The sequence below is a fragment of the Tenacibaculum sp. FZY0031 genome (genome assembly GCF_036350695.1).
GTDB lineage: Bacteria > Bacteroidota > Bacteroidia > Flavobacteriales > Flavobacteriaceae > Polaribacter.
On record NZ_JAZDVY010000008.1, the window covers coordinates 115343 to 173013 of the forward strand.

The following is a 57671-nucleotide window of genomic DNA, read 5'->3' on the forward strand; positions in this document are numbered from 1 at the left end:
GGAGATACTTTTTTGCCAAAATCGTACATGGTACCCTGTAATTTGGCATGGGCTAAAATACCTATCATAGGAATAAAAACAGCAGTAATAAAAAAGCCAATAGTTACCCAAAACCATAAGCTGCCAGCATTTTTTCCTAAAAATGGAGGTAAAATTAAATTACCAGCCCCAAAAAACATTGAAAATAAAGCGAATCCGTTTATAAATATCTCCTTAGTTTTGTGCATTGCTTAATAAATTAGTAAGCGACGAATATACATTAAAAAATGATTGTAAAATTTAAGGAAACCACTGTTTTTTACACAGATACTAGTAAGGGAAGTACTATTGTTTTATTACACGGTTTTTTAGAAAATAGTGCTATGTGGAACGAGGTGGTTGATGAGTTGTCTAAAAAAAACCGCGTGCTTTGTATTGACCTATTAGGGCATGGAAAAACAGGCTGTGTTGGATATATTCATACCATGGAAGAGATGGCAGAAGCAGTAAAATCGGTTTTAAAAGTATTAAAAATTCGTCGAGCAACCTTCATAGGGCATTCCATGGGAGGATATGTTGCCTTGGCATTTGCAGAAAAATATCAAAAAAATGTAAAAGGAATTTGTTTGATGAACTCTACCTCTCAAGCAGATAGTGAAGAACGAAAGAAATTACGACTCAGAGCTGTTGAAACGGCTAAGGAAAATTACGAAACATTGGTGAAAATGTCAATTAGCAACTTGTTTGCAGAGAATATGCGTTTACAATTATTTGAAGAAATAGAGAAAATAAGAGAAGAAGCCTTAAAAACTTCAGTTAGAGGATATATTGCAGCAACAGAGGGAATGCGTTTGCGAGAAAACAAGGAAGTTGTTTTACAAACAATAGAAAAGAGATTGATAATAGCAGGAAAAAATGATCCAATCTTAAAGTATACCATTGTTGAAGAAGAAGCAAAGAGAACCAATACCTCATTAATTGCATTACCAAACGGACATATGAGTCATGTGGAAGCAAAAGAAGAACTACTAAAAGCACTAACCAACTTTATAAAAGCTTGATAAAATCTGTTACTTTTGTAGCGCACAAAAAGAATACATTTCATGAAAACTCATCATTTAGCCAAACAAAATTCTATTCTTACTAAATTCCTAGCTGAACTCAGAGACACATCAGTTCAAAAAGATTCGATGCGTTTTCGTAGAAATATTGAACGAATAGGGGAAGTTTTAGGATATGAATTAAGTAAAGAGCTGAATTATGAGGAAAAAGAAATAAGCACACCCTTAGGAACTAAAAAGGTAGAGTTAGCTACAAACAATATAGTGTTATGCTCTATTCTTAGAGCTGGCTTACCTCTACATAACGGAATGCTAAACTATTTTGACGATGTAGAAAATGCATTTATCTCAGCATATCGCCATCATCCTAATAATGACGAAGAGTTTGAAATAGTAGTAGAATACTTTGCATCCCCTTCTATTGACGGCAAAACATTATTACTAGTAGATCCAATGTTGGCTACAGGACGCTCTATGGTTGAGGTTTATGAAGGGATAAAAAAATACGGAACCCCCAAAGAAATAATTATAGCTTCTGTTATTGGTTCAGTAGAAGGGGTAGAATATGTTGCTAAACACTTACCAGAAAGCACTACTTTATGGATTGCTGATATTGATGAAAAATTAAACGATAAGGGATACATAGTTCCTGGTTTAGGAGATGCAGGTGATTTAGCCTATGGAGCAAAATTGTAGTTTATACAATAGTACTTACGGTAAAAGAAGCTATTAAGAATAAAATAATAATAACATCAGCATACCACTTCTTTTGAAAAAACTCTATTCCATTAGCTAGAATAACAGAAACAGGGAAGAATACATATAAAAACTCACTTCCAGAGCCATCTTGAACTAAAAGTAAAATAACTGTAGTTATTACAAGATGAGTAAGAATTAAAATCCAGTTTTTTCTGAATTTATTTTTAACAGCAAGTGCCTTTGGGCTTTTTAAAAGAATAGAGGCAATTAAAAAAAAGCTTATAAAAAGAATAGGAAACAAATATTTCTCATGAGAATAAAAGCTTAAATCAGGATAAAAATTCCAATCAAAAAGCAACCAGAACTTTTCAAGTCTATCGTACCAAAAATAATAAGTGAAGTACAAAAAAACAGGAGTGCCAAAAGCGATTATAGGAGTTAATAATGTTTGATAAGTAAATCGTTGATGTAAAAAAATAGATAGGTAAAGCAATATGAGTAATAGAGGAGCATAAGGCTCTATTAAAAACGAAATTCCAAGCCACAAGCCACCATCAAACAATTTATGTAGCATGTTTTTAGAAGATTGTAAACTATATACTTTTCGTAAAAAAAGAAGGATAGTTAAGTTGGCGTAAAAAGTTTTGTTTATCTGTATAGTATCAGGAAAAAAACCAATTAATATTACAAAAAATAAAAAAGCAAAAGAGTTATCATAGGTCAATAAATTCTTAGCTATTATAAAGTTGTATACCGAAAAAACAACTAAAAACCAACCTAGTTCTTTAACGAGATTGAAAGATAACTCTTTAGAAAAAATACTTACAACAAAATATCCTAAGAAAAGTACAAACAGTACAATAAAATTTATAGGTTTAGATTTACCGAAAAAATTGGCTAACATTGTTTCTTTTTATATTTTTGCAGATGTAAAGATACTTAAGATATGATAGCAGGCAATATTTTTAGATGGATTGGTAGTTTATTTACCGACTTTTTATTTGCACCATTCAATTGGTTACGTTTAACAGTAGCTAAATCAGATGCAGGTTGGTGGACTTCAAACGCTGTAAACTGGTTCTTTTTATTAATCCTATTAGTGTTATTTGCTTATTGGATGAAAGAAGCGGCTCGTTTTCAAAGAGAAGGAACAGAAGATAGAGCCTAATTTCTATACACTTTGGGAAGTAAAAATAAACTAAAACGTTTCAGAGAAAATGAAACGTTTGCTAATGTTATTCAACCAACACGAGAAGAAGTAATCAACGACTTTTCTTATAAAGGAAAGTGGAACACTTTTTTTAAAAACAACAATCCAATAGTCTTAGAGCTAGGTTGTGGTAAAGGTGAATATACGATTGCTTTAGCAGAGAAAAATCCTGATAAAAACTTTATTGGAATTGATATTAAAGGTGCACGATTTTGGCGAGGAGCTAAAACAGCATTAGAAAATGATATGAACAATGTAGCTTTTATCAGAACTCAAATAGAGTTAGTAGATTATATTTTTGCTGAAAATGAAGTTTCTGAAATTTGGATAACTTTCCCAGATCCACAAATTAAATATAAGCGTACTAAGCATCGTATGACGAATTCTGAGTTTTTAAAGAAATACCATGGTATTTTAAATTCAGAAGGAACAGTCAACCTAAAAACCGATAGCGAATTTATGCACGGTTATACTTTAGGGGTATTGCATGGAGAAGGTCATGAAATTCTGCATGCCAATCACGATGTGTATAAAAATGTGTACAGCCCAGAAGAAGTAACTGGTACGCAAACGTTTTACGAAAAACAATATTTAGAAATCGGTAAACCGATTACTTATATAAAATTTAAACTCAATTACTAATCCTGCTCTTTTGCAGGATTTTTTTAGAAAGTAATTCAAAAAAATTACGTCCTATTTAGAGTAAAAAGAAAACACTCTAAAATGATTTTATCTCATCTAATTCTTGGTTTTATTACTTCATACATTGGGTATACTCCACCGAGTATGTTGAATATTACAGCAAGTAAAATTTATATTGAAAATGATAAAAAAGTTGCTCGTCAATTTGTAGTTGGAGTTTCACTAATTGTTCTAGTTCAATTTTTTTTAGCTGTACTACTTACAGGTTTTTTTGAAAAATTTCCCAAATTAATTTTTTGGATTCAAAGTGTAGCTATTGTTGTTTTTTCATTGCTTTCTGTTCTTTTTACATACAAAGGACTCTCTAAACCCAAACATAAAACTGAAAAAGTTATTAAGAATGGGTTTCTATTTGGGATGTCTTTGTCTTCTGTAAATATGTTTGCCGTTCCTTTTTTTGCTATAGCTCATTCTTCTTTTGTAATGAATGGATGGGCAATGCCGGGGTTTATATGTACTTCTATTTTTGGTATTGGAACTGTTTTAGGAATCATTGCTGTTTTAAGTAGTTATATTTTTTTGGCAAAAAAAGTAAAAACAAAACTCATTTTTTATACCCAATATTTCAATTTATTTATAGGAATAATTACTGGGATTGTGGCAGTCTATTTTATAGTAAAATTGTATTTTTAGTCGATGGAAAGAAATTCACAAAACTTCTTCGAAAAAGTGTACGAAGTAGCGCGTTTAATACCGTATGGAAGAGTTACAAGTTACGGAGCTATAGCAACCTATTTAGGAGCAGCGCGTTCAGCGAGAATGGTTGGTTGGGCAATGAATAACTCTTCAGAAAAAGAAGTGCCAGCACACCGAGTAGTGAATAGAAAAGGATTATTAACAGGAAAACATCACTTTGACGGAACAAACCTTATGCAACAATTGTTAGAAAGCGAAGGAATTGAAGTTATTGATAACCAAATTCAAGATTTTGAAAAGGTGTTTTGGAATCCGAGTGAAGAATTGTGATAAACTTCAAAAATACAACATACTTAAAAAAAGGAACTGTCCGTCAAAAAGAAGCCTACAAAGTATTATTAGAGTTAAATCTTTTCGACCTGTTAAAAAATTGTAAGCCTATTTTAGTAGGTACAATACCAATCAATATCGATGTAGCGTCAAGCGATTTAGATATCATTTGTCAGAGTGACAATCATGAAGACCTTATAAAAGTTGTAAGTGAGAAATATGGAAAACTTACAAAGTTTGAAGTAAAGACAATTCCATCATATAAAAACTTAAAAACAACCATCATTACATTTGAGTATAAAAGCTTTCCAATAGAGATTTTTGTACAGAATAAACTGCCAGAAGAGCAAGACTCTTATTTACATTTGCTTATAGAACACCAAGTATTATTAAAAGAAAATGGAGCATTTAAGTCTAAAATTATAACCCTAAAAGAACAAGGCTTTAAAACTGAACCAGCATTTGCAAAACTTTTAAATTTAAAAGGAGACCCCTATGAAGCGTTATTAACCTATGGGTATGAGAAAGGTTATATTTCCTAATTTTTCAAAAGTTTACAAATAATTACAAAAACAATTCATGTTTATCACTCATAAAAAACGAGTGCTAATCTTTGAAATCCATATTTATAAAACCAACTTATCAACCTATAAATATTACCAATCTAAAGACTTTATTTTCTGAGGGCTAAAATGTATCTTTGCAGTTAAGATTAAATAAAAATAAGCAACAAGCCTATCGCTTGCTGTTTAAAGCACATAGCATAAAACATGAGTTTTAAAAAACAAGATATATACAAAGCGTTAGAAACCATAACAGCACCAGGAGAAGGTAAAAGTTTAGTAGAAAACGAAAATATAACCAATGTAGTTACATTTGGAGATGAAGTTATTGTTGATGTTACGATAGCAAACCCATCATTACAAGCGAAAAAGAAGGTAGAAGTTGAGATAATGAAAGCAATTCACCAACATGTTGATCAAAAAATTGATGTAAAAGTGAATGTGAAGGTAGAAGTTCAACAAAAAGAAAACCCAAATCAAATTAGAGGAAAAGAAATTCCTAATATTCAAAACATCATAGCCATTGCTTCAGGTAAAGGTGGAGTAGGAAAATCTACGATTACCTCAAACATGGCTGTATCTTTAGCAAAAATGGGCTTTAAAGTAGGAGTGTTAGATGCCGATGTATACGGACCATCACAGCATTTAATGTTTGATGTAGAAAGAGAAAAGCCATTAGCGGTAAACGTAAATGGACGTTCAAAAATGAAGCCGATTGAAAGTTACGGAGTAAAATTATTATCACTAGGTTTTTTTACAGATCCAAGTCAAGCAGTAATTTGGCGTGGACCAATGGCTTCAAAAGCATTAAATCAATTAATCTTTGATGCAGATTGGGGAGAGTTAGATTTTTTATTAATCGACTTACCTCCAGGAACAGGAGATGTACATTTATCAATAGTACAAGCAGTACCAATTAACGGAGCAGTTGTAGTAAGTACACCGCAAAACATTGCCTTAGCAGATGCTAAAAAAGGAGTAGCAATGTTTCAACAAGAAAGTATTAACGTACCCGTATTAGGTATCGTTGAAAATATGGCGTATTTTACACCAGCAGAACTTCCTAACAATAAATATTATATTTTTGGTAACGGAGGTGCTAAAAATTTAGCAGAAGATATTGAAACAAGTTTCTTAGGAGAAATACCACTAGTACAAAGCATACGTGAAGCAGGAGATGTTGGACATCCAGTAGCTTTACAAGAAAACACACCATTAGCAGAAGCTTTTACAGAGGTAACCAAAGAAATGGTTTCGCAACTATTAAAAAGAAATGCAAACCTACCACCAACAGAAGTAGTACGAATTACTACCATGAGTGGTTGTAGCTCAAAATAAGCAGTTATGGCAACAGCAGACATAAGAAATAACGTAGAAAAAGCGTTGGAAGAAATCCGACCTTTTTTAGTAAGTGATGGAGGTAATATCAAATTATTATCTATAGAAAACAGTACAGTAAAAGTACAATTAGAAGGAGCTTGCAGCGGTTGTTCAGTCAATCAAATGACCTTGAAAAACGGAGTAGAAGCAACAATTAAAAAATACGCGCCAGAAATTACAGAAGTAATTAACGTAGCTTAACTGATAAAAATCAGGTTTTAAGCAAAACAATTATTTTAATTTTGGGCGTTCGGGCGTGCTTTCGTTACTCGCTTCCCAATTAAAAAATTAGGAGAGCTCAAACAAGCCACTCAATCACTAACGCATACCTATTCCTGCCTTATTTCAAAAGGTGGGAATCTCAGTATAAATAAGAGAATTTTGTTACAAAATGATACAAACAGATATATTAATTATTGGAGCAGGACCTACAGGATTATTTACGGTTTTTGAAGCAGGATTATTAAAATTACGTTGTCATTTAATCGATGCCTTACCACAACCAGGAGGGCAGTGTTCAGAAATTTATCCTAAAAAACCCATTTACGATATCCCAGCTTATCCAGAGATTTTAGCAGGAGATTTAACCGATAAATTGATGGAACAAATTAAACAATTTGAACCAGGTTTTACCTTAGGCGAACGTGCAGATACTATTGAAAAACAAGAAGACGGAACGTTTATCGTTACCACTAATAAAGGAACAAAACATCAAGCGCCAGTAGTAGCTATTGCAGGAGGATTGGGAAGTTTTGAACCGCGTAAACCACCGATTCCAAATATTGCTGATTTTGAAGACAAAGGAGTGGAATACATGATTAAAGAACCAGAAATATATCGCGGTAAAGACGTGGTCATAGCTGGAGGAGGAGATTCTGCTTTAGATTGGTCTATTTTCCTAACAGATGTAGCAAAATCGGTCACCTTAATTCATCGAAGAAATGAGTTTAGAGGAGCGCTAGACTCTGTAGATAAAGTACAAGAATTAAAGAATGAAGGTAAACTAATGCTGATAACACCTGCTGAAGTTAAAGGTATTGTGGGTGATGATAAAGTTGAAGGTGTACTAGTAGAGCAAAAAGATAAAGAACCATTTACATTGCCTTGTGAACATTTTATTCCGTTGTTCGGACTGTCTCCAAAATTAGGACCAATAGCCAATTGGGGATTAGAAATAGAGAAAAACGCGATAAAAGTAAATAACGCATTAGATTATCAAACCAATGTTGAAGGAATTTACGCAATTGGAGATGTAAATACCTATCCAGGAAAGTTAAAGTTAATTTTATGCGGATTCCACGAAGCAACGTTAATGTGCCAGAGTGCTTATAAACGTATTCATCCTGATAAAAAATACGTGATGAAATACACAACGGTTGGTGGAGTTGACGGATTTGACGGTACTCGAAAAGAAGCGCCTAAAGCTGTAGTTAAAGCAATTAATTAAGCGTGACATTAACTGAATACATACAACAATTATCAGAAGACAAATTATTGTACTTCGCCTTACCTGTATTTTTCATTTCCATGTTCGTGGAATACCGAATAGCAAAAGAAAAATACGACGGTAAAGATACTGGTGTATCAATGTTAATGATGGTGTTTTCTGCTATTGTTGAATTTATTCCGAAGATTTTAGCCTTTGTAGCTTTTTTCTACTTGTATGAAATCAGTCCGTTAAAAGGCATAGTGCAACGTCAATGGTGGGCATGGATTTTATTGTTATTGGCTGATGATTTTGCTTACTACTGGTTTCACCGATTAAATCACGAAGTACGTTTGTTTTGGGCAGGTCATGTACCGCATCATTCGTCAGTACATATGAATTTAGGAACAGCATTGCGTCAAGGAGTCGGAGAGCGTATTCATAAATTTTTCTTTTGGATGTGGATTCCGTTATTAGGATTTGATCCTTTAATGATGTTTACCATGATGGGAATCAGTTTAATTTATCAGTTTTTTGTACATACAGAATTGGTTGATAAACTTCCGAAGCCTATAGAACTAATCTTCAATACACCATCACATCACCGAGTGCATCACGCCTCTAATATTCGTTATTTAGATTGTAATCATGCAGGGATTTTAATTATTTGGGATCGTATGTTTGGTACTTTTTCTGAAGAATTAAAAGAAGTTGATAAACCAGTATATGGATTAACCGTAAATATTGAAACGTTTAACCCAGTAAAAGTAGCAACGCATGAATATGCGGCTATCTGGAAAGATGTAAAAAGAGCGGATAAATGGAGTGATAAACTCAATTATATATTCAATTCACCAGGTTGGACACATAATGGAGAAGATAAAAGAGCGAAAACCTTAAGGAAAAAGTTGTTTGGAGACAGGAATTAGGAAATGGGGATAAAAAGATTTGAAGATATCATTGCTTGGCAAAAAGCACAGGATTTTTCTTTAGAGATTTACAAGCATTTTAAATCTAGTAAAGAGTATTCTTTTAAAGATCAAATTACAAGAGCATCCGTTTCTATCTCTAATAATATAGCAGAAGGTTTCGATAGAAGTTCAAATCAAGAATTCATTCGATTTTTATATTACGCTTTAGGTTCTAATAGTGAAGTTCGTTCCATGCTATATTTAGCTGTGCGTTTAGAGTTTATATCTAAAGAAAAATCAACAAAGTTAATACATCAGTCTAATGAAAAATCGAGAATGATTTTTGGGTTGATAAAATCAATGAAGCAAAACCAATTTCTAATTCCTATTTACTAACTACTAATACCTAAATTATGGAACAAGATATTACTATAAAAATTACCGATCGTGATGGGGTAACGCACGAGGTACAAGCACCAACAGATATGGCTATGAACTTAATGGAAGTAGTTCGCTCGTACGAATTAGCTCCTGAAGGAACTATTGGTATTTGTGGTGGAATGGCAATGTGTGCATCATGTCAATGCTATGTGAAATCAGATCATGAATTACCAGAAATGGGAGATGATGAAGAAGCAATGTTAGCAGAAGCTTTTTATGTAGAAGATAATAGCCGATTGGGTTGTCAAATACAAATGACCCCCGATTTAGATGGTTTAGAAGTAGAGTTAGCTCCAGAGAGCTAAGAACAAAAGAATAAAATTTTTAAAGCGCAGTATTTAGTGTACACTAAATACTGCGCTTTCTTTTTTTTATAAAATATGCTACTTGCGTCATTTTAAATTCCATTTACGTCATTTAATTTGTTTGGTCTGAATATACTTTTGCTTTAAATTATTAAGACTAAATAAAAATAAATGATTCTTAAATCTAGCCCTTCACTAAAGGAATTGTCATTAAATAGCTATTTGTTTAGTGACGAATCTGTGCAGTTGTATGAAGAGTATATTCAGAAAACAACCACTTATATTCAACAATTTTTATCCAACAGAACTTTTTATCAAGGAGACAACCTTGAAGAAATTTTAGCAAATAAAGAACAAGCGAAATTGGTAAATATAGAAGAAACACAACCTATAGATAGTGTTTTAGAAGAGTTGAATAACTTGTATATAAAAAATGCAATAGCATTTCATAACCCAACATACGTAGCACATTTAAATTGTCCAATTACCCTACCATCCATCATAGCAGAAATGATTACAACCACAATCAATACTGCAGTTGAAACATGGGACCAGAGTACTTCTGCAACTTTTATAGAACAAGAAGTTATTCAATGGATAACCAGCGTATTTAATCTTTCAAATAATTCAGATGGTGTTTTTACAAGTGGAGGAACACAATCTAATTTCATGGGGTTATTAATGGCTCGAGATAACTATGCTTTCAACCATTTTGGAATTAACATCAAGCAACATGGATGGAGTAATGAAATAAGTAAATTCAGAATTTTTTGTTCAGAAAAAGCACATTTCAGTATTCAAAAAAGTGCTGCTTTGTTAGGTATGGGCTATGATGCTGTTATACCCGTAAAAGTTGATAAAAAAATGCAGATGGATGCAAATGAATTGGTGCTGGCTATAGAAAAAACAAAACAAGAAGGTAATATTCCAATAGCAGTAGTAACAACATTGGGTACTACAGATTATGGGAGTTTTGATCCAATACAAACCATCGGAAAGATTGCCAAAGAACACAATATGTGGTTGCATGCTGATGGTGCTTATGGTGGTGCTTTTGCACTTACAAATACCCATAAAAAATATTTTAAAGGTATTGAGTTAGCGAATTCGATTACCATCGATTTTCATAAAACCTTGTTTCAACCTGTAAGTTGTAGTGCTTTTCTAGTTAATAATAAGCAACATTTTCAGTATGTGTCGTACTATGCAGATTACTTAAATCCTATTGAAGATAAAGATCCAGAACGACCAAACCTTATAGAAAAATCAATCCAAACAACACGTCGATTCGATGCTTTAAAAGTTTGGTTAACCTTAAAAATTTTAGGAACAAAAACCATTGCCAATTATTTAGAGGAGGTACACTCGTTAACAAAAGAAGTATATCGTAGTATAAAAGATCATGAATGTTTTGAAATTGCTCATGTACCAGAACTAAGTACGCTCGTATTTCGATATAAAGCAGAAGGTATAACTGAAGATACAATTCATAATACAATTAATTTATATATCAAGAATACTTTATACAAAGCGGGAAAAGCATCAATTGCAAGTACAAAATTAGATGGTAACATCTATCTAAAATTTACGCTGCTAAATCCGAAAAATACAATTAACAATCTCCTAAATATTATAGATATGGTTAAAACTACGGGAGAACAATACAAAACTACAAACTAAAAAAGATGAAAAATATAATATTAGATTTTATAGCCATTGGTGTAGGTCCTTTTAACTTAGGATTGGCCTGTTTATCAGAACCAATTAAAAATTTAGAAGGAGTCTTTCTCGATAAAAAAGAGAAATTTGATTGGCATCCAGGAATGTTGTTAGAAGACACTACTTTACAAGTGCCTTTTATGGCAGATTTGGTAACCCTAGCCGACCCCACAAGTCCTTTCAGTTTTCTTAACTACATCAAAGAACAAGGAAGAATTTATTCTTTTTACATACGAGAGAACTTCTTGCTACTTAGAAATGAGTACAACCACTATTGCCAGTGGGTAATTAGCAAGCTTTCTAATATCTATTTTAATACAGAAGTTACGAATGTAGACTACGATCAAAAAGACGGTATTTATGAAGTTACGAGTGTATGCACAAAAACACAGGAAATTAAAATCTATAAAGCAAAAAAGCTGGTTTTAGGAACAGGAACACAGCCTTACATTCCTGTTTGTTGTAAAAAGTTAAAAGATACTGCCGTTCATTCATCACAATACTTGCCTAATAAAGAACAATTACAACATAAGAAAAGGATAACAGTATTAGGAAGCGGACAAAGTGCAGCGGAAATATTTTCTGATTTATTACAAGAAATAGATACTAAAGGGTATGAGTTGAATTGGATAACCCGTTCACCTCGCTTCTTTCCGTTAGAGTATGCGAAGCTAACGTTGGAAATGACCTCACCGGAGTATGTAGACTATTTTTTCAACTTACCAGCATCAAAAAGAGATGTACTCATTAAAAATCAAAAGCATTTATACAAAGGAATCAATCAAGATTTAATCGGGTCTATTCACGATACGTTGTACGCAAAACGAGTCGTATCAAAAGAGCCATTAAAAGTTTCATTACGCACCAACTCTGAATTGAAAACCACCAAGGTATTAGATGAGGGTATTAAACTTGAACTTCATCAGGTAGAACAAGATAAGTATTTTGAACATGAAACTGACGGATTAGTGCTTGCTACAGGGTACGAATATCAATTACCTGATTTTATAGAGGGAATTTCAGACCGAATTTTATGGGATTATCAAGATCGATTCGATGTACAACGCAATTACAGCATAGATAAAAACCACAATGAAATCTTTGTTCAGAATGTAGAGCTACACACCCATGGTTTTGTAACCCCCGATTTAGGGATGGCAGCTTATAAAAACTCTTACATCATTAAAGAAATCACAGGAGTAGAGCATTATCCTATTGAGCAAAAAATTGCTTTTCAGCAATTTGAAGTAACGCAGGAAGAAGAAATAGAACTCAATGTCTTTGCATAAAGGTATGAAGCTAAAAACATTTTTAATAGTAATGACGTTGGTTGCAGTAGTAAGCGATTATTTACTGCATCCATTTTATCCGCAGTTTTTCGAGCTTCGCTTTGGAATGACAAATCCTAAAAATGTAGGGTATTACTTTGCAGCTATCTGTTTTATGGTAATGATTGCGTTTCCTTTTTGGGCATACATTTCTAAAAAAGTGTCAGAATTAAATATCTTGGTGTACACTCAGGCGGTTGCAGGTATGTTAGCATTGTATTGCTATTATACCACATCGTATATTAATTTCTGGATAGTATCACTTGTCATGGTATTATTTAAAGGAAGTTATTTGTTAGTGTACCCTTACATTTTAAAGATTATTACCAAAGAAGAACACCCAAGTACAATTGGGTTACTTTCTGTAGTGGTGCATTTAGGAGGGATTTTAGGAGCGGTGTTAGGAGGATTAACGGTGGACTATATAAATCCGAGTAGCATTTTTTTAATTATGGCAGCAGGCGATTTTATTCAAATGACTATGAGTGGTTATTTATTAAAAAGTAAAAAATATGCTACCGACTTAATTATTTCAGAAGAACCAGCTATTAGCGATAAAAAAAGTATTCCGAAAGGCTTTATTTTAAAGCTAGGTCTAATCACATTGATACTATATTTCAGTGATTTTTTAATCAGGCCTTTCTTTTCAACCTACTGGGAAAGTTTTTCAATGTATAAAAGTAAATTGGTTTCTGGTACTATATATGCTATTCCAGGTTTTGTGGCTTTGGTAGCCTTGTGGATGAATAACAAACGAAAATCAGAAGGATACCAAGGAATTATAAATGCTTTATGTATAGGTTTAATAGGACTTGTGTTGCAAGGAATTCCTAATGAAGCAGCAGTTGTTTTAGGAAGAGTTATTTACGGATGGGCAATTTTTCAAGGAGTCGTGAAATTTGACATCCTATTATTTGAATTAAGCTCACCAGAGTCGTACTCAGTTGATTATAGTAAAATTCATTTCTTCCAAAATTTAGGCGTGTTACTAGCTTCATTAAATGTAGGGATTATAGTCGATAGTTTCGGTTTACGAATACCGTTTGTCATTGCATTAGGAGGGTTTTCACTAACACTAGTCTTATACTTTATCATGTTTAAATCGGTACGAAAAGTGCACAAACAATTAGCAAAAGCTTAGATGATGACAACAACAGATACCATCGCTTTTTCAAAAGAGTACAAAGACTTTGGAAGAATTACTATTCGTCCTTTTCAAGTACAAAAAGACAGTGTTTTTTTACAAAAATGGGTCACACAAGAGTACGCTGTTTTTTGGGGTATGCAAAATGCAACGGTAAAAGATGTTGAAGAAGAATATACTCAACTTACAACACCAGAACATTACGATGTTTTTGTAGGAATGTTTGATGACGAACCTGCATTTGTAGTAGAACGTTACAATCCACAATTAGACATTATTCATAATTTTTATAAAGCTCAAACGGCTGACTGTGGCGTGCATATTATTGTAGCGCCACCAAGAATTACTAAAACACCAAATTTTACATGGTTTATGTTTCGGTCTATTATGGATTTTGTTTTTACGAATTCTACTATCAATAGAATAGTAGTAGAACCCGATATTCGAAACAAAAAAATGTTTGCATTATGCCAACGCATAGGCTTTCAACTAGGAAACGTAATAGAATTGCCTAACAAAACAGCACAATTAGCATTTTTAACTAAAACCAATTACCAACAACAAACCCAATCCTTTTCACCCTTAAAAAGAAGTGCCATGAATACTTTAGATAATGTGGTTTCCCCACAGCAATCAACCCAACATATACAACCAGAAGTTTGGCAAAAAACCAACCAACTGTTAGTAAAAAAAGCATTATGTGAGTTTTCACATGAACTGTTAATTCAACCAACAATAATTCATGAACTAAACAACGGATATAAGCTGTACAAAGTTCATGCAGATAATATAGAAATCCAATATGAGTTTGAAGCAAAAGCAATGGCTTTGAATCACTTGATGATTGATGAAAATTCTATAAAAAGATATGTAAAAGAAGTTGAAGAAGAAATCGACGCAATCACGTTTATAAAAGAGTTTAGAAAAGCATTAGGAATTACTGATGAAAAAATGCCTGTGTATTTAGAGGAAATTATAAGTACACTGTACGGAAGCGCATTTAAGCTTACGAAAGGAAATCCAACAGCCAAAGAATTAGCAACAGCTGATTTTCAAACGATAGAACAATCTATGACGGAAGGACATCCTGGGTTTGTAGCAAATAATGGAAGAATAGGTTTTGATAGTAGCGATTATCGATCGTATGCACCAGAAGCAGGAAATTCTTTTTCGTTATTATGGTTGGCAGGACATAGATCAAAAGCAGTTTTTTCAGCAATAGAAGCATTGCCCTATGAAACTTTAATACACCAGGAATTAGATGTTGATACTATAGCACAATTCAATACAATAATTGAAGAAAAAGGCTTTAGTCCAAAAGAGTACTTATTTATTCCTGTTCACCCATGGCAGTGGTTTAACAAGCTAGCTACAATTTTTGCCTCTGAAGTTGCTAAAGGAGATTTAATCTGTTTAGGATATGGACCAGACCAATACTTGGCACAACAATCAATTAGAACGTTGTTTAACATTACCAACCCACAGAAGTTTTATACCAAATCCGCATTGTCTATTTTAAATATGGGCTTTATGAGAGGGTTACCTTTATACTATTTAGGAACCGCACCTAAAATGGCAGTTTGGTTAGAAGATTTGTTATATAACGATGCGTATATAAAGGAAAACGGATTTAAAATGTTAAGCGAAATAGGGTCGGTTAGCTATGTGAACCCCTATTTTAAAGAATTTGGCCCACATAACGATTACAATAAAATGCTAGCCTCATTATGGAGAGAAAGCCCATATTCAGTAGTTAAACAAAATCAAAAACCACTAACGATGGCAGCGTTATTACATATAGACCATCACGGAAAAGCATTGTTGCCAGAAATTATTAAAGACTCAGGAATTTCAATAGACGATTGGTTACGTAGTTATTTAAAAGCGTATTTGAGTCCTTTGTTACATTGTTTTTATAAGTATGATTTGGTGTTTATGCCCCATGGTGAAAATATTATTTTGGTAGTAGAAAACAATATCCCTGTGTATGTTTTACTAAAAGATATTACCGAAGAAGCCTGTATTTTAAGCCCGGAAGTTGAGCTGCCAGAAGACTTGAAAAGAATGTATGCGCCCGTTCCAGAAGATGTAAAATTACTATCCATATTTACAGATATGTTTGATGGCTTCTTCCGTTTTTTAACTCCAATTTTAGAAGAATATGCTAATTATAGTGAGCACCGTTTTTGGAAATTAGTTGCAGGGCATATTCAAGAGTACCAAGAGCAGTTTCCTCAATTATCAAACAAGTTTAAACAATACGATTTGTTTGCTGAAGACTTTAAACTTTCATGTTTAAACAGGTTACAATTAAATAACCACAAACAGATGATTGATTTAGACGACCCTGTTGCTCTACTTCAATTTGCAGGAAAGTTAAAAAACCCGATAGCAGCATTTAAAACTCAGGAAATATAATTATGGTTCAAACGTATCAAACAGTCTTCAGTAAAAAAATAACAGGGCTAGGAATAATAAGTATTCGTCCGTTTCAATTAGAAATTGATACACCAATGTTACATAGTTGGGTAACACAATCCTATGCAAAATATTGGGGAATGTTAGAAAAATCGTTAGAAGAAGTACGTGCCGAATATCAAGAAATTGAAAACAGCCCCCATCATCATAGTTATATAGGTCTGTTAAATGACACTCCTGTGTTTTTAATGGAATTATACAAAGTATCAGAAGATCTAGTCGCAAACTATTATAATGCACAAGAAAAGGATTACGGAATGCATGTTTTAGTAGCACCCGTAAAAAAAAGAATACCACAGTTTACATGGCATGTGTTTTCAACCATTATCGATTATTTTTTTAGTTTGCCACAGGTGGAAAGAATTGTCGTAGAACCCGATGTAAACAACCAAAAAATACACATGCTAAATAAAAAAGCAGGCTTTGTATACCAAAAAGAAATTGAGTTGCCTCATAAAAAAGCTGCATTGGCTTTTTGTACAAAAGAGATGTATCAATCAGCTTTAACCAAACTAAAACAACATGACAAATAATATAGCACATTTACAACCCGATGTATGGAAGTTTGTAAATCGTCAATTAATAAAAAAAGCCATTAGCGAGTTCTCTCACGAACTTATTTTAACTCCCGAATTTATTTTAGAAGAAGAGGATGGAGGTATATATCAAATAACGTCTGATAATAATAAGTTTATTTATCGGTTTAAAGCAAAAAAGTATTTGCTTGATCATTGGTTGGTTGACACAAAAAGCATCATCAAAAAAAATAAAACTTCAGAAGAAATTGATCTAGATGCCTTGCATTTTATAACAGAGTTTCAAAATACTTTAGAGATTCCCAATGAGTTTCTAGCAACTTATTTAGAAGAAATAACAAGTACACTTTCTGGGGCTGCATATAAGTATGCGAATGAGAAATTTTTAGCAAATGAATTAGCAGAAAGAAGCTTTCAAGAAATAGAGCGTGCGATGACTGAAGGTCATCCGTGTTTTGTAGCAAACAATGGTAGAATAGGATTCAATATTGATGATTATCATGTATATGCACCAGAAAGCAATCATCTATTTAAAATTGTATGGATTGCAGCTCATAAAAAATACGTCACCTATACAGCAGTTGAAGGTTATGAATATGAAAAACTTTTAGAAAGTGAGTTAGGAAAAGAAAAACTAGCCTCATTTAAAACAGTTGTAAAGAAGCAAAATCTATCCTTAGAAAATTACATTTTTATGCCCGTGCATCCTTGGCAATGGAGAAACAAAATAGTAGCTGTTTTTGGAGCAGACATTGCTCAAAAAAACATCATTCTGGTAGGTGAAAGCAATGATAAATTCTCTGCGCAACAATCTATAAGAACGTTATTTAATGCTTCCCATCCAGAAAAGTTATATACGAAAACAGCGCTGTCTATTTTAAATATGGGCTTTATGCGTGGATTGTCTCCATATTATATGCAAAGTACGCCTCATATAACTCGATGGATAACGGACTTGTTGGCAGATGATGCATACCTGAAAAAAAATGGATTTACCATGTTAGGAGAAGTGGCAACAGTAGGATATCACAATCATTATTATGAGGTATTAGGAAAAACAAATCCGCATAACAAAATGTTGTCTGCTTTGTGGCGAGAGAGTCCGTATACAAAAATTAGTTCCAACCAACGAGTACTTACGATGGCAGCTTTATTGCATGTAGATTATCAAGAAAATTCTTTGCTGGTATCTTTAATCGAAGCATCACCCTATGATGCAGGTATTTGGGTTCAGCGTTATTTAAAAGCTTATTTAGCTCCCCTACTGCATTGTTTTTTTAAGCACGAATTTGTGTTTATGCCGCATGGAGAAAATCTTATTCTAGTATTAGAAGAAAATACGCCCGTACATGTGTTAATGAAAGACATCACGGAAGAAGTAATTGTGTTTAATGAAGAAATGTACTTGCCTGAGCACGCTAAAAGATTATTTACTAAAACTTCTGATACAATGAAAATACTCTCAATTTTCACAGATGTTTTCGATTGTTTCTTCCGTTTTATGGCACAACAGTTAGACCGTTATGCGAATTTTTCAGAAGAAAATTTTTGGCAATTGGTGGCAGAATGTGTGTATGCATATCAAGAAGAGTATCCTGAGTTTTCAGAGAAATACGAACGATACGATTTGTTTGTTAATGAGTTTGACCGCTGTTGTTTAAACAGATTACAATTAAATAATACAAAACAGATGTTGAGTTTGGCTAATCCAATTCAGAGTTTAAAACTCAGAGGAACTTTAGAAAATCCACTAGCTAAATTTAGAAAAGAAGTGGCAAGTGAAATAATAGTACAGAAAATTTAAGAAAATGGATTTATCTTCTATTGAAACATTAGCGAGTAAATTGCAGTACATGAGTATAATAGTGCTTGTTTTACTGCTGGTTGAATGGGGAATTCTTATAGTAACGAGTCTTGTAGAAAAAAACAAGGAAGGTGTGGTTAGTATTGTTTCTTATTTAATACAAAGCATACCTTATTTACTGCTGTCAAAAGTATTTATAGTAGCAAGTATGTTTTGGTTGTATGAAAATAGGTTGTTTACCTTGGGATTTCAATGGTATGTTTGGATTGTTGCCTACTTATTATACGATTTTACAGTTTTTTTTATTCATTTTTTAGGGCATAAAGTTAGAGTTTTATGGTGCATACATGGAGTACATCATACAGCAGAAGAAATGAATTTAACAGTAGTTGCAAGAGGATCTATTTTTGATGTGTTTTTTACCCCTTTTAACTTTATTTGGTTGCCAATTTTAGGAATTCATCCACTGATGATTTTTGTAATAGAGCCCATTGCACGCCTATATGCTACACTAACCCATATAAATGAAAAAGTTATAGGCAAACAAAGATGGTTAGATAAAGTGTTAGTAACCCCCTCTGTTCATAGAGTGCATCATGCGAAAAATCATATTTATTTAGATAGAAATTATGGAGAAACTTTTAGCATTTGGGATCGCTTGTTTAAAACTTTTCAAAAAGAATTAGATGATGAAAAAATGTTATATGGAATTATGCACGATAAATTAAATAGCGAAAGCTTATGGCATGTACAGTTTTTATTGTGGAAAGAATTGTGGACGGATGTTAGAGATGCTCCAAAGCTAATAGACAAAATAAAATACATAATTATGCCTCCTGGATGGAATCATATCAATGGAGGAAAAAAAGCAAAAGAGTACAGAAGTGAAGCTTGGTTACACAAGAGAAAAGAAAAATCTAGTGAACTTGAACACAGGTTTTAAAATTAAGACTTAAGAAAAGAGTTTTTTCGAAACTCCTTTGGGGTTGTTTTTTCATACTTTTTAAAAGCAGCTGTAAAATGAGTAGGGTTTTTATACCCTACCATATCAGCGACTTCATAAATAGGCTTTTGAGTATGAATTAATAAACTTTTGGCCTTATTCATTCTTACTTGTTTGGTATAATTAAAAATCGTTGTACCAAACATTTTTTTAAACTCACTTTTTAAAATATTTTGATTTAATAACACTTTACGAGCAAGTTGTTGTATTGGTATTTGTTTGTTGATATTCGACTGGAGTATGGCTTCTGCTTTATGTACTTTTTTTAGAATGTTTTCATTAGGAGTATACCTTTTTTCAGAAAAAGTATTCAATTGTAGGTGTAATAATTCTAAAACTTTTGATTCTAAAAAAATACGTTTTAGGAATCCTTTTTGCGAATTAGAAAGCACGTCGATAATAATTTTCTCCATACTAGAGTTTAATTGTTGAGTGAAACAGAGTTCAAGAGATTTGTTATTTGAAAAAAGAGGCTGCATTTGATGTTTCTGTATAAAAAAATCATACAGTTTAATTTTAATTTCTAGTATTGGTTTGTCTCTGTAAAAAAAGGTTTTGTTTTCAATATTACTATTACACAAGAGACAGCATTCATTTCTTTCAAGAATAAAATCTTTTTTAAAATTAGAAGCTTTTATAATTTTTTCCCCTTTAATTAATACAGAAGATTCTAAAATGCTAAGAGAATCATTCGTAATAAAAAGAAAATCTTCTTTAAACGTGGCATTAATTATATTAATGAACAGTCCGTCAAAGTAGTAACTAGTTACTAATCCCCTACCATAAGTGGGGTTAATTGTATAGGTTGAGGTTTTTATACCACAGTCTAGAATTTCTGTTTGTAGTTGCAGTATCTGTCTAAACTGTGGGGTTTTGTTATTGGCAATAACTATTTCCATAAATTACGGGGGATATAGGAAACGGGGAATGAGCCTAAAGTAAACGATCTCTTAAAATTATTTGAAGAGATATAGGTGTATTGTCTTTAAACCTTATTAATTAGTAAATAAAAGAGCTTCATTTTTCAATTATTTTTTAGTCAAAAATATGCTAGTTTTTTTGAGAATTATCAGCTAATAATTGTTTGCGATTTTTATAATCTATAGGGTGTTTTGTAAAAGAACTCTTAGCCGTTACTTCTGGTTTAATCTTTATATAAATAAACAAGGCAGTAATCGAAATACCCAACCATAATAAATCAATCGTAAGAATATCAAATTGTTTGGCCTTGTAGGTGTTCCAAATCCAATTGTTAGAAACCATACCGCTAACTATTGGAATAAAAAAGCCTAGAATAGCTCCTGCTAATAAAGTAGCTTTATTTGTGAAATAATTATTTCTTTTGAATCTGAAATAAATAGTAACGAGCAACCAAACAACAAAAAACCAAGTATATAAAAGGCTCATTTTTTGAGTTTGATAAGCTTCGGGTAACAATTTTACCACCAAGAAAAATAAGGCAGTAATAGGATACAAAGACAAACAAATAGCAAGATAAATATGTCCTACTTTAGCTGTGTATAAGCGTTGCTTTAAACGCATACTTTTTTTGTTACGAGCTTCAATCCAAATCAACACCCCTGTAATAATTACAAAGCAAGTAATAAGAGCTAGGATAAAGTAGATAACTTTTACAGCAATACCGCCAAAGTTACCATAATGTAAGCGACTTACTGAAAGTTGAATGTCATCTGTATACTTACTTTCATTAGGGTTTCTTACAATCGAAGTTTTATCAGTTTCAAAATCATAAAATACCATTCCCGAACTTAAAAAGCGTTCTTTATAATCCAGTTCACCAATTAACCCATACTTCATATTAGTGCCACCATAGTTTTTAATTAAAACATAATTTGAATTAAAATGAGACCAACGGTTGGCATTTTCTTTTACAAACTGGTTTACACTAGGAATCTCTTTGTCTGTTTTAGCAATCCATTCAAAGGATTTACGGTCGGGACGTAAATCTTCCATTAGTTTATCTTGATCTCCACCATATAAAAAGTTTGCTGGCAGTAAAACAAATAAACTTAAACAGAAATAAGCAGCAGTAACAGCATACATAAACTGAAAAGGGAGCCCGATAATACCTAGAGCTGTATGTGCGTCTGTCCACACTCTTTTTAAAGCAATTTTAGGATTAAATTGGTAAAAGTTGGAAATAATTTTTTTCCAATGTACAATCACCCCAGTAACAATGGCAAATAAAAAGAATAAAGAAACAAAACCAGCAAGGTAAATTCCAATAGTGGGTATTTGTGTAAAGAAGTGTAAGCGGTATAAAAATTCTCCTAAGCCATACTTCTCTACATAACTAGCTGTTTCACCTGTATGAATATTTATAGCTTGATAGTTTTGATATTTAGCTTCATCAGGAATGTTTACTGTATCTTTTGCAGCGGAGGTTAACACATAAATGTTGTCACTTTTATGCCCTAAGTAAAAACGAATATCTCTACTCGTTAAATGATGATTTTCTGAGAGTTTTTTTAATAAAAAATCATAATCAATATTTTCTCGAGCAATATTTTGCGAATGCTTACCGTCTTCCCAGGCTTCAATTTCGTCTTTAAAAAGGGCAAAAGATCCGGTAAAAAAAATCACATATAAGGCTACACTTATAACAATACCACTAACGGTATGTGTATTGAAAAACACATTGTAATTTCTGTTACTCATTATACAAAGGGATTTTGTTGGTTTCCGAAGTAATAAACGATGTATAAGATTATTAAAGCTACAAGGTATATACCCCAAGCTTTCCATCCATTTTTAAACAGAAAAGGAATAATTAACAAAGCACCCCAAACAATAAAAATGGTATAGATAGAGGTAATTAATATTTCCTTTGGATTGGGTAACCACAAGACTAAACACATGTGTAGTAAGGCACTTATCATATATCCACCTATTAAGCCTGCAGAAATTTTAGCAAACTGCTGCCAAGGTGATTGGTTTAAATATTTAGAGTTAGCAGGCATGTTAAAAAAAGTATTCTATTAATAAGGTTAGCATACATAAAACAGTAAAAAACATATAGTTTACCACTCTTAAAGGGGTAATGAGAGTGATAAGACTTAAAAAGAGCGAAGTGGCAACAATCCATGTAATAATACCAGCAGAGAGTCCCAAAAGGGAGATTGCTAAAAACATTCCCAAAAGCAAAAAACAGAGTCCCGTTATTTTAGGACAAGGTTTAGTGTGCTGAAACCATTTTTGAAAGGCAAGATTATCAGCTGAATAAGCTTTTTCAGAGGAGTTGTATAAGTTATAGCATCCGAGAAAAATAATAAGAAAAGTAACTGTTTTCATAAGGGTTTATGGAAAGGACAAAACCCTAAACATAAAAGTTTAGAGCTTTGTGTTTGCAATATTTAATAATATGGCTATTCATGTTAGTTAAAACTTATCACTGAAGCTTATAGTTGGTTATTGATAAAATATGTAGCGCAGTGCCAAATAATTTTATAGTCATCTCCTTTGAAAGTGCCAGGAGTTTTTTCTTCATAAGTAGTTTCTACTGTATACATAGTTTTTTTAGGTAATTTGAAAGTAACGAGTCCTTTTTCGTCAGTTTTTTCTTTTACAAACCATTTACCTTCAGCAAACAATGTAACTTCTCCATATTTTAAGGCTGAATTTTTATACAATACTTTTAAAGTGATTTCATCAGTGTTTTTATGATGCTTTGGAGTGATATCAATAATTTCAATTCCTTTAGGGTTGGTACTTTTTAATTTACTAATAGAGTTGCCAACAACCACTCGTGCTTTTGCGTGATATTCTGGTTTAAAGATTGTATAATCGTATTTTGTATAGTCAAACACTTTTATTTTCTTGTTATCTACGGCAATAGTATAGGTTCCTTTTTGTTGCGGAACAAAAGAAGTGCTATAGTAATCGTTTTTAGCGATTGTTTGTAAAGAGGTCTTACTTCCATCAGGGGCGATTAACCAAATAGTAAAGTCTTTTACATTGTTATAATTATCTTCTCCTACCTTTTCAATAACACCTTCAGAAAATTCTCCGAAACGAATTTTAATTTCGTGTTCGTTGTTTAGTTTTCCTGTAGGGTTGGTTTCAATCCATAAGTAATGAGCAAAAGAATTACTAATTACTGTTAAAAATAGTATTGTTAAAATTGATTTTTTCATTTTTTAATAGTTTATAAAACCACCTAAGAAAATAGGTGGTTTTTAGTTTGTTAGAATAAGTTATAAGTAAGAGATACTCTACCATTAATTCCTGGTTCAGATTGCCAGTATAAGTACGTTCCGTAGTTTGCACCAGAATACAAATGTTTGTTTAAAATATTGTTGATATTTAAAGCAACACGTAATTTGTTGTTCTTCCAATGAATACCTCCATCCATTCTAAAGTAGTCTGGTAATTCTGTTTTGTTGTCTGCATTCCAAGCCCAAGAAGATCTATCTACTAAATATTGATATCCTAGAGAAAGGCCAAAACCTTTCAGGGCTGAATTCTCATTAAAGTTATAATTTAACCACCCATTAGTGATATGTTTTGCATGTCCAGCAATTCTTGTTCCTACGGTATTTGGAATGTCAGATTTTGCAATCTCAACATTTGTATTGGCGTAATTTAACAGTAAGTCCAATTCACTTGTAATGTGCGCTTGCATATCAAATTCAAAACCTTTCGACTCTACTTCTCCGAGTAAAATGCTAAACTGGCGGGTAGGATCGGTAGGATCGCTAGTAGTCATGTTGTTTTTATTGATAATGTATGCACTTAATGAAGCGTTTATTTTGCCGTTTAACCAATTGGTTTTTAAACCAGCTTCGTAAATAGTTCCTTCAATAGGATCAAATCTTTTTCCAGTATTATCAATAGCATCATTTGCTAAGAATGATTGGTCGTATAATCCATAAGCGGTAATTTGCGGAGTAATATCAGCACTCAAACCAATTCTAGGAGTGAATTTTTTAGTGGTAATATCCCCTTTAGGCTGTAATTCAGTATACCTACCCGCTAATGTTAAGCGTATTTTATTCTCTAAAAGGCCTATTTCATCTTGTGCGTACAAAGAGTTAATTCTTGTTCCGTAGGTATATAAACTAGCACGTTCTTTTAAAGGGGTACTTCTGTTAAATACTGGAAAAACTCGATCTCCATAAGTTGGGTTATAAATATTAAACGGATTTGCAGGGGTGTCTACCGTACCAGCTTGACTAAAATCAGCAAAATACTCTTTGTCGGTATAATCAAAGCCTCCCATCACTTTATGGCTAATAGCTCCTGTATTGAATTTTCCGTTCGCATACAATTGAAAGTATTCGCTTTCAGAAATAGCGTCCCATATACTTACACTTCTAATAGCATCACCATTATTTTGTATGCTACCTAACCAAGCAGAAGCTCCTTCTTGTGTGTAAAGCATTGTTACATATTTTGCTTCCACAGACCAGTTTTCGTTAAAGTTATGAGTTAGTTGGTTTAGTAAGCTAACTTCTTTAATATCAGTGTCTGGGAAATTACTATCAACCATAGCAAAATCTTTAGGGAGGCTACCAAACCCTTTGTCAACAGGGCCAAATATATAAGCTGCACCAATGAGAGTGTTAAGTTTTTGGAAAGAAAACTCGGTTAAGAAGTTAGTTTTATCTGTTATTTTATAAGATAAAGAAGGAGCGATACCTATACGTTCGGTATCTTCAAATTTTCTATGACTTCCTGTATTTTGATATAAAACATTTAAACGAGCTAATAAGCGCTTGTCACTTGTCAAAGCACCACCAAAGTCAGCCGCCGCTCTATAAGTGTCAAAACTACCAGCCATTAAGTTTACAGTTCCCATTTTTTCTTCTGTAGGTTTTTTGGTTACGACGTTGTAAAAACCTCCAGGTTCACCAGCAGCCATCATAAAGCCTGATGGGCCTTTGACAAACTCAATACGATCTACCATAAAAGTATCTTCAGATAATGGTCCCCATGAATCTTGAATATTGACTCCATTTCTAAAAGCAGGTAATCTGAATCCACGCATGTTAACACGAGCAAAATGTCCCCAATGCTCTATATTGCTAACACCACTAACGTTTCTAAATGCACCTTCTAACATGTTTGTAACAAGTTGATCTTGCAGTATTTCTGTGCCAACAACTTGAACGTTTTGTGGTAATTGTTTAATTGGAGTTTTTAAACGTAAAGAATTGGATACGTTGTTTTTAGCATACCTGTTTTTTACACCATCAATTGTAACTTCATCTAATTGATCAATTGCCTCTTTAAGAACAATTTTACCGAGGTTTTTAGATTCGTTACTCTTAAGTTTTACGGTAATTGTTTTTCTTTCAAAACCAACCATTGATAAATTAACTACATATTTACCTTTTTTTAAGTCTCTAAACTCAAACTCCCCTTTTTCATTGCTTACAAGCCCTTTATTAGTTGGAGATAGAGTTATATTTACTGAAGCGAGGAAATCATTATTGTCAGATACAATGATTCCCTTAATAGAATTGTTTTGGGCAACTAATGTTGTCGTAATAAATAAAAACAATACCAACGATATAGGTACAATTTTCTTCATTTTGTTTATTTATTTAGATTTAATAAAAATTATTTAACAAGGCAAATATATTCCAAGAGCCGTAAGTGTCAAAATTTATTTAGACTAATTTTAAATAAAAAAAACTAAAATTTTGAAATTTAATGAGATATCAACATCTTTTTAAATTTGGTATATTTGTAAAACGCAACTAAAAAACCTATTTAAAATGCATTGGAAAGATCTTTTAGCGCATTTAAAGTTTATGATAAAACGGAATCCAGAGTAACTATTATTGATTGATTTTGTGATTTAGTCACGATGTATGTAGTAAGTAGTATGAGCTGACTAAATAAAGGAAGAGTGTTAATTGTAAAATTAACATATTGTTGAATTATCAAATTAATTAAAAATGCCTTTTTATCATAAATTAGGAAAAATTCCACACAAGCGACACATTCAGTTTCGTAAAGAAGACGGAAGTTTATATTACGAACAATTGTTTGGTACGATTGGTTTTGACGGGATGTCTACCAACAGTTACCATGAATACAGACCAACTATGGTCAAAGAAATCCGCAAACAATATTCGGTAGCACCCAAAGTAGCGAAGGAAAATAATATTCAATCGTATCGTTTTAGAGGATTTCAAGTACCGCCAGAAAATGACTATTTAAAAAGTAGAAAAGTAGTACTTACCAATTCTGATTGTAATATCATTTTAGCAGCTCCAAAAGAATCTACCAAAGAATATTTTTACAAGAATACCGATGCAGATGAGGTAATTTTTATCCATAAAGGAACTGGGAAATTACGTACGATGTTAGGGAACTTAGATTTTAAATACGGTGATTACTTAGTAATTCCTCGAGGAATTATATATAAATTAGATTTCGATACGGAGGATAACAGGTTGTTTATTGTAGAATCTTATCGTCCAGTATATACTCCTAAAAGATACCGTAACTGGTTTGGTCAATTACTAGAGCACTCGCCATTCTGTGAGCGTGATATCCGTAGACCAGAAGAGTTAGAAACCCATAACGAAAAAGGAGATTTCATTATCAATGTGAAAAAACAAAACGAAATTATTGAAATGGTGTATGCAACCCATCCTTTTGATGTTGTTGGGTATGATGGATATAATTATCCGTATGCTTTTTCAATTCACGATTTTGAACCTATAACAGGGCGTATACATCAACCACCACCAGTACATCAAACTTTTGAAACAGATGCTTTTGTCATCTGTAGTTTTGTCCCAAGATTGTACGATTACCATCCACAAGCGATTCCCGCACCATACAACCACAGTAATATTGATTCTGACGAAGTACTGTACTATGTAGATGGAGATTTTATGAGTAGAAACGACATTGCACCAGGTCATATTTCATTACATCCGGCAGGTATTCCTCACGGACCACATCCTGGAGCTACTGAGAGAAGTATCGGTGAAACTGTAACTGAAGAACTAGCAGTAATGGTAGATACTTTTAAGCCGTTAAAAGTAACTGAAGAAGCGATGAAAATAGCAGACGAAGATTATTATAAATCTTGGTTAGAGTAGCTCAGCATACATATAAATATGACAATTTGAAAATGTGTCAATTCAATTTTCAAATTAACTAATTATCAAATTTTCAAAATAGAGAGAAATGTCAAAAGAAATAAAATCAGTAAACTACGGTTTAGAAAAAATATTTGAAGGAGCACAAGACTTCTTACCACTTTTAGGAACAGATTATGTTGAATTTTATGTAGGAAACGCAAAACAAGCAGCACATTTTTATAAAACAGCTTTTGGTTTCCAATCACATGCTTATAAAGGGTTGGAAACTGGTTCTAAAGAAGAAGTAAGTTATGTGTTAAAACAAGACAAAATCAAATTAGTTTTAACAACACCATTAAACAGTAAATCACCAATTAATGAGCATATTGTTAAACATGGTGACGGAGTTAAAGTAGTGGCACTTTGGGTTGAAGATGCAAGAAAAGCATATGAAGAAACGACTTCAAGAGGAGCGAAGTCATATATGGAGCCAACTGTTGAAACAGATGAGTACGGTGAGGTTGTAAGGGCAGGAATATACACGTATGGGGAAACAGTTCATATGTTTGTTGAGCGTAAAAACTATAACGGAACATTTTTGCCAGGATTCCAAAAATGGGAATCAGATTATAACCCACCAGCAGCAGGGTTAAAGTATATCGATCACATGGTAGGGAATGTTGGTTGGAATCAGATGGACGTTTGGGTAAAATGGTATGAAGATGTAATGGGATTTGAAAACTTCTTATCATTTGATGATAAGCAAATTCATACAGAATACTCAGCTTTAATGAGTAAAGTAATGTCTAATGGAAATGGAAGAATTAAATTTCCAATTAACGAGCCAGCTGAAGGGAAAAAGCGCTCTCAAATTGAAGAGTATTTAGATTTTTATGAAGGAGCAGGCGTACAACATATTGCAGTAGCAACTGATGATATTATAAAAACAGTAAGTCAATTAAAATCTCAAGGGGTAGAGTTTTTATCAACTCCACCAGAAGCATATTATCAAGCAGTTCCTGGAAGGTTAGAGGAATTTAGTCATGAGTTAAGAGAAGACATTGAAAAACTAAAGTCTTTAGGAATTATGATTGATGCCGATGAAGAAGGGTACTTATTGCAAATTTTTACAAAGCCAGTTGAAGATCGTCCTACATTATTCTTTGAAATCATTCAACGCATGGGAGCTCGAGGTTTTGGAGCAGGAAACTTTAAAGCATTATTCGAGTCAATAGAAAGAGAACAAGAATTAAGAGGAACGTTATAGACTAATAGATAATAGAAAAAAGAGAAAAGAAAATAGATGGTTTTACGGTCTATTTTCTCTTTTCTCTTTTCTTTTTTCTCAAACAAATGTAAAATGAGCAAAGAAGAAATATTAAAAGCAATAGAAGAAAAGTACGATAAATTAGGGGTTCCTGTTGAAGCAATGCTCGAAGGGCTGCTTTGGAGTGAGCCTATAACCTATTGGGATTATATTCAAACAGATGCCCTTTTAGGGTTGCAAATACCCCGAACTACATTACCAGATGAAATGGTATTTATCATGTATCATCAGGTAAATGAATTGTTGTTTAAAATGATTTTATGGGAAATTGAACAGGTGGCAAAATCATCAGAAATTTCTGCAGAAAAGTTTTCAAAACACTTAATGCGTATAAGCCGTTACTTTGATATGTTATGCAGCTCGTTTTCAGTTATGGGTGATGGAATGGATGTAGACCAATACTTAAAATTCCGTAATACACTAACTCCAGCAAGTGGATTTCAAAGCGCACAATATCGTAAAATTGAATTTGCTTCTACAGACCTTATTAATTTAATAGACGCTCGTTATAGAGATACAATTGATAGAAATTCGTCGTTTAAAAATGCTTATGATCACCTATACTGGCAGGCAGCAGGGAAAAACTACTCAACGGGACAAAAGACAACGCTTTTAAAGTTGTTTGAGAAAAAGTATATGGGTGATTTTATAGATTTTATGGAAGATTATAACGATTGTAATCTTTCAAAAAAATTCAAGCAATTGCCTGAAGAAGTTCAAGAAAATGAAGAGCTAATCAAGGCAATGCGTCATTATGATTATACAGTAAATGTAAAATGGGTAATGGCACATTACAATGCTGCAGGAAAATATTTGGGAGGAAGTGATGGAGATATAGAAGCTACAGGAGGAAGTAACTGGCGTAAGTACTTACATCCAAAATACCAAAGAAGAATTTTCTTTCCATATCTATGGAACGAAGAAGAATTGAAAAACTGGGGAACTTTTTAAACTCCCCCTAACAATAAAATAAAAGCTGTTTAATGTTCTGTTAACCAGCTTTTTTAAATTTTGGAATGGTAATTGTCTATGAATTTTCATAAGTTTGAACATTATGAGGAAAAGAATATTATTTTTTACATTTTTGGTAGTTGCACAAAATTTTTTTGCACAAAGTAAACCACAAGCCTATAAAAGTGGTGAATGGCTTCGTTTTGATATGAGTTATAGTGGCTTTTTAAAAGCAGGAACCGCTGTTTTGCAACTAAAAGAAAAGAATTTAAATAACCAAAAAGTATTGCATGCTATAGGAACAGGTAAAACAACAGGTGTAATTAGCTGGTTCTTTAAAGTTGATGATCGATATGAGAGTTATTTTGGAATAGATAAAGTAGAACCTTATTTGTTTAAAAGAAAAATAGATGAGGGAGGACATAAAAAGAACCGTCATATCACTTTTAATCATAACAAGAATACAGCATATGTGCAAGATTTTTTGAAGAAAAAAGACACATTGATATCTGTTAGATCTCCACAAGATATGATTTCTACGTTCTATTTTCTAAGAAGTCAAGATACTGAAAGTTTAAAAAAAGGACAAGAAATAAGGTTAGATATGTTTTTTGATGATAAAAGTTATCCATTTAAATTACGATTTTTGGGGTACGAAACAGTTAAAACCAAGTTTGGAAAGGTGAAAACACAAAAATTTAGGCCTTTGGTACAGGCAGGTAGAGTTTTTAAGGCAAAAGAAAGTGTTACTATTTGGATTACTGCAGATGATAATAAAATACCCGTAAAAATGAAAGCTTCTTTAGCTGTTGGTTCACTTCGTGCAGAATTAGATGCTTATAAGGGCTTAGCGAATCCTTTTGAAATAATAATAATAGACTAAAAACATGTTAGCTGTTTAAGATTTGTTAAAGTAGGAGAAAAAATAGTATTTATTTGTACTTTTGCGCATAAACTCAAATTTAAAGCAGCTTTTTTTTGAAAAAAATCATTTTCACACTCATTATTGTAAGCCTTTTCTTTTCTTGTAAAAAAGAAAAAAAGGTCGTCGTACAAGAACCTGTTAAGATAGAAAAGCCGAAGCCAATTATGGCTTACGGGTTTAATTTAGATAACTACAAGGTTATTAATGATACAATTAAGAGTGGAGAAAGTTTTGGGGTTATTATGGATAGACATCATGTGATGTATCCTAAGATTAATGAAATAGCAACCAAAATAAAAGATACTTTTGATGTTCGAAGAGTACGCTCTGGAAGAGCATATACAATTTTAGCTTCTAAAGACACTTTAGAACAAGCCCAAGTTTTTATTTATAAACATAATAAAGTGGAGTCGACTGTTATCAATTTTTCAGACTCCATAATTTCAGCGTATAAACACAGAAAAAAGATAAAAACGGTTGAAAAGGAAATAGCAGGTAAAATATATTCGAACTTATCAGTTACGATGGATAGTTTACAGTTAAAGCCAACATTAACAAATACGGTTGCAGATATTTATGCCTGGACATTGGATTTTTATCGTTTGCAAAAAGGAGACACATTTAAGTTGATTTTTGAAGAAAAGTTTATCAACGATACTACTTTTGTCGGATATGGCAAAGTTAAGGCGGCAATTTTTAAGCATAACGGAGAAGATTTGTATGCTTACAGATATGTAGCCGATTCGGTAAAAAAAATTCCTGAATATTACGATCAAGAAGGAAATATGTTACGAAGAGCATTTTTAAAGTCACCGATTAAATTTCAATATAGAATATCATCGCGTTATAATTTAAGAAGACGTATAAAGTTATACGGAAACAGAGTTAGAGCTCATAAAGGAACCGATTTTGCTGCTAGGTACGGAACTCCTATTATGACCACTGCAAGTGGAACCGTTGTAGAATCTGCAAGAAGAGGAGGGAATGGGAACTATGTAAAAGTAAAGCATAATAGTACTTATACAACACAGTATTTACATATGAAAAGGAGGAAAGTTAGGGTTGGCGAATATGTTAAGCAAGGAGATATTATAGGTTGGGTAGGTATGACGGGTAATACGAGTGGCCCTCATGTTTGTTACCGTTTTTGGAAAAATGGGCGACAAGTAGATCCATTTCGTGAAAAACTGCCTTCTGCTGAGCCGTTGGATCCAAAAATAAAACCCGCATATTTAGAATATATAAAACCATTAAAAAGACAGTTAGACAGTATAACCTTACCGCAACCAGAACCCCTATCTTTTAAAGAAAAAGAAATCTTAGCTACGAATTAACTATGCCTTTACAAAATATAAATCCAACAGAAACCAATGCTTGGACAGATTTAACTAAACATTTTGAAGAAACGAAAGATTGTGAATTAAGAGAGTTGTTTCGTATCAGTAAAAGCAGAGAAAATGAGTTTACAGTTTGCTTGGATGAATTGTTTGTGGATTACTCAAAAAATAGGATAACACAAGAAACAATTGACTTGTTGATTTCTTTAGCAGAAGAAGTTGAACTAAAAGATGCTATTGAAAAATATTTTTCAGGAGATAAAATTAATGTAACAGAGAATAGAGCGGTATTACATACTGCTTTAAGAAGTAGTACTGATGTTCCTGTTTTTGTTGATGGAAAAGATATAAGACCTAAAATTAAAACAGCTTTACGAAAGATGAAAGCTTTTAGTAATAAGGTTATTTCAGGTAAGTGGAAAGGATATACGGGAAAATCAATTACAGATATTGTCAATATTGGTGTTGGCGGATCAGATTTAGGTCCTAAAATGGTTGTTGAAGCATTACAGTTTTACAAAAATAAGTTAAACACTCACTTTGTATCAAATATTGACGGAGATCATGTTTCTGAAATTTTAAAAAAGATAAACCCAGAAACAACCCTTTTTGTTATTGTTTCTAAAAGTTTTACAACCCAAGAAACTATTAACAACGCAAATACGATAAGAGATTGGTTTTTAAAATCAGCTACTGTTTTTGATGTTTCCAAACATTTTGTAGCAGTGTCGTCTAATATGAAAGCAGTTGATAATTTTGGAATCGACAAGAAGAATGTATTCCCAATGTGGGATTGGGTTGGAGGTCGATTCTCTCTTTGGTCAACCGTCGGTTTGTCAATTTCTTTATCCTTAGGGTTTGACAATTTTGAAGAATTGTTAAGAGGTGCTGAGAAAATGGACGAGCATTTTAAAACAGCTAATTTCAATGAAAATATACCCGTTATATTGGCTCTTTTAAGTATCTGGTATAATAATTTTTTTGGAGCTGAAACAGAAATGATATTACCTTACAGCGAATATTTAGAAAAACTTCCGACTTATTTACAACAGGCTGTGATGGAAAGCAATGGGAAAGATGTAGATAGGAATGGAAATCGAGTTGGTTATCAAACAGGAACCATTGTTTGGGGTGGGACAGGTGTGAATTCTCAGCATGCCTTTATGCAGTTATTGCATCACGGAACTAAATTAATACCAGTTGATTTTATTGGTTTCAAAGAACCGCTACATCATTTAGAAGATCATCATGAAAAATTGCTTGCAAATTATTCTGCGCAACAGGATGCATTAGCTTTTGGGAGAACAAAACAAGAAGCCCATTTAGACTTAAAGACAAACAATCAATTAAATCAGGTTAATAGTCTTTTACCGTATAAAATTTTTAAAGGAAACCACCCTAGTAATTCAATAGTTTTTAAAAAAATAACTCCCTATTCTCTGGGGATGCTTTTAGCGATGTATGAACATAAAATTTTTACCCAAGGAGTTATATGGAATATATTCTCATATGATCAGTTTGGTGTAGAATTAGGAAAAGAACTAGCTCAAAAAAAACTTAGAAACGATTAAATACTGCTCAATCGTATTTCTTTTTGGTTTTTTAACATATATATAGATTTTGTTAATAAGGGTGTTGAAAATTAAATCGCTGTTAATCAGTGTTTAGTGTGCATTTTTGTATATTACCTTGTCTTAATTTCTTGTTAAAACTTAACATTAAGTTAATATTAGCAATAGGTAAAAGCGGGATATTTGCACCTGCATTTAATAACAATTAGATTAAAAAATGAAAACATTTAAAAATGTATTACTTGTAGCTTTGTTCTTTGTAACAGCTACAGTTTTAGGTCAAACAAAAATTACTGGTACAGTAGTTGACGAAATGGGGGAACCATTACCAGGAGCTAACGTTGTAGTAAAAGGAACTACAAACGGATCTGCAACTGATTTTGATGGAAAATTCATACTAAACGCTAGTTCTAATTCAGGAGCAGTAGTAGTATCGTTTGTTGGTTATACCAACAAAGAAGTTTCTTTTTCAGGAGCTTCTGATTTAGGAACAATTGCTTTAGAGCCTTCTAATGTGTTAGGAGAAATTATTATCACTGGAGTTGTTGATATAGCGAAAGATAGAAGTACACCAGTTGCTGTTTCTACTATTAAAGCTGCTGAAATTCAAGAGAAATTAGGATCAAAAGAATTTCCAGAGATTTTAAACACAACTCCTTCTGTATATGCTACTAAACAAGGAGGTGGTTTTGGAGATTCAAGAATCAATATTCGTGGTTTTGATCAAAGAAATACTGCAGTTATGATTAATGGTATGCCTGTTAATGATATGGAAAACGGATGGGTGTATTGGTCTAACTGGGCAGGTTTATCAGATGTTACTTCTGCAATGCAAGTACAAAGAGGTCTAGGTTCTTCTAAATTAGCAATTTCTTCTGTTGGTGGTACTATAAATGTATTAACTAGTTCTGCTGATAAGAAAGAAGGAGGTAGAGTTTATGCTAGTGTAGGTAATGATAACTACTTAAAAACAACTGTTTCTTACAACACAGGTTTATTAGAAAATGGTATGTCTGTTTCTGCTTTATTTGGTAGAACAAATGGAGATGGTTATGTTAATGGTACTGAATTCGAAGGGTATAGCTATTATTTAGCATTTGGATACAGACCAAATGATAATCATAATTTACAACTAACAATTACTGGTGCGCCTCAAAGGCATAACCAAAGAGGCTTTGCACCAAGTATAGCCACTTATATTCAGTATGGTAGTAATGGAGAACCAAACAGAAGATATAATTCTGATTGGGGTTATAGAAATGGAAAAGAAGATACTTTTAGTGGAAACTTCTATCACAAACCAGTAGCATCTTTAAACTGGGATTGGAACATAAATGATAACTCTAAGCTGTCTACAGTTTTATATGCTTCTTTAGGACGTGGAGGATCAATTGGTTCTTTAGGACGTATAAATGGGAATCAATCATATTCTAACGATTTAAAAGATAGAAATGGATTAATTCGTTTTGATGATATCGTAGCATGGAATTCTGGACAATCAGTTCCTGATTTTGGAAGTGATAGAGAAGGATATACAGGAGGAGAAGGTGGCCCAGCTTCTATTCAAGGACAGTTTATTAATGGGAATAACAGTAATACACCTCATAGTAGCTTAATACCTGGATACGATAGAAACTGGAGATATAGTCCTGAGAATGGAATTACTCAAAGATCTTCAATGAATTCACACAACTGGTTTGGGGTTATTTCTAACTTTAATACAAAATTAAATGAGAATTTAACACTTGATTTTGGTGTTGATTTAAGAACTTATAAAGGAATTCACTATAGAAGGTTAGTTGATTTAATGGGGGCAGATGCTTACATTGATAATGATGATATAAATAATTTAGGTAATGTAGTAACAGAAACTTATGAGCCTTCTATTTCAAACATCTTAAATGTATTTTCCAATGTAGATGACGAAGTAAAAGTAGATTATTACAATGACGGTAAAGTAAACTGGCTAGGCGGATTTACTCAGTTAGAGTATAAGAATGACGATATTTCTGCATTTATTCAAGCAGCTGTTTCTCGTCAAGGTTTTAAAAGAATCGATTATTTTAACTATTTAGATTCTGACCCAGAACAAGAGTCTGATTGGCAAAATTTATGGGGAGGAAACGTAAAAGGTGGTCTTAATTGGAATATAAATGAAGAGCATAACATTTTTGGTAATGCTGGTTTCTATTCTAAGCAACCTTTATTTGATGCGGTTTTCCCTAATTATAATGATAATAACGTAAATGAAGGGTTAACAAACGAAAAAATCTTAGGATTAGAAGTAGGTTATGGCTTCCGTCATGAAAACTATAGTGTTAACTTAAACTTATATAGAACATCTTGGAAAGATAGATTCTTAAGAGCATCTGCTACTTTTAATAGAGGTCAAGCGAATGAAGTAAGAGGTACTGCTAACTTAGAAGGCGTTGAACAAGTTCACCAAGGTGTTGAGTTGGATGCTACTGCAAAATTTGGAAATTTAACAGTAAGCTTAATGGGGTCTATAGCTAATTATGAATATGGTGCGGATGTAACTGCTACGTATTTTGATGAATCAAACAACCCTGTTTTAGTTAATGGTCAAGAACAAACACAAACTTTATACTTAGATGGTAAAAAAGTTGGTGATGCACCTCAAACTACTTTCAGATTAGGATTTGATTATAAAGTTACAGAAGGTTTAAGATTTGATATTAGTAGCTTTTATGTAGGAAGTTTATATGGTGGAGGAATTGATCCAGAATCTTTCGGAGCAAGCTCAACTGATTCACCATCAGATATTTTAGAGGCTAAAAATAGAAAAACTATTCAGTTACCAGGTTATGCATTAATAGATACTGGATTATCGTATAAGTATAGTTTTAAAAATAATAGCTCTATTGGATTAAGATTAAATGTTAGTAACTTAACTGACGAATTATACATGTCAGAATCTGATACGAATATCGAAGCTAAGCCTGGAGATGATACTTATAGAGGAATTAATACAAATAACAGGGTATATTTCGGATTAGGTAGAACTTGGAATATTGGTGTAAATTATACATTCTAATTACCAACCTATATAAAATATAAAACCACCTCATATGAGGTGGTTTTTTTATGCATAAAATTCAGTATTTTTACACTAACTTAAAATGTATAAAATCATGATGAAAACTTTGCACTCTTATTGGGCATATATTGTATTAGCAGTTTTAATTTTTACTGTGGTAAATGCTATTATAGGATTAGTACAAAAAAAAGAATTCACCCATAAAGAGTTCCGTTTAGGGTTATTTACGTTAATTACAGCTCACATTCAATTATTAATAGGCTTAGGATGGTATTTTATGTCTCCTTGGTATAAAGCCTTAAAATCAAACGGAAGCGAGGTAATGGGAGAGTCAACGACACGTTTATTAGCGATTGAGCATCCATTAATGATGATTATTGCCATAGTATTAATAACCATAGGATGGTCAAAACATAAAAAACAAGTAAAAAGCGAAGCTAAGTTTAAAACCTTTGCCATCTTCTATGGATTGGCTTTATTGCTAATTCTCTCAAGAATTCCTTGGAGCAACTGGTTTTAAGATAAAATTATAGTCCCGCTTTCGCGGGATTTTCTATTTTTGCGGACTAGTAAAGTTTTAAAAATGAAATCGGTATGTTTTCTAAACGGTTTTTGCTCTTAAAAAAACAAAACTAGCAAACAACAAAACAACTAAATAGAATGAAGGTCTTAAGTTATATTCTCTCATCAATCTTTGCATTGGTGTTTTTTTCTCTATTGTTAATTTTCCATCCAGTACAATGGATTGGATTAAAATTTTTTGGTCAAGAAGGACACCAAAAAGTAGTAAATATCATGAATTGGTTTCTAATTAAATCGTTATTAATTTTAGGAATTCGAGTTCAATTTGAAAATAAACATAGCTTACCAGAAAATACCACTTTAATTTTTGTAGCAAATCATCAAAGTACATTTGATATTCCGCCAATTATTTGGTATCTTAGGAAGCACTACCCAAAGTTTGTATCCAAAAAAGAGCTAGGAAAAGGAATTCCTAGCATTTCTTTCAATTTAAAACATGGAGGAGCAGCTTTAATTGACAGGAAAGATCCTAAGCAAGCCTTATCTGAATTAGGTAAGTTCGCCAAACGAATTAATAAAAATAAATGGTCTGCGGCTATTTTTCCAGAAGGAACAAGAAGTAGAACAGGAAAACCAAAGACATTCTCTGTTAATGGGCTTAAAATGATTGCTAAATACAATCCAGATGCCTATGTGGTTCCGTTGTCAATAAACAACTCATGGAAAGTTTTTAAATACGGAAAATTCCCGTTAGGAATTGGAAGCCCAATAAAGATAAAAACGCACGAACCTATAAAAGTAAACAGTTTACCGTTTGATGAGTTAATAGCAAAAACTGAAGCAGCTGTAAAGTCTGCGATATACTAAACAAAAACAAACAACAATAAATATAAACCCTTAACTTAAATTATGTCATTACAAAACATTAGAAAAGAAGTAATGCAAACGCTGGAAAAAAACATTGACAGTTTTGTAGACAAATTCTTAATGCCAATAGAAAAAATTTGGCAACCAACTGATTTTTTACCCAACTCTCAAAAAGATACTTTTATTGATGAAGTGAAAGAAATTCAAGAAATTTCAAAAGAGCTTGACGATGATTTTTGGGTGGTTTTGGTAGGAGATACGATTACCGAAGAAGCTTTGCCAACCTATGAATCTTGGTTGTTAGACTTAGATGGAGTAACACAGCAACCTGATAATGGTTGGGCAAAATGGATTCGTGCTTGGACCGCTGAAGAAAACCGTCATGGAGATGTATTAAATAAGTATTTATATCTTTCAGGAAGAGTAAACATGCGTGAGGTAGAAGTGTCTACACAGCATTTAATTGCTGACGGATTCGATATCGGTACTGCAACCGATCCGTATAAAAACTTTGTGTACACAAGTTTTCAAGAGCTAGCAACGTATATTTCGCACTTAAACGTAGCGAAAATAGCGAAGAAGAAAGGACACAAAGCTTTGGCAAAAATGTCTCGAATTATCGCTGGAGATGAAATGCGTCATCACTTAGCATATACTGAATTTGTAAAAGAAATCTTTAAGATTGATCCAAGTGAAATGATGTTAGCGTTTCAGCATATGATGAAACATAAAATTGTAATGCCAGCAATGCATTTAAGAGAAGCTTTTGGAGAAAAAGGAAGTTTGTTTGATGATTTCTCAACAGTAGCGCAAAGAATAGGTGTTTATACTGGTTTTGATTATGTTGATATCGTAAGAAAATTAAACGAAGCTTGGGAAATTGATAAGATTACTAATTTAACACCAGAAGCAGAAAAAGCACGTGATTTCTTAATGAAATTACCAGATAGAATGTACCGAATCACCGAACGTATCGTAGTACCTGATACAAAGTTCAATTTTAAATGGATGATTCCTGCATAAAAATAAAAAAGCAACCAATTTGGTTGCTTTTTTATTGTAATATAAACGTGTCTTGATCATCCAAAAAGCGAAATCGATCACGGATTTTTGTTTGCTCTTGTTTGTTTAGTTTAACAATTAACGTTTCTTCACTTCCTAGGTTATTTTTAGCTAAACAATTTCCTAAAGTATCGTAGCATACGGTATTTCCTGTATACTCATACTTATTAGGGTCAACTCCTACTCTATTCACACCAGCGGTATAAGTCATGTTTTCAATAGCACGTGCTTTTAATAAGCTATCCCATGCTTCGATACGAGGTTTAGGCCAACTAGCTACATATAGCAATAAATCGTAATTTTCAGTATTTCTAGCCCATACAGGAAAACGTAAATCATAACAGATTAACGGGCAAATTTTCCATCCTCTATAGTCAACAATAATTTTTTCAGTTCCTGCAGAAAATACTTCATGCTCACCTGCTAGCGTAAAGGTGTGTTTCTTATTATATGAATCTATTTTCCCAGAAGGATGTACAAATAACAAACGATTGTAAAAACGATCATTTTCACGAATAACAATACTACCTGTAATGGCTGTGGTTTTTTTTTGAGCCAAATCTTGTAACCATTGTACCGTTTCACCTTCTATAGTTTCAGCAACTGCTGAAGCATTCATGGTAAATCCTGTAGTAAACATTTCAGGCAAAACGATTAAATCAATTTCATCTAATAAACCATTGATTTTTTCTTCAAATTTTTTTCTGTTTGCTGTAGGATTTTCCCAAATTAAATCCGATTGAATCAAAGCTACTCTTAAGTGATTCGTTGTGTTCATGAATATAGGCTATTTGTACTCTCAAAAATAGGATAAAAATTGTACTTTCGATTCAAGCTAAAACCATTTTAAAAAAATGCAGTCTTTTATCTCAGAAACGTTAGATACTATTTTACAAAACACCAAATCGTTTGAAAATGTTGTGTTTGTATTGCCTTCACAAAGGGCGGGAGTTTTTGTAAAAGAAACGTTTAAAAAGAATTTTTCGACGACGCTTAAAAAGGCAGGTTTTTTACCAGAGATTATCAATATTGGTGATTTTGTTGAAGAAATTTCTGAAATGAAAAAGATTGATGCAGTTCAGCTCCTTTTCCATTTTTATACCATTTACAAAGAACAAGAAGAGAGCCCAGATTCGTTTGATGTGTTTTCTTCGTGGGCATTTACGCTTTTACAAGATTTTAATGAGATTGACCAACACTTAATTAACTCACGAGAGATTTTTGTGTATTTACGAGATATACATCGTTTACGAAAATGGTCGGTAAAAGGAGCGTTTAAAGAAACCGAATTGATGAAAGATCACTTTTCTTTTATGGAAAAGTTGAATAAATATTACGATGCTTTTTATCAGTTTTTGGTTGAAAATAATATTGGATACCAAGGAGTTTTATATCGAGAATCAACTAAAAAAGTAGCAGATTTCATCCGTAGAAATCAACAGAAAAAATACTTTTTTATAGGATTCAATGCGTTAAATGCCGCAGAAGAATTGTTGTTTGAACAATTTTTGTTGCATGGAAATGCAGAAGCCTATTGGGATATTGACAAAACGTTTTATGAAAGTCAACACCAAGCAGGAAGCTTTTTAAGAAAATATAAAACTCGATGGAAATATTATCAGCAGCATTCAATTCAAACGGTTAAAGATTTCTTTTCAGAAAGGAAACATATTGAAGTAATTGGAGCGTCTAAAAACATCACGCAGATAAAATATGCAGGAGAGATTTTAGAAAAGCTACCTAATTATAACAACACAGCGTTGGTTTTAGCGGATGAAACACTATTGCCTATTACGTTGAATTCGTTGCCTGCGACTGTAAATGCTATTAATATTACAATGGGATATCCGCTAAAAGATATTCCTACAACGAGTTTAATATTTGCTATTTTTCAATTATTTCTACATCAAGAAAAGTTAGAAAAGAAAGAAAGCAACTTTTTTTACCATAAAGATGTAGTTCGCTTGGTAAAAGATGCTGCTATATATCAACTATTACAGTTAGATGAGTATACTAATGTAGCAGATGTGCTTTCAGAAACAGTAGCCGAAGAGAACAATACTTTTATCAGTCCAGAAGAAATCATAACATTTCTTTCTCCTGTTGAGGAGGGTATTAAAGAAAAAATTGTCACTATTTTCAATCCGTTTGTATCAATTAGTGAATTTTTAAACAGAATAATTGAGCTGATTAATTTGCTAAAAGAGAATGCGAATGAATTGGAAAAAGAATATTTATTCCGTTTCTACACCGCATTTACTCAGTTGCAAAACCTGCATAATGAATTTGGATATGTACAAGATTTAAAAACCTTGCATCAATTTTTTAGACAATTAATACAGTCGGAAAGTTTATCATTTCAAGGAGAACCCTTACAAGGGTTACAGTTAATGGGAGTATTGGAAACTCGTGTACTAGATTTTGAAAATGTAATCATCACTTCAGTGAATGAAGGAGTCTTACCAGGAAATCATCAACAAAACACCTTTATTCCGTTTGATGTAAAAATAGAATTTGGTTTACCTACGTACAGAGAAAAAGATGCACTGTTCTCCTACCACTTTTTTAGATTGTTACAACGTGCCAAAAACATTTACATTTTATACAATACCGAACACGATGTGTTTGGAAGTGGAGAAAAAAGTCGTTTTGTAACGCAGCTAGCAATGATGCGAGATGATATTACTGAAAAGATTATCAGTCCGAAAGTAGTAACATCACCTGTGCAGTTAAAAGAAATTCAAAAAGATAAAAAAGTACTAGAACGTTTACAAGAATTAGCTCAAAAAGGAATTTCTCCATCGGCATTGACCAATTACTTGTACAATCCGATTGCTTTTTACAAGCAGAAAATTTTAAAAATTAATGAACTAGACGATGTTGAAGAAACGGTTGCTGCAAATACTATGGGAACTGTTGTGCATGATACCCTGGAAGCATTATATAAACCTTTTGAAGGTAAATTTCTGCAAGTAGAAGATGTTGAAAATATGCAGAAAAAAACCAAAGAACTCGTAAGTTTTTATTTTTCAAAACACTTTAAAAACGGAGATGTAACCACAGGGAAGAACCGGTTAATTTTTGAAGTGGCTAATCGTTTTGTAGAGAATTTTCTGTTGAAGGAAAAACAATTGCTGAAGGATGAGAATAACCAGCTAAAAATAATTGCTACAGAGCAAGAGTTGTCTTCAGAAATAAGAGTTGAAGGAATTAATTTTCCGATAAAAATAAAGGGAATTGTCGACCGAATTGATGAGCTCAACGGTGTTACTCGAATTATCGATTATAAAACAGGAATGGTTGATAGTACTAATTTAAAGGTACTCGACTTTGAAGTGATACGCGATTTAAAATACCACAAAGCGATTCAGGTAATGTTGTATGCTTTTTTATATACTCAAGACACACAATTTAATTTTGATAAACCGCTTGAAGCAGGAATTATCTCATTTAAAAACCTAAAAAGTGGTTTTTTACAGATGAATTTCTCATCTAATTATCGAAAACCTGATAATGCGATTACAGAAGAAAAATTAGAGGAGTTTATGACCGAAATAAAAGTAGTGTTAACAGAATTATACAATCCTGCACTCAGCTTTGTAGAAGCTACTAATTTACCCTATTAAATAGCTAAATAAACAATTTCCCAATCTTGGTTGTTACTCGTATAGGTTTTTAAAGTTTTAAAACCAATGGCTTTATGCGCATTGACAGATCGAGTATTCTTCTCATCAATTTCTGTGATAATAGAGTAGTATATTCCAGAGAATTCTTCTTTCATTGTTGCATACAAACCTCTAAAAACTCCCTTTCCTCTGTAATGTTTGTCTATACAAACTTGCCCCATTAAAATATAAGGTTTACTACCCTCTGAAGTTGTATCTATTTCATCAAACATAGGAATGAGGATAGGAATGTCATTTCTGAAAATTTTAGACATTGACAAGGCATAACCCACAACAATCCCATTACTTTTTGCAATGATATGAGGGTGTACATCGTTCATTTTTTGTAACAATTCTAAGTTATGACGAACCGTAACAAACCCTTGTTCTTTTTTATCTGCTTCCGATAATTTTTCGGGTAAGTTTTGTTGCTGCAGCTTTAGTATTTGAAGCAATTCTGTTGGGTTGGTTGCGGTAGTGAACTCAATCATAATTTTAAAAAAATAGTGGAGCATATCGGAGTCGAACCGATGACCTTTTGACTGCCAGTCAAACGCTCTAGCCAACTGAGCTAATGCCCCAATAAAGATTGTTATGCATTTACATTATTAGAAATGACTTCATGCCAAATATAGTATTTTAAACCTGAGTTCAATTTATTTTTTGATAAATAATGTCAGTTCGAGTATCGACCATTGGGAGATGTATCGAGAACTAATAGCCCCATACATCTCGATACATTTTTCTTTCTTTAAGTCAGAAAAATTACTCGATGTGACAATTAGTTTCAAAATATCCTTTAATTAAAAGTATTAAAGTTTTAAGGATGCGCATTCACCCAAACCTCACCATCTTCAAAAAATTCTTTTTTCCAAATAGGAACTGTTTCTTTTAAGGTGTCAATGGCGTGCTGACATGCTTCAAAAGCGGCTTTTCTGTGTGGAGAGGAAACGGTAATAATTACAGGAATATCACCAATCGTTAACAAACCTTCTGCGTGATGAATGGCAATCTTTTTTACTCTAAATTTTTCCAAAGCAGCATCCGCAATTTTTTGCATTTCTTTAATTGCCATGGGCTTGTAGGTAGAAAAATCTAGTTGAGTTACTTCCTTGTTTTGAGTAGCATTTCTTACAGTACCTACAAAAACAGCAATTCCACCACAGGAAGGATCGGCTACAAAATCGTAACATTCTTGTAAATTAAGTTTTTCTGAAGTTATTTTTATAGATGTTGTGTTCATATTAGTATGCAAGTTTAACAAAGATATAAGATTGAAAGCTTAAAAAGAATAGAAACCAATCAGATTTAAATAATTATTTTTGTTAGCTGAAACAGAATACAACTTAAAATGAAAACATTGAACGATTTCAATTTCGAAAATAAAAAAGCATTAATTCGTGTAGATTTTAACGTACCTCTAAACGATAGTTTTGAAGTAACAGATGATACGAGAATTCAAGCAGCAAAACCAACGATTATAAAAATATTAGAAGATGGAGGTAGCTGTGTGTTAATGTCGCATTTAGGGCGCCCGAAAGGTAAAGAAGATCAGTTTTCGTTACGTCATATTGTTAGCAAAGTAACAGAAGTGTTAGGTGTACAAGTGAAGTTTGTTGATGATTGTATTGGTTCAGCGGTTAAAGAAGTGGTAGCTAATTTAAAAAGTGGAGAGATTTTATTACTAGAAAACTTACGTTTTTATCCAGAAGAAAAAGAAGGAGATGTTGTTTTTGCTGAACAATTATCTAAATGGGGTGATGTATATGTAAATGATGCTTTTGGTACTGCACATAGAGCACATGCTTCTACTGCGATTATAGCACAGTTTTTTTCAGAAAATAAATGCTTCGGAAATTTATTAGCAACAGAGATTGAAAGCATTGATAAAGTATTAAACAACTCAGAAAAACCAGTAACCGCTATTTTAGGAGGCGCAAAAGTATCGTCTAAAATTGGTGTAATAGAAAATATTATTGAGAAAGTAGATCACATTATTGTGGGGGGGGGTATGACGTTTACGTTTATCAAAGCTTTAGGAGGAAAAATTGGAAATTCACTAGTTGAAGAGGATAAATTAGCCTTAGCCTTAGAAATTTTAACGAAAGCAAAAGAAAACAATACAGAAATTCATTTACCAGTAGACGCTGTTATTGCAGATGCTTTTTCAAACGATGCCAATACGCAAGTAGTAGACACAAATGAAATTCCTGATGGATGGATGGGGTTAGATTGTGGCCCTAAAACGGTTGAAAAATTTGCTGAAGTTATTGCAACGTCTAAAACGATTTTATGGAATGGTCCTTTAGGGGTTTTCGAAATGGAAAAGTTTGCACAAGGAACCATTGGTTTAGGAAATGCTATTGAAGAAGCAACTAAAAATGGAGCCTTCTCGTTAGTTGGAGGAGGAGATTCAGTTGCTGCGGTAAAACAATTCGGATTTGCAGATAAAGTGAGTTATGTATCTACAGGTGGAGGAGCGATGTTAGAAATGTTAGAAGGACGTACCTTACCTGGTATTGAAGCAATTCTTAATTAGTAAATTTGAAAATGAGTTAATTCGCTAATTTTTAAATCGAAAAATTTTAAAATAAAAGTTTAAATGTGTAATTGTTGAAGTGTTTATTAAGTTGCTTTTTTAAACAATTACACAATTCAACAGTTAAACGATATAAAGAATGAAATATACAACCTTACCAACTACAGATATAAAAGTTTCTAAAATTTGTTTAGGAACCATGACATGGGGGCGACAAAATACCGAAGCAGAAGGTCATGAACAAATGGACTATGCCTTAGAACAAGGGGTAAACTTTTTTGATACTGCAGAATTATATTCTGTACCTGCGACTCCAGAAACATATGGAGCTACGGAAAAAATTATAGGCTCTTGGTTCAAAAAAACAGGAAATAGAGAAAAAGTAGTGTTGGCTTCTAAAATCGCAGGAGGAGGTGATTACACAGCACATATTAGAACAGGTGGCTTCAACAGGAAGAATATAAGTGAAGCCATTGAAGGTAGCTTAAAACGCTTACAAACTGATTATATTGATTTATACCAATTGCATTGGCCAGATCGTGGTGTAAACTGTTTTGGGGTACGTGATTACCCATACAAAACTTCTGCAAAAGAAGCTGAAAAGCATCTAGAGATTTTAGAAACGTTGAATGATTTTGTAAAACAAGGAAAGATAAAGCACGTAGGTTTGTCTAACGAAACACCTTGGGGAACTATGAAGTACTTAGAAACTGCAGAACAACGTGATTTACCAAGAATGGTTACCATTCAAAACTCATACTCGTTAATTCATAGAGGATATGAAGTGGGAATGTCTGAGGTTTCTATGAGAGAAAATATTGGATTATTAGCGTATTCTCCTCTAGCACAAGGAGTGTTAACAGGAAAATATATTGATGGAAAAACTCCAGAAGGAGCAAGAGGAACTTTGTTTCCTAGGTTTATTGCTAGATATAAAAATGAAGGTTCAGAAAAAGCGGTTTTAGAGTATCAAAAAATAGCGAATAAACACGGATTAACATTAACAGAGCTGTCTTTAGCATACATCAATCAGTTACCATTTGTAACGAGTAACATTATTGGAGCTACTAAAATGAGTCAGTTAAAAGAGAATATCAATTCTATCAATATTGCATTGTCAGAAGACATTTTAGCAGAGATTGAAGCGGTGCATACAATGATTCCTAATCCAGCGCCTTAAAAAAATAAAAACGGAAGTAAGCTTACTTCCGTTTTTTTTATTTAAAAAATAGTATAACCTATATTTAAGCTGAGTGATTTGTAATCTGAAGACCAAAAAGAATAGTTTCCTAACAGATCTTTGCTATTGTATCTCAAATCAATACTATACTTATCATATTTGTACCCTAGAGTTACAGCAAAAGAAGAGTTCGGTTTTATATTTAATGAACTTAAATTAGAACCATCCCCTCTATTAAAATCTACTGCTGAATCAATTTTAATGTCTGTTACTACGTAAGACCCTAAAAGGTAAATTTTAGAATTTTTGTTTAAGAAAAAAGAGTGTTTAACACCAATAGGAACTTCAATAGAACTGTAATTAATACTAGAAACTAAAGTATTCCCTGAAACATTATTGCTTTCTGTAGATTTTTGAGATTTAAAAGATTGATATGCAGGGGCAATTACCAAACTCCATTTGTTTTTGTTAAATGGGAATATGTATTCAGCCTCTATACCAAACCTGCCACTAATTTTATTACCAAAGTCAGTATTTCTACTATTATCTGTACTATTTTTAATACTTAATGAGTTGTTGTTAACTCCTGCTTTTATAGCTAGACTAAAAGCTTTTCTTTTTTTAGAATTTCTATAAAAGTTTATAGATTCACTATTTTTACATTCATTGTAATCTATAAAAAAATTAGATAAGCTGCTGTCATTGTATTTTAGAGCCTCAATCCTTTTAGTAGTTAGAGTGTGGCATTTTAAATTGTTAAACAATTGTTGAAGAAATTGCTTGTTTTCGTAAATTGTATAGTTGTTTGTATACTTTTTATAAATCAATTGGGTAACTTCTCTTTCATTAGTAGAAAAAAAGAATCTTTTTAAGTTACTATTTTTGTAGGAAAATAAACTGGCATCGCCTTCAATTAGTACCTTTAAAAACAGCGTTTCTCTTATAAATACTGGATTGCGATTATTAGATAGTTCGCCTACGATACTACTAGACTTATCAATATCTATATTGGCTCGAATGTACTTAGAGGAGTTGTAAATTCCAAACTCTTTGATGGAATTAATTGTGTTTGTTTTTTCAGAATCGATAGCACTACGCTTGTATATAAACTCAGTAGGGGTGTCTTTCCAGTCTATATTTTTAATTAAGCATTCAACCTTTTCTCCTTCATTAGAAATAAAATATCCTTTTTCAAATGTAATTTGAGCATAGCAATTAATGGTTGCAATAAAAATGGCAACATAAGATAGAATTTTTTTCATTGAATTTTTTTTTTGAATCTTGACAAAAGTATAAAAAAAACCGAAGTAGCTTTTATGTTTCGGTTTTTTGTTTTTTATCTAGAAGTCTAAAAACTATTCTTCTACAATTTTAAAAGAAGAAGCTTTAAACTTACCATCTTCAACTTTTCCAGTAACCTCGGCCTTTCTAATAACATTACAAAAACCAATATTCTTATCGTGAGCATCACCATAGTCATCTATGTGAGCACCTTCAATAAAATAGGCTTGTCCATCTATTTTTATAGCTAAATCACATCCTTGTTGGCTGTCTAAACCAAACTTACATTGACCGCACGAAGCTTCTACTATTTGTGTTTTTTCTTTTGGAGTACTACAGGCAACGATTCCTAAGAATACTAAAAGTAATATTTTTTTCATGTTGTGAATTTATGAAAATAAGCATAAAAAAACCAGAATAAATTTATTCTGGGTTTAATTAATTATAGTATTTAAACCTCCTAACTCTCTTCTTCTCCAACAAGTTCTTCTTGTGTGGTTACAGAGCCAGTAGTTGCGTTTCCGTAGACAGGAGTTTCATTTCTTAGAATATCAATTACTCTTGCAAAATTATCTGCCGTCATATATGGAGTTTCTTGTCTTTTTCCCTGAAATGTCGTAAAGTAAAATTTACCCAAATCAATTTTAGGATCCCATAAAGCTTGATAGCCTTTCAATTTTGTCCACCCTGTCGTTCCTTGTGCATAATGTGGCATAATATGTTAGTTTGAGTTAATAGTGATGTAAAACTATCAAAAAACACAGCCAATAAGGGGTGTCTATTTCCCGTTTTTAGTAGGGACATACCCCTTATTTTTTAAGGATGAAACAACTTGTTTATCAAAGGGAATATAATTTAATATCCTATTTTACCTCGAACTCTTTGTAGCACATCTTTAGCTATTATACGAGCTTTTTCTGCCCCTACAGCCAAAGCTTCATCAATTTCATGACGGTTTTCCATATAGTGGTTGTACTTTGTGCGTACATCAGCAAACTGGTCTATAATTAATTCATACAAAGCTTGTTTTGCATGTCCATATCCGTACCCTCCATTTTCATAATTAGCACGCATTTCAGCTATTTGCTCTTCTGAAGCTAATAATTTATATAGAGCAAAAACATTATCTGTATCTGGATTCTTTGGGTCTTCTAAAGCTTTACTATCTGTTTGAATTCCCATAATTTGTTTACGTAACTTTTTGTCTGGGAGGAAAATGTTGATGAAGTTATTTCGTGATTTACTCATTTTTTCACCATCAATACCTGGAACTAATTTGGTGTCTTCATTTATTTTTGCTTGAGGTGGAACTAAGGTTTCACCAACTATATTGTTAAATCTATTAGCAACATCACGCGTCATTTCTAAATGTTGTAACTGATCTTTTCCTACTGGAACCACTTCAGCATCGTACAATAAAATATCCGCAGCCATTAACATTGGATAGGTAAATAATCCAGCGTTTACATCTGCCAAACGATCAGCTTTATCTTTAAAACCATGAGCTAAGGTTAAGCGTTGGTAAGGAAAAAAACAACTTAAATACCAAGTTAATTCAGTAACTTCAGGAATATCACTTTGGCGATAAAATACGGTTTTATTAATGTCAATACCACAAGCAAGCCAAGTAGCCGCAACACTATAGGTGTTTTCTCGCAATTCGTTTCCGTCTTTAATCTGTGTTAAAGAGTGCATGTCGGCAATGAAAATAAACGATTCATTTTTAGAATCATTTGCCATTTCAATTGCAGGTAAAATGGCTCCTAATAAATTCCCTAAATGTGGGGTTCCCGTACTTTGTACTCCTGTTAAAATTCTTGACATAAGTCTGTTTTGAAATGTTTTTAAATAAGTGCTCGCTTAAGTGAGCAAAAATAAGCTTAAAATTTATCAAACAAAAGAAATTACTACATTCGCATATTGGGGAGATCTTAATACTCATTTTCGTAGAGAAAAAGTATAAGGTTAATTAATTGATTATAATTTAAAAGAGTTGAAATATCTATTTTTTCCTATTCGTTTTATTTGGCGCGTTTGGTTCTACACATTAATTGTAGTTTCAATATTAATAATGGCACCTTTTATGCTGATTTTAACTTCAGATGAAAAATACTATCCAGTTTTTTGGAAGGTAGTAAGAGCGTGGGCTTATTTTTTAATTTATGGAATGGGGTTTCGACTAAAAGTTGAAAAAGAGCAAGAAATAGATCGAAATAAAAGCTACATGTTTTGTGCCAACCATGCGTCATTTATAGATCCATGGATTCTAATAGCGATGAGTAAAAATCCAATAGTTTTTGTGGGGAAGAAAGAATTGGCAAAATTTCCAATTTTTGGTTTTTTTTATAAAAAAGTGGTTATTGTAGTTGATAGAAGCGATTTGGAAAGTAGAAAAAAAGTGTATGAAGAAGCCCATAAAAGATTAAAAAATGGAACTAGTATTGCAATTTTCCCTGAAGGATTAGTGCCTGCTGAAAACATCGTTTTAGCTCCCTTTAAAAATGGAGCATTTAGTTTAGCTATTGAACATAAAATTCCAATCGTTCCTCAGGTGTATTACGATGGAAAACGGTTGTTTTCTTGGGATTTTTTTAAAGGTGCTCCCGGAACACTGAGAGTAAAACAATGTGAGTTTATTGAAACAGAAGAACTAGTTGTTGGAGATAAGAAAAAACTTAAAGAAGAAACATATCGTGTTATATACAATGAATTGATAAATGATGAGTTGTATATGAAAGATACTAACCGACCTAACAATGAGCGAGAATTTAAATCACTTTTATAGCGAAAAAGAAGAAAGAGTAAACATCCTTACTCACGGATTTGGATTGTTGTTAAGTATCATAGCCTTTCCTTTTTTAGTAAAAAAATCCCTTAACTATCATACTTTTTGGAAAATAGCTAGTTTTTGTATTTATGGGTTAAGTATGATAATTCTTTATGCAGCATCTACTTTTTATCATGCAGCTAAAGAACCTAAACTTAGGCGAAGACTTAACATTTTAGACCATGCAGCTATTTATGTATTAATTGCCGGAACATATACCCCATTTTGTTTAGTTGTATTACCACCAAAACTAGGTTGGTATATGTTTATTTTTGTTTGGCTATTTGCTATTACAGGGGTTATACTAAAGCTTTTTTTTACAGGACGGTTCGACAAACTATCAACAGCGTTGTATTTATTAATGGGATGGCAAGTTGTTTTTGTAATTCAACCGTTAATGGAAAATTTATCAGATAACGGCTTGTTATATCTTTTTCTTGGTGGAGTTTTTTATACCGTTGGGGCTATTTTCTATTCCTTAAAAAAAATAAAATATAGTCATGCAACCTTCCATGTTTTTGTATTGTTGGGTAGTTTGAGTCATTTTTTAGCTATTTTCTTTATTGACTAACTTTTTACGGTAAAAAAATAAAATATCTGTAAAATTAAAGTTAAAAAACTTGTTATTGGTAATTTATTGTTTGTATTGGTTAGTATTGTATCAAATAGATTTGTTTTATAACTGTAGGTTTGTTTTAAGTAATTTAAAATCAATCAATTATGAAACAAAAAACTATTTTGTTACCCTTCTTCTTTTTGTTGTTTTTCTGTGTTGAAGCTCTGCTGGCTCAAGACTGTAAGATTACAAGTGAAAATCAAAAGGTATTTTTAAAATACCCAGAATCAAAAAAAGAATTTGACAAGTTTAATAACTACACAAAAAATGTAGTTAGAAAAAAACAGACTTCGCTTTTTAATAAAGCTGGAGAGACCTATACCATTCCGGTGGTTGTACATGTTTATGGCTCAGTTCAACATGGACTAACGGTAACGTATGATAAAATAAAAGTAGCATTAGATAAACTGAATGAGGATTTCAACGGACTTAATGATGACTTCAATACTGTTGATCCTGTTTTTTCAGGAAGACGAGGTACTCTTGGTATTCGATTTGCTTTGGCAAAAATAGATCCTAATGGAGGAAGTACTAACGGTGTAGTATTTCATCCAGAAAAATCAGGATATGGAAACGGAGGTGGTTATGACGATCAAATTTCAGCAGACGCTTGGGATAATTATAAGTATATGAATGTATACATTATGGGAGATTTATATGCAGACGGGAGTGCAACAAACTCGGGTGTTGCTTGGTATCCTAATACTACCATGTCTGATAACAACACTGCTAGGGTGGTTTATAACGGGCGTTACATTCATGGAAATACGAACAAAGAGTTTGCTTCAGTATTAACGCATGAGTTTGGTCATTGGTTAAATCTTATACACACGTTTGAAGGTGGGTGTAATGACCCAAATGGAGATTATGTAGACGATACTCCAAAAGAAGATTCTAATTCAGGAGATGATGGTTGTACGGTTGGAGCAAGTGATTGTGGTAATTTAATTAATTATGAAAACTACATGGGGTATGATGCTGCTGCTGGTTGTGGAAAAATGTTTACACAAGGACAAATTGATAGAATGCTTACAGCATTACAGCATCCAGCCCGTAAGCCTTTGTGGCAACCTGAGAACTTAACAGCTACAGGAGTAAACTTAAATGGGGCATCTCTAATAGTAGATTCTACTACAGTAGAAGAAGCATTATCAAATGATGGTTCAATAGTTGATGAAACTAAAAATATATCTATAGAAGGAACTACTTTCTCAGTTTCTTCAGGAAACTTAATTTCTGGGACTCATTTTGAAGCCAACCTTCCTCAAGGTTTGTCAGCTCAAATAACCGTACTTAATAATAAAACACTTAGTGTGAAGTTTACAGGACAAGCAACGAGCCATTCTAAATTAGGTAATACTACAGGTTCTGTTACGTTTAAAGATGCTGCAATTTCAGGAGGAAGTTCTTCTTTAAACTCTAATAAAGTAACGTTTAGTTTTTCTTTTTATGACCCTTACAAAGTAGTGTATTTTGACAACGAAGATTACACAGCTAACTCTGGAAGTACTTGGACGTTTTTTACAATAGAGGGTGCTAGTAACAATAGATTCGGAACTTTTTATGAGAATAGTTCATTGATATTGGAAACCTATAAAAAAGCATTAGTATGTCAATCCGGAACTAGAAATGTGAAACCAATTGAATTGAATACAGTGATTGATCAACAAAGTTCTTGGGTTGATGGAGGCGCATATCCCGATTTGCATGTAATTAGAAATACTAATTACTCTTCTTGGGATGGTAAAACTGCTTATATAGGTTTTCAATTAGAATTATACCCAGGAAAAACGAATTACGGTTGGTTTAGAGTTAGTGTTAACAATGATGGAACATCATATGCGCTACTAGATTATGCATATAGCACAGAGCCTTTTGGTACCATTAAAGCGGGTAGTAAAGTGTGGGACGGAAATACAGGAGCTACTTGTAGTGATGGAATTCAAAATGGAGATGAAACAGGAATTGATTGTGGAGGTTCTTGTGAACCTTGCACCGTAACATATTGTGATTCCAACGGGAAGAGTGTAAGTGATGAGTTTATAGGTAAAGTTGAATTAAATACCATTAGTAATAGTTCGTCAGGATCAAGTGGCGGATATGCAAATTATACGGCTACAATATCAACTAACTTATCAAAAGAAAGTAATTATTCAATAACCATAACACCAGGTTGGAATAGCACTGTTTATTCCGAAGGATATAGTGTTTGGATTGATTACAATCTAGATGGTGATTTTACAGATGCTGGAGAGCAAGTTTGGGCTCAAACAGCATCTAAAGACACTTCGGTAATAGGACAGTTTACCGTGCCAAATTCAGCAGTTTTAGGAACTACTCGAATGAGAGTGGCTATGAAATATAATGGTATACCTGCGTCTTGTGAATCGTTTAGTTATGGGGAAGTGGAGGATTACAAGATTGTTATTGGTGACGGAAACTGTAATGATGGGATTCAAAATGGAGATGAAACAGGAGTTGACTGTGGAGGTTCTTGTGCACCGTGTAGTACAAATGATGATATCGTATATGTCGATATAGATGATCTAACGGTAACCTCAAGTGACCCTTGGAAGTTTTTTAGAATTGAAACAGGAGACGATGCAGATTATGGAGCTTGGTATACTAGCAACTCAGTGCGATTGGAAACCTACAATAAAGATATTGTTTGTGAAGGAACAACGAGTAAGGTGTCCTATTTAGAGGAAGGTATTACTGTTGGAGCATCAAGTAATTTTGTAACAAGTTCTAGTCCTTATACAGTTAGTTCATCCAATTATACGTCTTGGAATGGAAAGACTGGTTTTATCGGGGTTACTTTTAAAATAAACGGAAACACACATTACGGATGGTTTCACATTGTGGTAGCAAACGATGGACAATCTTATACATTGACAGATTATGCTTACAATAAAACGGCGAACTCACCAATTACAACAGTGACAAGAAGTGGAGTTGCAGGGCCTAACGATGAAAAGTCTAATAATAGTGGAGTCATCTCTGCAATACCTAATCCATTTGTGTCACAAACAAAAATTGATATCTCCAGTATTTCAAAAGATGGGGCTATTCGATTAGAGGTGTATGATTTATTGGGAAGACATATACATAGTAAAGATATTCAATCGCCTTCTACATTTATATTGATAGATGATAGTATACTAAAGAAAGAAGGTATGTATTTGTTAAAGATACAATCAGGAAAACAAGTAAAAACTCTTAGTATTCTAAAAAGATAAGCAAAGAGTTTTATTAGGGGAATAAAAGCTGTTTGGAAGATTTTCAAACAGCTTTTTTACCACTTATTATAAGGTAATTTACTTAGGTTGGAGTTGTAGTATTTGGTAATTCCAGTAACCTCTTTACCTAACCACTCAGGTTTTGAAAAATGTTCGTTTTCGTCTTCTAACTCTACTTCAGCAATAAGCAATCCACTATTGTCTCCTAAAAACTCATCTACTTCAAACGTATGATTGTCAATTTTTACTAAATACCTATACTTTTCAATACTACCTTTTTCACACAAGTCAAAAAGACTTTCAGCTTCTTTTTTATCAATTTCTTTTTCCCATTCAAATCGAGTAGTTCCATTAGCATTTGATGGCCCTTTGATGGTTAAAAAACCGGTATCGTCTTTTAAACGAACTCGTACTACTCTTTCTTTATCTGAATTTAAAAACCCTTGTTTTATGTAGTTTTTTTGAAAAGCTTCTTGTTTAAACTCAGTAGATTTTACCAAGAATTTTCGCTCTATCTCTGTTGTCATGTTAAAGGAATCAATTTTACACGAATGTACTATTTTTGTCGATATTATTGGTATATCTTTGAGTAATGATTTTAATAGTTAAACTTGGTTAAATGGCAGTAATTACTACAAAAGCCATTGTTTTAAGTTCTCTTAAATATGGAGATACTAGTTTGGTTGTAAAATGTTTTACTTTACAAGAAGGAGTAAAATCGTACATGATAAAAGGAGTACTAAAATCAAAAAAAGGAAAGTTAAAGCCTGCGCACTTTCAACCATTAACACAATTAAATCTTACTGCAAATCACAGCAATAAAATTTCGTTGCATTCTATTAAAGAAGTGCAAGTGATTCATCCGTATGAAACCATTTATACTTCTATAGTAAAACAATCAATTGTACTGTTTTTATCAGAAGTGTTATCATACATTTTACAAGAGGAGGAAGAAAACAATCCTTTGTACAGTTATATTGAAACATCTTTAATTTGGTTAGATACACATGATGAGGTTGCGAACTTTCACTTACTGTTTTTGTTAAATTTATCTAGGTATCTAGGCTTCTATCCAGATACAACCAATATTGATAAAACAGCATTTAATTTGTTAGAAGGAAGTTTTACCGATACCGAATATGAAAAATTAACAATTTCAGGGAAAGAAATAATGCTGTTTAAAAGCCTATTAGGCATAAATTTTGATGCAATTAATTCAATTTCTTATTCAAAAAAAGAAAGACAAATAATTCTCCGAATTATAGTTCGGTATTATGAGTTACATTTGGAAGGATTTAGAAAACCTAAATCATTAGATGTTTTAGAAACCGTATTTAATTAATATGAAGCATAGAATTACTGTATTATTTTTATTGTTCGTAACTACAATTTTCTCTCAAACAGTTACTGTTATCGATGCTGAAACAGGAAAACCTGTAGAAGCTGTTGCCATTTTTAATAAAAATAAAACAACATCGGCTGTAAGTGATGAACTAGGGAAAGTTGATGTTTCTGATTTTAAAGAAAACGAAGTGCTCACCTTTACACATGTGTCTTATGCGGTGTATCAAGAGAAAAAATCAGTAATAAAAAGGAATAATTACCACGTATATTTATCAAAAAACTCAGAACAGTTAGATGAGGTAGTTGTTTCGGTTTTTAAGAACAGAGAAAAAACCAACCGCATTGCTGAGCAAATAGCCGTGGTATCTTCAAAAGAGATAGAAAAGTTATCACCACAAACATCAGCAGATTTATTAGCAAGTGTTCCTGGAATTAAAGTTCAGAAGTCACAGTTTGGAGGAGGAAGTCCTGTTTTACGCGGAATGGAAAGTAACCGAGTTCTTTTGGTAGTTGACGGTGTTCGTATGAACAATGCAATTTATCGAAAAGGACACTTACAAAACTCAATAACAGTAGCTCCAAATTTATTAGAGAGAACAGAAGTTGTTTTTGGACCCTCATCGGTAATCTATGGTTCAGATGCTTTAGGAGGAGTAATTCATTATTATACTAAAACCCCAAAGCTATCAGAAAAAGGAAGCGAAATTAAAGGAAATACTTTTTTGCGATATAGTTCAGTAAATAATGAAGTAACTAATGTAGTTTCTGCAGAATTAAGATTTAAAAAATGGGCATCTTTTACAAGTGTAGCTCATAGTAATTTTGGAGACTTAAAGATGGGAGAAAATCGTTCTCATGGTTTTGATAATTGGGGAAAGGTTCCTTTTTACTCCAATAATACAAACACTTTTTATAGTGATACGCCAGTTGCTAACTCTGACCAAAGCTTGCAAAGAAATACAGGGTATAGCCAAACAGACGTATTGCAAAAGTTTTATGTGCCTTTTTCAAAAAATACAGATTTTAAATTCAATATTCAATATTCAACTTCTTCCAATATACCTCGTTTTGATAAGTTAACGGAGTTGAAAAAAGGAAGTTTAAAATTTGCTGAGTGGTATTACGGACCACAAGAACGTTTGTTGGTCTCTCCGCAGTTAATTATCAACCCAAAGAAAAAGTGGATGGATAATGGAACCATTACTTTGGCATACCAAAACATCAAGGAAAGTCGTATTCAACGAAAGTTTGGAAGCTTAGATAGGTCTTATAGAGAAGAAAAAGTTGATGTTTTTAGTTTGAATGGAGATTTTACAGTTCCGCTAGCAGAAAATAGAAATTTAGGGTACGGAATTGAAATTGCATATAATGATGTAGTGTCAAACTCTTACGGAAAAACATTACGTGTTAATGGTAATAGTATTGTTGGCTTTGATGGTGATTTCGTAGTGCAGTCTCGTTACCCTGATGGAGGAAGTAGTTATTTGAGCTCTGCTTTTTATGTAGATTACCGTCAAGATATCAATAGTAAATCAACATTAAACACAGGAATTAGAGGAACGAATACAGTATTGAAAGCAAAGTGGTTGGACGAAACTTTTATTGATATTCCTCAAAAAGATATTCAATTAGATAACCAATC

53 protein-coding genes and 1 tRNA gene (2 of these 54 running past the window's edge) are annotated in these 57671 nt (G+C 32.7%); 38 read left to right on the forward strand and 16 right to left on the reverse strand.

Annotated elements, in window-relative coordinates; all coding sequences use genetic code 11:
- Positions 1 to 227: the beginning of a branched-chain amino acid transport system II carrier protein gene (gene brnQ / locus V1T75_RS12640; protein WP_330488888.1), read on the reverse strand. Its footprint begins 1060 nt before the window's first position; the window shows 227 of its 1287 coding nt (coding positions 1–227); it begins with the start codon at positions 225 to 227; the stop codon falls past the left edge of the window.
- A 39-nt stretch (positions 228 to 266) separates the two neighbouring features.
- Here brnQ and V1T75_RS12645 point away from each other — a divergent pair, with 39 nt between their 5' ends.
- Both V1T75_RS12645 and upp read left to right on the forward strand, forming a co-directional pair.
- Positions 267 to 1040, forward strand: coding sequence for an alpha/beta fold hydrolase (locus V1T75_RS12645; protein ID WP_330488889.1), 774 nt, complete (start codon positions 267 to 269; stop codon positions 1038 to 1040).
- Between the two features lie 42 nt (positions 1041 to 1082).
- Entirely contained in the window at positions 1083 to 1736 is a 654-nt protein-coding gene (upp, locus tag V1T75_RS12650; protein ID WP_330488890.1) for a uracil phosphoribosyltransferase, read from the forward strand.
- Position 1737: 1 nt separating this feature from the next.
- Here the strand turns inward: upp and V1T75_RS12655 are convergent, their stop codons facing one another.
- Positions 1738 to 2643 carry a DUF6427 family protein gene (locus V1T75_RS12655; protein ID WP_330488891.1) on the reverse strand — a complete coding sequence of 302 codons (906 nt, stop codon included), beginning with the start codon at positions 2641 to 2643 and terminating at the stop codon, positions 1738 to 1740.
- A 42-nt stretch (positions 2644 to 2685) separates the two neighbouring features.
- Between V1T75_RS12655 and V1T75_RS12660 the strand changes: the two genes are divergently transcribed.
- From V1T75_RS12660 to V1T75_RS12745, 18 genes are all read left to right on the forward strand, one after another.
- Entirely contained in the window at positions 2686 to 2907 is a 222-nt protein-coding gene (locus tag V1T75_RS12660) for a DUF6341 family protein (RefSeq protein WP_099214833.1), read from the forward strand.
- A gap of 12 nt (positions 2908 to 2919) precedes the next feature.
- Entirely contained in the window at positions 2920 to 3591 is a 672-nt protein-coding gene (trmB, locus tag V1T75_RS12665) for a tRNA (guanosine(46)-N7)-methyltransferase TrmB (protein WP_330488892.1), read from the forward strand.
- Between the two features lie 81 nt (positions 3592 to 3672).
- Positions 3673 to 4284 (forward strand): hypothetical protein, encoded by a 612-nt coding sequence (locus tag V1T75_RS12670; RefSeq protein WP_330488893.1) that lies wholly within the window; start codon positions 3673 to 3675, stop codon positions 4282 to 4284.
- A gap of 3 nt (positions 4285 to 4287) precedes the next feature.
- Complete coding sequence (locus V1T75_RS12675; protein WP_330488894.1) at positions 4288 to 4617, forward strand: MGMT family protein; 330 nt, start codon at positions 4288 to 4290, stop codon at positions 4615 to 4617.
- Complete coding sequence (locus V1T75_RS12680; RefSeq protein WP_330488895.1) at positions 4614 to 5159, forward strand: DUF4269 domain-containing protein; 546 nt, start codon at positions 4614 to 4616, stop codon at positions 5157 to 5159. The genes V1T75_RS12675 and V1T75_RS12680 overlap by 4 nt, the downstream gene beginning before the upstream one ends.
- A 228-nt stretch (positions 5160 to 5387) precedes the next feature.
- Positions 5388 to 6518, forward strand: a complete 1131-nt coding sequence (locus V1T75_RS12685) for an Mrp/NBP35 family ATP-binding protein (protein WP_330488896.1) — start codon at positions 5388 to 5390, stop codon at positions 6516 to 6518.
- Between the two features lie 6 nt (positions 6519 to 6524).
- Positions 6525 to 6761: a NifU family protein gene (locus tag V1T75_RS12690; RefSeq protein WP_330488897.1), complete on the forward strand. Its 237-nt coding sequence runs from the start codon at positions 6525 to 6527 to the stop codon at positions 6759 to 6761.
- Positions 6762 to 6951: 190 nt separating this feature from the next.
- The gene (locus V1T75_RS12695) at positions 6952 to 8007 is read left to right on the forward strand and encodes an NAD(P)/FAD-dependent oxidoreductase (RefSeq protein WP_330488898.1); all 1056 of its coding nucleotides are present in this window, start codon (positions 6952 to 6954) and stop codon (positions 8005 to 8007) included.
- Between the two features lie 2 nt (positions 8008 to 8009).
- On the forward strand, positions 8010 to 8915 hold the full coding sequence (locus V1T75_RS12700) for a sterol desaturase family protein (protein WP_330488899.1): 906 nt from the start codon (positions 8010 to 8012) through the stop codon (positions 8913 to 8915).
- A 3-nt stretch (positions 8916 to 8918) separates the two neighbouring features.
- Positions 8919 to 9293 carry a four helix bundle protein gene (locus tag V1T75_RS12705; protein WP_330488900.1) on the forward strand — a complete coding sequence of 125 codons (375 nt, stop codon included), beginning with the start codon at positions 8919 to 8921 and terminating at the stop codon, positions 9291 to 9293.
- Between the two features lie 17 nt (positions 9294 to 9310).
- Positions 9311 to 9643 carry a 2Fe-2S iron-sulfur cluster-binding protein gene (locus tag V1T75_RS12710; protein WP_120185967.1) on the forward strand — a complete coding sequence of 111 codons (333 nt, stop codon included), beginning with the start codon at positions 9311 to 9313 and terminating at the stop codon, positions 9641 to 9643.
- Between the two features lie 171 nt (positions 9644 to 9814).
- Complete coding sequence (locus V1T75_RS12715; protein ID WP_330488901.1) at positions 9815 to 11323, forward strand: pyridoxal phosphate-dependent decarboxylase family protein; 1509 nt, start codon at positions 9815 to 9817, stop codon at positions 11321 to 11323.
- A gap of 5 nt (positions 11324 to 11328) precedes the next feature.
- Entirely contained in the window at positions 11329 to 12651 is a 1323-nt protein-coding gene (locus tag V1T75_RS12720) for a lysine N(6)-hydroxylase/L-ornithine N(5)-oxygenase family protein (RefSeq protein ID WP_330488902.1), read from the forward strand.
- The gene (locus V1T75_RS12725) at positions 12638 to 13831 is read left to right on the forward strand and encodes an MFS transporter (protein ID WP_330488903.1); all 1194 of its coding nucleotides are present in this window, start codon (positions 12638 to 12640) and stop codon (positions 13829 to 13831) included. Before V1T75_RS12720 ends, V1T75_RS12725 begins: the two co-directional genes overlap by 14 nt.
- A complete protein-coding gene (locus V1T75_RS12730; RefSeq protein ID WP_330488904.1) occupies positions 13832 to 16252 on the forward strand; it encodes a GNAT family N-acetyltransferase in 2421 nt (806 codons plus the stop codon).
- 2 nt (positions 16253 to 16254) lie between these two features.
- Entirely contained in the window at positions 16255 to 16845 is a 591-nt protein-coding gene (locus tag V1T75_RS12735; protein WP_330488905.1) for a GNAT family N-acetyltransferase, read from the forward strand.
- The gene (locus tag V1T75_RS12740) at positions 16835 to 18652 is read left to right on the forward strand and encodes an IucA/IucC family protein (protein WP_330488906.1); all 1818 of its coding nucleotides are present in this window, start codon (positions 16835 to 16837) and stop codon (positions 18650 to 18652) included. Before V1T75_RS12735 ends, V1T75_RS12740 begins: the two co-directional genes overlap by 11 nt.
- Before the next feature lie 4 nt (positions 18653 to 18656).
- A complete protein-coding gene (locus V1T75_RS12745) occupies positions 18657 to 19595 on the forward strand; it encodes a sterol desaturase family protein (RefSeq protein WP_330488907.1) in 939 nt (312 codons plus the stop codon).
- Positions 19596 to 19597: 2 nt separating this feature from the next.
- On the opposite strand, the gene V1T75_RS12750 is transcribed toward V1T75_RS12745, so the two are convergent.
- The 5 genes from V1T75_RS12750 to V1T75_RS12770 form a co-directional block, all read right to left on the reverse strand.
- Positions 19598 to 20554: a helix-turn-helix transcriptional regulator gene (locus V1T75_RS12750; protein ID WP_330488908.1), complete on the reverse strand. Its 957-nt coding sequence runs from the start codon at positions 20552 to 20554 to the stop codon at positions 19598 to 19600.
- 151 nt (positions 20555 to 20705) lie between these two features.
- The gene (locus V1T75_RS12755; protein WP_330488909.1) at positions 20706 to 22334 is read right to left on the reverse strand and encodes a PepSY-associated TM helix domain-containing protein; all 1629 of its coding nucleotides are present in this window, start codon (positions 22332 to 22334) and stop codon (positions 20706 to 20708) included.
- Positions 22334 to 22636 (reverse strand): hypothetical protein, encoded by a 303-nt coding sequence (locus V1T75_RS12760; protein ID WP_330488910.1) that lies wholly within the window; start codon positions 22634 to 22636, stop codon positions 22334 to 22336. The genes V1T75_RS12755 and V1T75_RS12760 overlap by 1 nt, the downstream gene beginning before the upstream one ends.
- 438 nt (positions 22637 to 23074) lie before the next feature.
- Positions 23075 to 23809: a DUF4198 domain-containing protein gene (locus V1T75_RS12765; RefSeq protein ID WP_330488911.1), complete on the reverse strand. Its 735-nt coding sequence runs from the start codon at positions 23807 to 23809 to the stop codon at positions 23075 to 23077.
- A 50-nt stretch (positions 23810 to 23859) separates the two neighbouring features.
- On the reverse strand, positions 23860 to 26208 hold the full coding sequence (locus V1T75_RS12770) for a TonB-dependent receptor domain-containing protein (RefSeq protein WP_330488912.1): 2349 nt from the start codon (positions 26206 to 26208) through the stop codon (positions 23860 to 23862).
- A gap of 370 nt (positions 26209 to 26578) precedes the next feature.
- Here V1T75_RS12770 and V1T75_RS12775 point away from each other — a divergent pair, with 370 nt between their 5' ends.
- From V1T75_RS12775 to V1T75_RS12820, 10 genes are all read left to right on the forward strand, one after another.
- Positions 26579 to 27736, forward strand: a complete 1158-nt coding sequence (locus V1T75_RS12775) for a homogentisate 1,2-dioxygenase (RefSeq protein ID WP_330488913.1) — start codon at positions 26579 to 26581, stop codon at positions 27734 to 27736.
- A gap of 88 nt (positions 27737 to 27824) precedes the next feature.
- Positions 27825 to 28985, forward strand: coding sequence for a 4-hydroxyphenylpyruvate dioxygenase (hppD, locus tag V1T75_RS12780; RefSeq protein WP_330488914.1), 1161 nt, complete (start codon positions 27825 to 27827; stop codon positions 28983 to 28985).
- A gap of 93 nt (positions 28986 to 29078) precedes the next feature.
- On the forward strand, positions 29079 to 29996 hold the full coding sequence (locus tag V1T75_RS12785) for a tryptophan 2,3-dioxygenase family protein (protein WP_330488915.1): 918 nt from the start codon (positions 29079 to 29081) through the stop codon (positions 29994 to 29996).
- 103 nt (positions 29997 to 30099) lie between these two features.
- Entirely contained in the window at positions 30100 to 30879 is a 780-nt protein-coding gene (locus V1T75_RS12790) for a DUF3108 domain-containing protein (RefSeq protein ID WP_330488916.1), read from the forward strand.
- Between the two features lie 95 nt (positions 30880 to 30974).
- On the forward strand, positions 30975 to 32255 hold the full coding sequence (locus tag V1T75_RS12795; protein ID WP_330488917.1) for a peptidoglycan DD-metalloendopeptidase family protein: 1281 nt from the start codon (positions 30975 to 30977) through the stop codon (positions 32253 to 32255).
- A 2-nt stretch (positions 32256 to 32257) separates the two neighbouring features.
- Positions 32258 to 33829, forward strand: coding sequence for a glucose-6-phosphate isomerase (gene pgi / locus V1T75_RS12800; protein WP_330488918.1), 1572 nt, complete (start codon positions 32258 to 32260; stop codon positions 33827 to 33829).
- A gap of 217 nt (positions 33830 to 34046) precedes the next feature.
- A complete protein-coding gene (locus V1T75_RS12805) occupies positions 34047 to 36884 on the forward strand; it encodes a TonB-dependent receptor (protein ID WP_330488919.1) in 2838 nt (945 codons plus the stop codon).
- 100 nt (positions 36885 to 36984) lie between these two features.
- Complete coding sequence (locus tag V1T75_RS12810; RefSeq protein ID WP_330489003.1) at positions 36985 to 37407, forward strand: hypothetical protein; 423 nt, start codon at positions 36985 to 36987, stop codon at positions 37405 to 37407.
- A 140-nt stretch (positions 37408 to 37547) separates the two neighbouring features.
- The gene (locus V1T75_RS12815; RefSeq protein WP_330488920.1) at positions 37548 to 38276 is read left to right on the forward strand and encodes a lysophospholipid acyltransferase family protein; all 729 of its coding nucleotides are present in this window, start codon (positions 37548 to 37550) and stop codon (positions 38274 to 38276) included.
- Between the two features lie 42 nt (positions 38277 to 38318).
- Entirely contained in the window at positions 38319 to 39299 is a 981-nt protein-coding gene (locus V1T75_RS12820; protein WP_330488921.1) for an acyl-ACP desaturase, read from the forward strand.
- Between the two features lie 31 nt (positions 39300 to 39330).
- Here the strand turns inward: V1T75_RS12820 and V1T75_RS12825 are convergent, their stop codons facing one another.
- A complete protein-coding gene (locus V1T75_RS12825; RefSeq protein WP_330488922.1) occupies positions 39331 to 40116 on the reverse strand; it encodes an amidohydrolase in 786 nt (261 codons plus the stop codon).
- A gap of 76 nt (positions 40117 to 40192) precedes the next feature.
- On the opposite strand from V1T75_RS12825, the gene V1T75_RS12830 reads away from it, so the two are divergent.
- Complete coding sequence (locus tag V1T75_RS12830) at positions 40193 to 42964, forward strand: PD-(D/E)XK nuclease family protein (protein WP_330488923.1); 2772 nt, start codon at positions 40193 to 40195, stop codon at positions 42962 to 42964.
- On the opposite strand, the gene V1T75_RS12835 is transcribed toward V1T75_RS12830, so the two are convergent.
- The 3 genes from V1T75_RS12835 to V1T75_RS12845 all read right to left on the reverse strand — a co-directional run bounded on the left by V1T75_RS12835 (position 42961) and on the right by V1T75_RS12845 (position 44246).
- Complete coding sequence (locus tag V1T75_RS12835; protein ID WP_330488924.1) at positions 42961 to 43494, reverse strand: GNAT family N-acetyltransferase; 534 nt, start codon at positions 43492 to 43494, stop codon at positions 42961 to 42963. The genes V1T75_RS12830 and V1T75_RS12835 overlap by 4 nt on opposite strands.
- 16 nt (positions 43495 to 43510) lie before the next feature.
- Positions 43511 to 43584: transfer RNA gene (locus V1T75_RS12840), tRNA-Ala, on the reverse strand.
- Positions 43585 to 43823: 239 nt separating this feature from the next.
- A complete protein-coding gene (locus V1T75_RS12845; RefSeq protein ID WP_330488925.1) occupies positions 43824 to 44246 on the reverse strand; it encodes a molybdenum cofactor biosynthesis protein MoaE in 423 nt (140 codons plus the stop codon).
- A gap of 108 nt (positions 44247 to 44354) precedes the next feature.
- Between V1T75_RS12845 and V1T75_RS12850 the strand changes: the two genes are divergently transcribed.
- Entirely contained in the window at positions 44355 to 45542 is a 1188-nt protein-coding gene (locus V1T75_RS12850) for a phosphoglycerate kinase (protein WP_330488926.1), read from the forward strand.
- Positions 45543 to 45681: 139 nt separating this feature from the next.
- Positions 45682 to 46722 carry an NADP(H)-dependent aldo-keto reductase gene (locus tag V1T75_RS12855; protein ID WP_330488927.1) on the forward strand — a complete coding sequence of 347 codons (1041 nt, stop codon included), beginning with the start codon at positions 45682 to 45684 and terminating at the stop codon, positions 46720 to 46722.
- Positions 46723 to 46763: 41 nt separating this feature from the next.
- On the opposite strand, the gene V1T75_RS12860 is transcribed toward V1T75_RS12855, so the two are convergent.
- The 4 genes from V1T75_RS12860 to trpS all read right to left on the reverse strand — a co-directional run bounded on the left by V1T75_RS12860 (position 46764) and on the right by trpS (position 49827).
- Positions 46764 to 47984 carry a tRNA modification GTPase gene (locus V1T75_RS12860; protein ID WP_330488928.1) on the reverse strand — a complete coding sequence of 407 codons (1221 nt, stop codon included), beginning with the start codon at positions 47982 to 47984 and terminating at the stop codon, positions 46764 to 46766.
- 93 nt (positions 47985 to 48077) lie between these two features.
- Positions 48078 to 48383 carry a DUF6370 family protein gene (locus tag V1T75_RS12865; protein ID WP_330488929.1) on the reverse strand — a complete coding sequence of 102 codons (306 nt, stop codon included), beginning with the start codon at positions 48381 to 48383 and terminating at the stop codon, positions 48078 to 48080.
- An 80-nt stretch (positions 48384 to 48463) separates the two neighbouring features.
- Complete coding sequence (locus V1T75_RS12870) at positions 48464 to 48718, reverse strand: hypothetical protein (protein ID WP_330488930.1); 255 nt, start codon at positions 48716 to 48718, stop codon at positions 48464 to 48466.
- Positions 48719 to 48858: 140 nt separating this feature from the next.
- Positions 48859 to 49827 carry a tryptophan--tRNA ligase gene (trpS, locus tag V1T75_RS12875; protein WP_330488931.1) on the reverse strand — a complete coding sequence of 323 codons (969 nt, stop codon included), beginning with the start codon at positions 49825 to 49827 and terminating at the stop codon, positions 48859 to 48861.
- A gap of 259 nt (positions 49828 to 50086) precedes the next feature.
- On the opposite strand from trpS, the gene V1T75_RS12880 reads away from it, so the two are divergent.
- The 3 genes from V1T75_RS12880 (at position 50087) to V1T75_RS12890 (ending at position 54685) form a co-directional block, all read left to right on the forward strand.
- The gene (locus tag V1T75_RS12880; RefSeq protein WP_330488932.1) at positions 50087 to 50788 is read left to right on the forward strand and encodes a lysophospholipid acyltransferase family protein; all 702 of its coding nucleotides are present in this window, start codon (positions 50087 to 50089) and stop codon (positions 50786 to 50788) included.
- A complete protein-coding gene (gene trhA, locus V1T75_RS12885; RefSeq protein WP_330488933.1) occupies positions 50760 to 51401 on the forward strand; it encodes a PAQR family membrane homeostasis protein TrhA in 642 nt (213 codons plus the stop codon). Before V1T75_RS12880 ends, trhA begins: the two co-directional genes overlap by 29 nt.
- 149 nt (positions 51402 to 51550) lie before the next feature.
- Positions 51551 to 54685 carry a M43 family zinc metalloprotease gene (locus V1T75_RS12890; RefSeq protein WP_330488934.1) on the forward strand — a complete coding sequence of 1045 codons (3135 nt, stop codon included), beginning with the start codon at positions 51551 to 51553 and terminating at the stop codon, positions 54683 to 54685.
- A 56-nt stretch (positions 54686 to 54741) separates the two neighbouring features.
- Here the strand turns inward: V1T75_RS12890 and V1T75_RS12895 are convergent, their stop codons facing one another.
- Complete coding sequence (locus V1T75_RS12895) at positions 54742 to 55212, reverse strand: CYTH domain-containing protein (RefSeq protein WP_330488935.1); 471 nt, start codon at positions 55210 to 55212, stop codon at positions 54742 to 54744.
- 92 nt (positions 55213 to 55304) lie between these two features.
- Here V1T75_RS12895 and recO point away from each other — a divergent pair, with 92 nt between their 5' ends.
- On the forward strand, positions 55305 to 56027 hold the full coding sequence (recO, locus tag V1T75_RS12900) for a DNA repair protein RecO (protein ID WP_330488936.1): 723 nt from the start codon (positions 55305 to 55307) through the stop codon (positions 56025 to 56027).
- A 1-nt stretch (position 56028) separates the two neighbouring features.
- Positions 56029 to 57671 carry the 5' portion of a TonB-dependent receptor gene (locus tag V1T75_RS12905; protein WP_330488937.1) on the forward strand. It continues 823 nt past the right edge of the window, so only the first 1643 of its 2466 coding nucleotides appear in the window; its start codon is at positions 56029 to 56031; the stop codon falls past the right edge of the window.

Excerpts from the sequence above, each read along its gene's own strand:
- V1T75_RS12855 (WP_330488927.1), top strand. The coding sequence starts at position 45,682 with ATGAAATATACAACCTTACCAACTACAGATATAAAAGTTTCTAAAATT.
- V1T75_RS12880 (WP_330488932.1), top strand. The coding sequence starts at position 50,087 with ATGCTGATTTTAACTTCAGATGAAAAATACTATCCAGTTTTTTGGAAG.
- V1T75_RS12735 (WP_330488905.1), top strand. The coding sequence starts at position 16,255 with ATGGTTCAAACGTATCAAACAGTCTTCAGTAAAAAAATAACAGGGCTA.
- V1T75_RS12895 (WP_330488935.1), bottom strand. The coding sequence starts at position 55,212 with ATGACAACAGAGATAGAGCGAAAATTCTTGGTAAAATCTACTGAGTTT.
- V1T75_RS12765 (WP_330488911.1), bottom strand. The coding sequence starts at position 23,809 with ATGAAAAAATCAATTTTAACAATACTATTTTTAACAGTAATTAGTAAT.
- V1T75_RS12675 (WP_330488894.1), top strand. The coding sequence starts at position 4,288 with ATGGAAAGAAATTCACAAAACTTCTTCGAAAAAGTGTACGAAGTAGCG.
- V1T75_RS12660 (WP_099214833.1), top strand. The coding sequence starts at position 2,686 with ATGATAGCAGGCAATATTTTTAGATGGATTGGTAGTTTATTTACCGAC.
- V1T75_RS12695 (WP_330488898.1), top strand. The coding sequence starts at position 6,952 with ATGATACAAACAGATATATTAATTATTGGAGCAGGACCTACAGGATTA.
- V1T75_RS12645 (WP_330488889.1), top strand. The coding sequence starts at position 267 with ATGATTGTAAAATTTAAGGAAACCACTGTTTTTTACACAGATACTAGT.
- V1T75_RS12770 (WP_330488912.1), bottom strand. The coding sequence starts at position 26,208 with ATGAAGAAAATTGTACCTATATCGTTGGTATTGTTTTTATTTATTACG.
- V1T75_RS12720 (WP_330488902.1), top strand. The coding sequence starts at position 11,329 with ATGAAAAATATAATATTAGATTTTATAGCCATTGGTGTAGGTCCTTTT.
- V1T75_RS12685 (WP_330488896.1), top strand. The coding sequence starts at position 5,388 with ATGAGTTTTAAAAAACAAGATATATACAAAGCGTTAGAAACCATAACA.
- V1T75_RS12860 (WP_330488928.1), bottom strand. The coding sequence starts at position 47,984 with ATGAAAAAAATTCTATCTTATGTTGCCATTTTTATTGCAACCATTAAT.
- V1T75_RS12760 (WP_330488910.1), bottom strand. The coding sequence starts at position 22,636 with ATGCCTGCTAACTCTAAATATTTAAACCAATCACCTTGGCAGCAGTTT.
- V1T75_RS12890 (WP_330488934.1), top strand. The coding sequence starts at position 51,551 with ATGAAACAAAAAACTATTTTGTTACCCTTCTTCTTTTTGTTGTTTTTC.
- trpS (WP_330488931.1), bottom strand. The coding sequence starts at position 49,827 with ATGTCAAGAATTTTAACAGGAGTACAAAGTACGGGAACCCCACATTTA.
- V1T75_RS12755 (WP_330488909.1), bottom strand. The coding sequence starts at position 22,334 with ATGAGTAACAGAAATTACAATGTGTTTTTCAATACACATACCGTTAGT.
- V1T75_RS12805 (WP_330488919.1), top strand. The coding sequence starts at position 34,047 with ATGAAAACATTTAAAAATGTATTACTTGTAGCTTTGTTCTTTGTAACA.
- V1T75_RS12835 (WP_330488924.1), bottom strand. The coding sequence starts at position 43,494 with ATGATTGAGTTCACTACCGCAACCAACCCAACAGAATTGCTTCAAATA.
- V1T75_RS12825 (WP_330488922.1), bottom strand. The coding sequence starts at position 40,116 with ATGAACACAACGAATCACTTAAGAGTAGCTTTGATTCAATCGGATTTA.
- V1T75_RS12865 (WP_330488929.1), bottom strand. The coding sequence starts at position 48,383 with ATGAAAAAAATATTACTTTTAGTATTCTTAGGAATCGTTGCCTGTAGT.
- V1T75_RS12790 (WP_330488916.1), top strand. The coding sequence starts at position 30,100 with ATGAGGAAAAGAATATTATTTTTTACATTTTTGGTAGTTGCACAAAAT.
- trhA (WP_330488933.1), top strand. The coding sequence starts at position 50,760 with ATGAGCGAGAATTTAAATCACTTTTATAGCGAAAAAGAAGAAAGAGTA.
- V1T75_RS12725 (WP_330488903.1), top strand. The coding sequence starts at position 12,638 with ATGTCTTTGCATAAAGGTATGAAGCTAAAAACATTTTTAATAGTAATG.
- V1T75_RS12715 (WP_330488901.1), top strand. The coding sequence starts at position 9,815 with ATGATTCTTAAATCTAGCCCTTCACTAAAGGAATTGTCATTAAATAGC.
- V1T75_RS12870 (WP_330488930.1), bottom strand. The coding sequence starts at position 48,718 with ATGCCACATTATGCACAAGGAACGACAGGGTGGACAAAATTGAAAGGC.
- recO (WP_330488936.1), top strand. The coding sequence starts at position 55,305 with ATGGCAGTAATTACTACAAAAGCCATTGTTTTAAGTTCTCTTAAATAT.
- V1T75_RS12745 (WP_330488907.1), top strand. The coding sequence starts at position 18,657 with ATGGATTTATCTTCTATTGAAACATTAGCGAGTAAATTGCAGTACATG.
- pgi (WP_330488918.1), top strand. The coding sequence starts at position 32,258 with ATGCCTTTACAAAATATAAATCCAACAGAAACCAATGCTTGGACAGAT.
- V1T75_RS12740 (WP_330488906.1), top strand. The coding sequence starts at position 16,835 with ATGACAAATAATATAGCACATTTACAACCCGATGTATGGAAGTTTGTA.
- upp (WP_330488890.1), top strand. The coding sequence starts at position 1,083 with ATGAAAACTCATCATTTAGCCAAACAAAATTCTATTCTTACTAAATTC.
- V1T75_RS12690 (WP_330488897.1), top strand. The coding sequence starts at position 6,525 with ATGGCAACAGCAGACATAAGAAATAACGTAGAAAAAGCGTTGGAAGAA.
- V1T75_RS12710 (WP_120185967.1), top strand. The coding sequence starts at position 9,311 with ATGGAACAAGATATTACTATAAAAATTACCGATCGTGATGGGGTAACG.
- hppD (WP_330488914.1), top strand. The coding sequence starts at position 27,825 with ATGTCAAAAGAAATAAAATCAGTAAACTACGGTTTAGAAAAAATATTT.
- V1T75_RS12810 (WP_330489003.1), top strand. The coding sequence starts at position 36,985 with ATGAAAACTTTGCACTCTTATTGGGCATATATTGTATTAGCAGTTTTA.
- V1T75_RS12655 (WP_330488891.1), bottom strand. The coding sequence starts at position 2,643 with ATGTTAGCCAATTTTTTCGGTAAATCTAAACCTATAAATTTTATTGTA.
- V1T75_RS12815 (WP_330488920.1), top strand. The coding sequence starts at position 37,548 with ATGAAGGTCTTAAGTTATATTCTCTCATCAATCTTTGCATTGGTGTTT.
- V1T75_RS12670 (WP_330488893.1), top strand. The coding sequence starts at position 3,673 with ATGATTTTATCTCATCTAATTCTTGGTTTTATTACTTCATACATTGGG.
- V1T75_RS12820 (WP_330488921.1), top strand. The coding sequence starts at position 38,319 with ATGTCATTACAAAACATTAGAAAAGAAGTAATGCAAACGCTGGAAAAA.
- V1T75_RS12750 (WP_330488908.1), bottom strand. The coding sequence starts at position 20,554 with ATGGAAATAGTTATTGCCAATAACAAAACCCCACAGTTTAGACAGATA.
- V1T75_RS12730 (WP_330488904.1), top strand. The coding sequence starts at position 13,832 with ATGATGACAACAACAGATACCATCGCTTTTTCAAAAGAGTACAAAGAC.
- V1T75_RS12850 (WP_330488926.1), top strand. The coding sequence starts at position 44,355 with ATGAAAACATTGAACGATTTCAATTTCGAAAATAAAAAAGCATTAATT.
- V1T75_RS12830 (WP_330488923.1), top strand. The coding sequence starts at position 40,193 with ATGCAGTCTTTTATCTCAGAAACGTTAGATACTATTTTACAAAACACC.
- V1T75_RS12705 (WP_330488900.1), top strand. The coding sequence starts at position 8,919 with ATGGGGATAAAAAGATTTGAAGATATCATTGCTTGGCAAAAAGCACAG.
- V1T75_RS12785 (WP_330488915.1), top strand. The coding sequence starts at position 29,079 with ATGAGCAAAGAAGAAATATTAAAAGCAATAGAAGAAAAGTACGATAAA.
- V1T75_RS12845 (WP_330488925.1), bottom strand. The coding sequence starts at position 44,246 with ATGAACACAACATCTATAAAAATAACTTCAGAAAAACTTAATTTACAA.
- V1T75_RS12775 (WP_330488913.1), top strand. The coding sequence starts at position 26,579 with ATGCCTTTTTATCATAAATTAGGAAAAATTCCACACAAGCGACACATT.